Source organism: Lysinibacillus sp. RC46 (genome assembly GCF_041262385.1).
In the GTDB taxonomy this organism is placed as follows: domain Bacteria; phylum Bacillota; class Bacilli; order Bacillales_A; family Planococcaceae; genus Lysinibacillus.
The window spans coordinates 173015-230685 of the sequence record NZ_JBGCCF010000001.1; the positions used below are offsets into that span (position 1 = coordinate 173015).

The window sequence follows — 57671 nt, forward strand, 5'->3', positions numbered from 1 at the left end:
GGGCGCCCTTCACAGTTGCGTAAAGTGCTTCACCAGCCGATCCAGCTTCTCCCCAAATTGAACCAATAAAAAGCACATAGCTGACATCATGAGCGCGTAGCTTTGATGACAGCAATGCCGTCAGACGCATTGGATTTTGTACATGGACACGCCATAATGCATCCATATCCTCCACCGTAGTATCTTCAAGCAGAGAATAATGTGCTTGACCATTTGCAAAGACAATCGCTTGCACATTAAAAATTTGTGATGCTAGCAATTGTGCCCCGGACGCTTTCGAAAAATCTCCCTGTACAAGCATAAACTCCTGTGCAGGGAAACTTTCTGAAAGGGAGCAGTATAGAGCCTGTGCTGCTTTTTCATTGTTTGAAAAGTGTATGTAGATGGACCAACCATCTTCTGCCAGACTTCGACAAATAGCACGGCCAATCTCACCCGATGCACCTAAAACGAGGGCAAACTTTTTCACTGTACGCCCTTTTCTGTAGGTAAAATTTTAAAGACAGTTTGTTGAGATTCACCTTGAACTGAAGAAAATGCTTTTTTCAAATCTTCAATCGTTAGTTCTTCTAGTACAGGCACAACATCGAACAAATTCATATCATTAAACGAATAACGTGTAAATTGGTTGGCGATAAATTCAATAGAGTTCAGTGCACGTAGGAAGAAACCTATTTTTTTACGTTTTACTCGTTCTAAATCGGCACTTTCAAAATGTGCATCTCTATCATACTTTGCTAATTCTTCCTTAATAGCTTTCTCTAATGCAGCCGGGTCTGTAGAATCTGAGCCAATCATAGCAAATCCAAAGCCATTTTCTAACGTGAAATCAAATGCATACGTTTCATCGATTAATCCATCGTCATAGACGGTCTCATAAAATTTAGATGTACGTCCAAAAATAAGTTCAAGTGCAATTTGAACAGACAGCTCATGTTTTAACATGTCACGCCCAGAAAGATTTGTTTCTTTCGCTTTTAAGCCGATATAGACCTTAGGCTTTTGTACATCCATATGCAATTCACGTTCTTTGATAGCAACATCTGTCGGTTCTTGATCGAAGAAACGTTGAATTGGTGTTGGTTCAGGGAATTCTTTTTTGTCTTGATTGTCACGAATAAACGTCATCATTTCATTAGGATCTACTGCACCAATGACAAACAATAACATATTGGACGGATGATAAAATGTATTGTAGCACGTATATAAATGGTCCGCAGTAATGCCATCAATCGACTCTATTGTACCAGCGATATCAATTTTTACTGGATGATTATGATACATATTTTCGATTGTACCAAAATATAGGCGCCAATCTGGTTGATCGTCGTACATCGTAATTTCTTGACCAATAATGCCCTTCTCCTTATTAACAGTTGCTTCTGTAAAGTAAGGCTCTTGAACAAAATTTAATAATGTTTCTGTGCTGTTATAAATATTGTTCGTCGAAGAAAATAAATACGCTGTACGTGTAAATGATGTAAAGGCATTGGCTGAAGCACCGAATTCACTAAACTTTTGGAAGACATCTCCATCTTCTTTTTCAAACATTTTATGCTCTAAGAAGTGGGCAATGCCATCTGGTACTGTAATGCTTTCAGTTCCACCAATTGGCACAAATGTACGGTCAACAGAGCCGTATTTTGTGGTGAACGTTACAAATGTTTTGGAAAAGCCTTTTTTCGGTAATATATAGACGTCTAAGCCATTTTCTAATTTTTCATAATACAATGTTTCATCTAATTGTTTGAATTCAATTGTTTTCATTGTGCGACTTGCTCCTTTCCACATAAGAAATAGACCGCTTCTAGCTGTACTTGCTTCGCCATTTCAACAATATCTTGCTTTGTCACAGCTTTCCATTTATTTGCCCAAGCTTCAACAGAGAACTCCTCGGGTAAATCTTTATATTGGTCAAAAATTTCTATTTGTCCTCGGGCAGAATCCAATGCTTCTTTTAGCTGATTCGTCAGCATTGCTTTTGTTTGCTCTATTTCCAAATCTGTAATATCGCCCGCTTGCATAACAGCAAGTTGTTCCTTAATTAGTGATAGCGCTTTTTCTTCATTCTTTGGTTCAATCCCAGACACAACAAAGACTAAGCCATAATGTGATGCAAATGAGCTAGACGCATAGTAGGCTAAGCTTTCCTTTTCACGAACATTCATAAATAATTTGGCGTGAGGGTAGCCACCGAATACACCATTAAAGATTTGCATTTTGGCGAAATCAGCGTCACCAAATCGTACTGGTGTACTAAAGCCAATATGCATCTTTCCTTGCTTCATTTCTTGTTGTTCACGTACATAATCATTTTGCGGATGCTGTTGTGGAAGTACAGCAGGAATTTCTTCAGGTGTACGATCATTAAATGGTAGCGCTTCTTTTAGTTTCGCTACGATTTCGTCTTCATTGATATCACCCGCGACATAAATGTCTATTTTATCGTTAGCAAGCATGGATTGATATGCTTCAAACAATGATGTAGGGGTAATTTTTTGAATGTCCTCGACAGTTCCATTAGCAGAAATAGAGGCCGGTTCATTCGGACGTAATATTTGTTGAATGCGTTGCTGCGCAAAACGAGATTTATCGTCAAAAATGGACTCAATACGCTGAATGACTGTTTTCTTTTCACGTTCCACAATCGATTCCTTAAATACACCATTTTCTAAATTCGGTTCAAATATTGCTGTGTGCAATAAATCAAGTACCTCGTTTAAAACACTTGCATTTGCCAAATAATGATCATTAACGGCTTCTACATTCATCAGTACTGTATGTTCATTACCACGTTTAGATGTGTCAAAATATAACACTGTGCCATACAAGTCATCCAAGAAACTTCGGAATGCAGCGGTTGTCTTATATTTAGCATTACTGTGTTGCAATACATTTGTTAACACTGTACGTTCAGACGCATTTGTCGCCGTTAAAGCTCTTCTCCATTTAATTGAAAAATTTACGGTTTTAAATTGGGTCGTTTGTCGGATATGCAAATTGACACCTTTTGCTAAAGGTATTGTTTTAAACATATATAGAACCCTCCTTATCTTTCTTAATATAACAAAGTACTACACATACTATACATGTCTATTGTCTATAATTGCAAAAAGAATCCAAAGTATGTATATGAAATGTATGGAAGTTACTTTTATTGATTGATGAACCTGTTCATATTAGCAAATAAAGATCATCCTCCAACCATTATTTTCCCAAACACTTGAGATATGTACAAGGAAAAAGACTGAGCATTTTCGCCCAGTCTTTAGTATCAACAATTTATATGATTGTTATTAGCGTTTCCCTTTAATATAAGGTTGGCCACTAGCTTTTGGTGCATTTGCTTTACCGATAAATCCTGCTAATGCAAAGATCGTTAAGACGTACGGTAAAATTTGTAGGTACACAGCAGGAATATCTTGAATATAAGGAATTCCGCTTCCTGCAACACTTAACGTTTGTGCTACTCCGAAGAATAAAGCTGCACCTAATGCACCGATCGGATGCCATTTACCGAAAATCATTGCAGCAATGGCCATAAAGCCTTGGCCGGCAATTGTTGCATGTGAGAAATTGCCTGCAATTGATTGCGCGTACACTGCACCACCAAGACCACCTAATGCCCCAGAGATAACAACAGCAATATAGCGCATTCTATTAACGTTTACACCCATCGTATCTGCAGCCATTGGATGTTCACCGACAGCGCGTAAACGTAACCCAAAAGGTGTTTTATAAATGATAAACCATGCTCCAAAAGCTACTGCAAAAGCTAATATCGATGTACTGTAGACATTTTGGAATAATAATGGACCAAAGAACGGTATGTCCTCTAAATAAGGGATAGCGAAACGATTTATTGCATAGGTTTGGTCAATCATATCTGTTTGACCTTTATCATAAATCATTTTTACCAAGAATACAGATACCGCTAAACCTAATAAGTTGATAGCAACCCCCGATACTGTTTGATCGGCACGGAAGGAAATAGACGCAACTGCATGGAGAAGTGAGAAGATTCCCCCAATAATGAAAGCTGCCAGCATTGCCATCCAAATTGTTGCTGAACCGAATGTTGCAGCATATTCTAAATTGACATAAATACCAACAAATGCGCCAACAATCATTAAACCTTCTAATCCGATGTTTACTACACCAGAACGTTCAGAGAATACACCACCGATTGCTGTAAAAATTAAAGGTGTTGCATAAAGAATCGCCGAAGGGATGATGAAATATAACATTTCTAAAAAGCCCATGTTATTGTCCCTCCTTTTTCTTGCTCAACTTTTGTAATGCTACTCGAATAATATAGCCTGATGCCACGAAGAAAATAATTAACGCGATAATAATAGATACGATTTCCTCTGGAATACCTGCAGCATTCGGCATATTTAGCGCTCCGTATTTAAGTGAGCCGAATAATGAAGCTCCGAATACTACCCCTAGTGGCGTGTTGGCACCAAGTAAGGCAACAGCGATCCCATCGAAACCAATACCTGTAAAGCCTGGTTTAATAGAGACGTTTCCGAAAGTACCTAGTGCCTCCATAGCACCACCAAGACCTGCGAACATACCTGAAATCGTCATAGCTAAAATAATGTTTTTGTTGACGCTCATACCAGCATAATCTGCAGCATGCTTATTAAATCCTACCGCTTTAAGCTCATATCCGCGTGTTGTTTTTTCTAAAATGAACCACATAACTATTACCATTAACAGTGCAACAATGATGCCGTAGTGAAGACTTGAATTGTCTGTTAGCTCTCTTAAAAACGGAGAACGTAATGAAGCTGATTCATGAACTCGTTCTGTTTTAAAGCCACCGTCTGACAAGTTTTTAATTACTGCATTCGCAATATAAAGCGCAGTGTAGTTTAACATAATTGTCGCAATAACTTCGTGAACTTTAAATTTCGCTTTTAAGAAACCTGCAATAAAGGCCCAAAATGCACCTGCAGCTGCTGCCGCAAGTAATGCTAATGGTAAGTGAATGATTTTAGGTAGATCAAATGCATATCCTACCCAAGCTGCTGCTAGCCAACCTAAAATTAGCTGACCTTCAACACCGATGTTGAATAACCCTGTGCGGAAGGCAAATGCTACCGCAAGACCCGCCAATATATACGGTGTTATTTGACGGATTGTGTTCCCAATTGAATATGAATCTCCAAAAATACCTGTCCAAAGGGCGCTATAACCTTGTACTGGGTCATAGCCGCTGACTACCATCACGATAGCACCAACGATTAAACCGATAATGATAGAGATGATAGGAACGAGTATATTAATGACACGATTTGACATTAGTCGTTCCCCTCCTTCGCACCATTCGTATTATTTTTACTATTTTGTCCTGCCATTAATAGACCTAGCTCTTGTTCTGTTGTTTCTTTTGGATTTAATTCATCCACAATTTGACCATCATAAATAACGGCAATACGGTCCGAAACATTCATGACTTCATCTAATTCAAATGAAATTAACAGTACTGCTTTTCCTTTATCACGTTGCTCAATAAGGCGAGAGTGAATAAATTCAATTGCCCCTACGTCAAGACCACGTGTTGGTAATGCTGCGATCAATAAATCAGGATTACGATCAATTTCACGACCGATAATCGCTTTTTGCTGGTTACCACCTGAAAGGGCACGAGCCGGTGTCATTTCACCATTACCAGTACGAACATCATATTCTTCAATAATTTGGCGCGCTTTTTCAGACACTTTCTTGTAGTCCATAACAAAGCCCTTAGCGATTGGAGACTGATAATATGTTTGCAGTGCGATATTGTGGCCAATTGGGAAATCTAATACTAAACCGTGTTTATGACGGTCTTGTGGGATATGTCCAACGCCTTCCTCCGTAATTTTCCGAGGCTTCATATTTGTTATATCTTTGCCATTTAATTTAACGTTACCACTTTTAATTTTACGTAGACCCGTTATGGCCTCGATTAACTCAGATTGTCCGTTTCCATCGATACCCGCAATACCAACAATTTCACCTTTGCGTACTTTTAAGTTCAACCCTTTTACTTTATCGATATTACGATAGTCTGTAACAATCAAGTTTTCAATTGCAAGTACTTCATCAGTTGGATTTGCTTCTGTTTTTTCTGTTTTAAATTCGACTTGGCGACCAACCATCATTTCAGCTAATTGGTTAGGATTTGTTTCAGCAGTTGTAACTGTTCCAATCCCTTCCCCTTTTCTGATAATCGTCACACGGTCAGAGACTTCCATAATTTCTTTTAGCTTATGGGTAATCAAAATAATGGATTTGCCTTCTTCAATTAAACGGCGCATTATTTGAATAAGCTCTGTAATCTCCTGTGGTGTTAAAGATGCAGTAGGTTCGTCAAAGATTAAAATTTCTGCACCGCGGTATAATGTCTTTAAAATTTCAACACGCTGTTGCATCCCTACTGTAATATTCTCGATTTTGGCATATGGATCAACATCTAAACCATACTTTTCGGAAAGTGCCTGTACTTTCTTTGCCGCATCTTTAATATTAATAACACCCATTTTTGTAGGTTCAGAACCTAAAATAATATTCTCTGTTACTGTAAAATTTTCCACCAACATAAAGTGTTGATGTACCATACCAATCCCTAGATCATTGGCCACATTTGGATTTGTAATTTTAACAGCCTTCCCACGAACTCGAATTTCGCCGCCTTCTGGTTGATACAAACCAAAAAGGACGTTCATTAAAGTCGATTTACCTGCACCATTTTCACCTAGTAATGCATGGATTTCGCCTTTTTTCAGTTGGAGGGTGATATTATTATTTGCCACGAAATTACCGAATTCTTTTCGGATTCCTAGCATCTCAATCACGTATTCCAATTTCGTCACTCCCTTAATAGGCACTTTTATCAATTTCGCCTTGGCGTAATTGTGGCTGTTGCTTTGCTTTCGCCACAGAAAACATTTCGTAGCTGTCGCTTTGCTTTCGCTACGTAAAACATTTTGTAGCTACCGCTTCGCTTTCACTACAGAAAACATGTGTAGCTACCGCTTCGCTTTCGCTACAGAAAACATGTGTTACTGACGCTTCGTTAACACTCCATTTCGCAAAGATAAACAATACGTCCAGTTTTTGAAACCGTTTTCTATATTTGTTTGAGACAAACTTAATAATACTAGCCATAGTCACTGTTAGTTCAACGTTTTTTAACATCGACAGCAATGACCTCAGCCAGAGGTTCCATCTTCGTTCAGTGGCATTATATACCCTATTAACAAAAAATTCATGCATGTCTTGTCTCACTAATAGAGGTAGATATTCTTCTGAATGAAGATAAATTAATACAGGAAAGGTCATCGTTAGAAACCTTTCTTCTATTAACTTGTTACCATCATTACTATTCTTACGATAAACTCATAGAAAAATTACTACCTCTATGGTAAACAAATAGAATCAAATAGAGTATTGCAAATAGTCAAAATATAACGATAGATTGAAAAATCATCATAAGGGCCTTTTAAAAGTCCTTATGATGATCAAAAGATGAATTATTTTTTCACTTTTTCTGGAACTTTAATTTCACCTTTAGCAATTTTTTCTTTATATTCATCAATAACAGTTTGAACATCTGCTGGGATTGCACCACGAGAATCTGCAAGTTTCACGCCGTCTTCAGCTAAACCATAAGTTAGCGTTTTGCCACCAGGGAATTCACCGTTTTTAGCTTTATTTGAAATATCTATAACTGCTGCGTTAACACCTTTTAACATAGAAGTTAAAGTAACGTTTGTTTTATCATCTACTTTACCTTCTTCGTATTGGTCAGCATCTACACCAATTACCCATACATTTGCATTAGGATCTTTTTTCTTACGTTCCTTCGCCTCAGAGAATACACCGTTACCAGTTGCACCAGCAGCGTGGAAGATAATATCTACGCCTGAAGAATACATGCTGTTAGCTGTCATTTTACCAAGATCAGCTTTATCAAATGCGCCTGTATATTTTCTTTGAATATCAATATCCGGATTTACTGTTTTAGCTCCTTCAACGAATCCAGCTTCAAAGCGATTAATTACGGGAATATCTCCTCCACCAACGAAGCCGATTTTTCCTGTTTTAGTCATTTTTGCAGCAGCTACACCAGCTAAGAAGGCACCTTCTTGCTCTTTGAACATAATAGATGCTACGTTGTCTGCTTTTACTGAAGCGTCAACGATTGCGAATTTTTTATCTGGATTTTCTTCAGCTATTGCAGTCATAGCATCTTCCATCAAATAACCAATACCAAAAACTAAATTAAAGTCACGACGTAATAATGCGTTTAAATTTGATTCATAGTCAGCGTCTGATTTTGATTGTAAGTAAGCGAAGCCGCCATTACCTTCTTTTAGGTTATTTTCTTTACCGTAAGCTTGAACACCTTCCCAAGCGGATTGGTTGAATGATTTATCATCAACACCACCTACGTCAGTAACCATTGCTACTGAGAACACATCTTCTTTTTTGCTTTCGCCTGATGAAGCGTTTTCTTTTTCTTTTTCAGGTTTTTCTTCGTCTTTCGTACCACATGCACCTAAGATTGCACTTGCAGCTAAAACTGATGATAATACTAAGCCAAATTTACGTTTTTTCATTTTGATAACCCCCCAAAGGTATTGTAATTAGCAGGAAAAAAATTTAGAAATGTTCTACACCCGTTTACGAACTACATGGAAGCTGAATTTATCAGCTCGGAAATAATTTTTTGAATACAGCACTACTTGATCATGATCATCGTAATGCAACTGCTTTAATACTAAAAGAGCTGTTTCACGCCCGCAATTTAAAATCGGTGAAGCTTGCTCATGATACCCGATTGGATCAATATATGTAACAGCATAGGCAACATGAATTTTACCAGATTGTTCAAGTGCAGAGAAAAGTGAAACCTCTTTTTTTTCAACAAAGTCAGTTGGCAGGAAACTTGCTGGTAATCTGTCTATACAGTATACTACCGGCTCGCCGTCCGCCGTTCTGACACGTTCAATTGTGAGTATTTTATCTTCGCCATCACATTGGAAGCGTTTTAAATCTTCCTCAGAAGGTATGCTTTCCGTCGCCTTTAAAAAGCGGGAACCGGGTTCCATACCTGCTGCCTCGATCATAGAAGAAATGCTCGATAAATGCTCGATACCTGATGTAAATAAAGGCTTAGGGTTTACAAATGTCCCCACCCCATGTCGACGCACAATAACATTTTCCTCTTCCAACAGTCGTAGCGCTTCTCTAAGAGTTGCTCGACTGACTCCTAGTGATTTCGATAATTCAAACTCTGAAGGCAGTTTTTCATTTTCTTTAAAAATGCCTGTTTCAATGTCAGACTTTAAACGATCAATTACTTGAAGATAGAGATGACGATGATCAGCTTTAATAGTCACATATATCACCACCAAAATCAGAGATCAGACATCTGATGTACAACATTCCTACTAATCGTTCATAAATATAACATTTTTATAGACTGAAAGCAATTACACCTTAGCGTAATTGCTTCCGAAATTTGAAATGAATTTGGGCCTACTTGATATATTCAACATTATTCATTTTTTGTCGTTGTTTTGGCACTAATTATCGTATTGATGAATGAGCACTTGTCGAGGCTTACTACCCTCTGGAGGCCCGACAATACCACGTTGTTCCATTTGATCGACAATACGAGCAGCTCTCGAATAGCCGATACGGAAGCGGCGCTGCAACATCGAAACAGAGGCCGTCTGCATACTCACAACTAACTGCACAGCCTCATCAAATAATTCGTCCGTTTCCTCTAAAATTGTCTCTTCTTCGGTCGGAATCATTTCCTCCTGATACTGTGCTTTTTGCTGTTCTATAACAAAGGTAACAACTGACTCAACTTCTTGATCTGATAAAAAGGCACCTTGCACACGTTTTGGTTTAGATGCACCGGCAGGTAAAAACAGCATATCTCCTCGACCGAGTAAACGTTCTGCTCCACCCATATCTAATATCGTTCTAGAATCGATTGATGATGAAACCGCAAAGGCAATACGCGAAGGAATATTTGCTTTAATAACACCTGTCAATACATCAACACTTGGTCGTTGGGTTGCAATAATTAAATGAATCCCTGCTGCACGTGCCATTTGTGCTAAACGTGTAATAGAATCCTCTACATCACTTGAGGCAACCATCATTAAGTCCGCTAACTCATCTACAATTACCACAATATAAGGTAATTTCGGATGTTTTTCATCCGTTTGCTCATTGACTTTTTGTACATGACCGTTGTAACCTTCAATATTACGAGTACCTGTATGAGAAAATAAATCATAACGGCGCTCCATTTCAGCCACAACTTTCTTCAGCGCCTGAGACGCTTTACGAGCATCCGTAACAACTGGTGCCAGTAGATGAGGAATTCCATTATAAACATTTAACTCCACCATTTTCGGGTCAATCATCATTAGCTTTACCTCATGTGGTTTTGTACGCATTAGAATTGATACGACAATACCATTTATACACACACTTTTCCCACTACCCGTCGAACCTGCAACAAGTAAATGTGGCATTTTATTGAGCTCGGCGAGTACTGCTTGTCCAGTAATATCACGACCTAATGCGACTTGTAATAAAGCTTCTGGCTTTGCACCATCTTTAGACTCTAACACTTCCCGAAGTGTAACAATTGCTACCTCACTATTTGGTACTTCAATGCCAATCGCAGACTTTCCAGGAATAGGTGCTTCCATACGAATATCCTTTGCAGCAAGTGCTAAGGCAAGATCATCCTGTAAGTTTACAATTTTACTTACTTTCACGCCTATATCTGGTAATATTTCGTATTTCGTTACAGCTGGGCCTAAATGAACCTGCGTTACTTTTGCTTTTACACCAAAGCTTTGCAAAGTTTGCTCAAGCTTTTTCGCATTTGCCTGAATGACAGAATATTCGCCACTTTGGTCATGCTGTGGCGGTAATTGTAATAGATTATAAGACGGCAGTTGATAATCTGCATTTTCTACAGCATCTGCCCCTTCGATATGGACATCATCAACAATTTCTCCATGTTCAATATCTTCATTTTCAGCTGTTGCATATTCTTCTCGTTCATGAGATACATTTTGAGTAAAGGCAGAGATAATTGGTTCATGAGAAGCTTCTTCCTCCGCTTGTACCTCAGGCTCCTGTTCGACAGCTGCGATTTCATCCTTGCTTTCTACTTTTGAACGGCGATTCTTAGGTTTCTTTGGCACATTTTTTTTCTTTTCACGATGTTTCTTTTGCCATTTTCCAAAAAGATCAGGCATTTTGTCCGCTAAATATGGAACAAGCGCCTTTCCTGTTACTAAAATTAAGCCGATAAAGAAAATAACCCATGCAACGACCTTCGCACCTGTTGCCTCAAATAATACATGTAGAGCACTGAATAACAGTGCACCAATCATACCTCCGCCAAGTGCATTACTTCGATGGATAATACCCTCTGAATTAATTAAAATTCGCCAAGATTCTCGCAACACAGAATCTGATAATAAACCTCCAGATTTTGATAATTGCTCAAAAAGAATGCCGTGACTAAAAATTGTTAAACTCATAACAATGAGGAGCATACCTAATATGAGACGATCATAAATACTTACTTTTTTCCGCCCAATCATCAGTAATAACGCAACAAATATAAGCATAAATGGCACAGCAAAATGTAAATTTCCTAAAAGAAACATTGCTATTGTTTGGAGAATACGTCCAATCATGCCATATTCAAAAATCATAATAACTGCTAATGCAATTAAGATAAGCCCTAAAATTTCATACATAAGCGGATGCATTTCTTTTTTTTCTGTAGTCGCTTTTGTTTTCGAGACTTTTCTTTTTCTACTAGTCGCCATCTATTTCACCTTCTTTTGTAATCCATTCTATATATGTAGCGAATAATAACATGTAGAACTTGATTATTTCAAAAAATAGACTCATTACCATAACGTGTGGTTGATTTCCGTTCCGGCTGGGCGCTTTGTCGCTGACGCTTCGCTTTCGCACAGATAAAACATTTGTCGCTGACGCAGCGGCAGGATGTTTTTTGCGCGAAAGCGTAGTGCTAACATAGCGAAAGCGGCACGATGTTGGCCACGAAGGCGTTAACACAGGACGTGATGATTTTAGCCTTCGTTTCTCTATTGCTAATCCCCAAGGAGTCACCCAGCCTTCACCCCAATCAACTTATATAAATGATATATGTTTCAACAAATGCCATTCCCAACTTTTAGGTTTGAGCCAAAAAAAGGATTTTCCACCGTTTACATTCGGTTAGAAAATCCTTTTTCATTCAACGATGATGTTTCATTTTTAATATTCCATAATGATTGGGATAATCATTGGGCGGCGCTTCGTTTTTTGGAATAAATACGTATTCAGTGTATCTCGAATTTCTTGTTTAATGTTTGTCCATTCAAATGTATCTTTACCAACGTATTTTTCAATAACAGTTTTCGCAATCTCAGAAGCTTCTACCATTAATTCTTCTGATTCGCGTACATATACGAAACCACGCGATAAAATTTCCGGACCAGATGCAATTTTCTTTTGAGCACGGTTTAACGTTACAACAACAATGAAAATTCCATCCTGCGATAATAACTTACGATCGCGAAGTACGATGTTGCCTACATCGCCAACACCAATACCGTCTATTAATACATTACCAGCTTGTACACGGCCACTCATTCGCATTTTACCATTTTTATATTCTACAATATCCCCTTTATCGGCGATAAAAATTTGTGATTTTTGCATACCTAGTTGTTGAGCAAGCTTAGAGTGAGCAATAAGCATACGGTACTCACCTTGCACAGGGATAAAGTACTTCGGTTGCATTAAATTTAACATTAATTTTAAATCCTCTTGGCTACCGTGACCCGACACATGTACATTTTTGCTAGATGTTAGAATCTCAGCGCCTGCTTTTGCGATAGAGTTCATCGTATTAGCCATCTGTACTTCCATACTAGGAGATGGTGTAAAAGTAATTAATACGGTATCATCTTGCTTTATTTTAATGTCTCGGTGATGTTTGCGGACGATTTTCTCTAATGCATCAAGTGGCTCCCCTTTATTACCTGTAGCAATAATAATAATCTCATCATCTTGATATTTTTGCATTTCTGAGATAGGGATGATTGTATCTTCCCCAGCCGTTAAGTAACCTAGCTGTACACCTAAATCCACAGCTTTTTCTAAAGGTTTTCCTACGATGACTACTTTACGGAAAGACTTTTGAGCTTGTGTAAATACTTGTTGAACACGGATAAAATTCGATGCATAAACAGCAACTAAAATACGACCTGGTGCTGAATGGAATGTTTTTGATAATTGCTCTTCAATCACAATCTCAGATGTCGTATAACCTGGTCGTTCAGCTTCACTCGACTCAGATAATAGAATAAATACGCCTTCTTCCCCTAACTGAGCCATTTTTGCTAAATCAGGCTTAAATTTACCTGTCGCTGATTGATCGAATTTAAACTCCCCTGTATGAACAATTGCTCCTTCAGATGTATGGAACACTACCCCTAACGAATCGGGAATACTATGTGTTGTATGGAAGAATGTCACATACGTTGAGTTAAAATTCATACGACTACGGTTCGTAACCTCAAAGAATTTCACCTGATGTGGTGCAGGCAATTCTTTTAAATGTTCCTTTGCAAGTGCAATTGTTAATTTTGATCCGTACACTGGCGCTTTCACTTTTTGTAATACATAGGCAATCGAGCCAATTGCATCTTCATGACCATGTGTTAAGAAAATGCCTTTCACACGATCTTTATTTTCTTCTAAATACGTAATATCCGGAATTACGATATCAATGCCCAGCATTTCGTCTTCAGGGAACATTAAGCCGCTATCCACTACAAATAGCTCTTCGTCAATTTCTACTACGTACATTGCTTTCCCAATTTCGCCCACGCCACCAAGTGGGATGATGCGAATTAATTCATTTTTCTTTTTTGTCAATTTATTTCCTCCTAAAAATATCCCGAACAGCAACCACTTAAAATTTATTATACGGTTTGCAAAGCTTTTGCACAAATTAAAAATTCAACTTTCATGATAGAAACAGAAATTTATTGCAAATTTTATTACTAATAGATGGAAAGCAGGTTGAGTATGTGGCATTGTGAAAGGTCTAATTTTTGTCTTTTATTTAGTGACGTAGGTTTTTGGAATGGGATATATCGCCGTTTGTAAACCATTCTCTGTATGGTTGTTCTAGCGCCTGAGCGGATATTAGCTGTACCTGAGCAGTTTCCACTCCTACCCGAGCGGATCTCCGCCTTACCTGAGGGGGCCTCCCTACGGATCAACGGTCTTATTCTTTATATTTCTAACAAAAGAAAAAAGACCGTAAACAAACTAAAAAATCTCACGTTTGTTTACGGTCTAAGGATTTAACTAAAGGTACTTATTTTTCTAAAGCTTTTCGCTTTTTCTTGATACGTATCCCAAATTCGGTCAAAGTTTGCTTTTTCTTCATCTGTCATTTCCATCATTGGCAGGCGAACATTAAGTGTATCAAAGCCTAATTTGGTCATCGCGTATTTTACAGGCGATGGGTTTGGCTGTGCGAACAACGCACGTACAAGTGGTAATAATGCTCGGTGAATTTTGGCTGCTAGCTCGTGATTTCCTTCTTCAAACGCTTTAATCATTAATTGCATATCATTTCCAACAACATGAGCAGCAACTGAAATAATCCCTGCTCCACCTATTGCTAGTAGTGGAAGTGTTAAACCATCGTCCCCACTATACACGAAGAAATCATCATCTGAATCAACATTCTCAATAATATCGCCCATTTGATCTAAATTTCCACTCGCTTCTTTAATCCATGAAATATTAGGAATTTTACTTAAAGCAACGGAAGTTTCATAGGCAACATTGACACCTGTACGTCCTGGCACGTTATAAAGCATGACAGGTAAACTTGTTTCTTTTGCAATTGTTTCAAAATGCGCAAAAATACCGCGTTGATTTGGCTTATTATAATATGGTGCTACAAGCATGATACCATCTGCACCATTTTCTTCTGCCTTGTGCGTCATTGCAATAGAGTAAGCAGTCTCGTTATCCCCTGTACCTGCAATTACGGGTACACGGCCTGCTACTTTTTCTACTGTAAAGCGTACAACTTCAATTTTTTCTTCTGTGGACATAGTTGGGTTTTCAGAGGTTGTGCCACATGCGACAATACAATCTGTACCATTATCAATCAAATAATTAATAATACGTTCTAGTTCTGGATAATTAATCGTGCCATCTTCTTTGAACGGCGTAATCATCGCCGTTCCAATTCGACCTAAATTCATCCTTACACCCCTCTTATAGTAAGTTATCCTCCAGCATTGCTTCTGCAATTTGAATAGAGTTTAATGCAGCGCCTTTTAAAAGATTGTCAGAAACGATCCATAGATGGAATCCTTTTTTATTGTCTAAATCTTGTCGGATACGTCCTACATAAGTAGCATCTTCCCCTTCTGCATAGATAGGCATTGGGTAAGTTTGTGTTGCGATATCATCTTGTAATACTACACCTGGTGCACTGCGTAATACTTCAAAAATCGCCTGTACCGTTGCTTCTTTTTCTACTTCAATATAAACAGATTCAGAGTGTCCTGAAACGACTGGCACACGAACACAAGTTGCTGCTACGTTTAGCTCTGGTGCATGCATGATTTTCTTCGTTTCATTAATCATTTTCATTTCTTCGTATGTAAAGCCATTGTCTGTAAATTTATCAATTTGTGGAATGACATTACGAGCGATTGGATAATGACGTTTGTCGCTACCAGAAGGTAAAATATTTGCTTCTACATCCTTACCTGCATCCCAATTTTCACTTTGTGCCTTTAATTCTTGAATAGCAGAAATACCTGCACCTGAAACTGCTTGGTATGTTGATACAATAATTTTTCTTAAGCCAAATTCATTACGAATAGGTTCAAGTGCAGCCATCATTTGAATTGTAGAGCAGTTTGGATTCGCAATAATCCCTTTATGCTTAGCAAGATCGCCACGATTTACTTCAGGCACAACTAGTGGTACCTCTGGATCCATGCGGAAATGGCTCGTATTATCGATCACTACGGCACCACGTTTTGCCGCTTCTGGCGCTAACTCCGCTGATACAGAACCACCAGCTGAGAATAAAGCGACATTGACGCCTTCAAAAGCTTCAGGTGTCGCTTCTTCAATTGTATATGTCTTACCATTAAATTCGATTGGTTTCCCTGCTGAACGTGCAGAAGCTAAGAACTTAATATCTCCGATTGGAAAATTCCGTTTAATTAGCTGTTCCATCATTTTTGTGCCTACTGCCCCTGTTGCTCCAACAACCGCAACTGTTAACTGCTTTGTCATCTGTCATCTCTCCTTGAATACATGTTACATAATGTGTGCTATTGTATCACAAAAATACTGAAAATTGTGTGCAATTCGTGAATTATTTGAAATATTGTATAAACAGTGGTTGTAATTGCTTTTTCTCCGTAATCGCTTCATGAACAGTTGCGACCATTTGATCAAAATCAGCAATCAAGGAATTTGGCTTGGAATGTGGGGAGTCTTGCCCGAATGGAATAAAGTAAATGTTTTTAGCATTTAGCAGTCTCATAATATTCATACCATTTAAGCCAAGTGCATCATTTGTTGAGATGCCTAGGACAACAGGCGAACCGTTACGTAATGTTGCCTTAGCAGCCATCAAGACCGGACTATCTGTTGCTGCATTAGCAAATTTACTAATACTATTGCCAGTCATCGGCGCTATAACCATCGCATCCAATGGATTGGATGGTCCGAATGGTTCTGCCTCTTTAATAGAGGATATAACCTTTTCTCCAGTCAATTCCTCTATTTTTGCAATCCACTCCTCCCCGGTACCAAAACGCGTAGCCGCATGTAACACGGAATGCGTAATTATTGGAACAACTGTTGCTCCTGCATCTATAAAGTTTTGAATTTTAGGTACTACATCCTCATACGTACAGTGAGAGGCTGTAATACCTAAACCAATTCGTTTACCTAATAGCAATTTTCTTCCTCCTCTATTGCCTTGCACAATATTGTAGCTGCATCATGTGCAAAGTATTTCCCAGGTAATGATGGCAATAGTACGTACGTTTGTAATTGCTCAGTGTCTATATCTAAACAGCCAGGCTCTGAAGCCAAATCATATAGGACAGCTGGGACATGATCTAGGAATGATTCTGTAATCCATTTAGCTGGAATCGTATTGATAAAAATCCCATCATTAATTGACCATTTGCGGTCGTCTAAATTCGTAGCTTTATAACCATATGCCTTTGCTTCACTCACTTGTACAACTGAACGCGCAACTATATGGACATTAGCGCCCATCTTGACGAGTAAAGAGGCGAGCATTTTGGCTGTGCGTCCAAAACCTGCGATAGTAAAGTTTTGTCCGTAAATGCATTTTTGCTCGAGTCCGTAAAACGTGGCGATAAATCCCTCGGCTGTTAATCGTGCGTTTTGCCAAATAAAAGATTCTTGTTGTAAATAACAATTTGTTTCATTCTTCTCAAGCAATTGCTTCCAATGCATAGTCAAACGCCCTGTATAAAACTTAACTTGAGATATCCCATAAAGCTGTTCCACTTCAATTTTTAGTGGAAGGATGGGAAGAATAATTCTATTTGGTTGAAATTCTAATACAAGTTTATTTAACTCTTCATTCCAAACTGATGTTCTTTTATAAAATACCGTTCTCGATGGGCTTCTTAGCATTGTAGCTAATTCCTTTAACCTTAGATCCTCACCGATAACAAGCCATTTTTCATTTTCCAAAAGCTCACCTCACTGTAAAAATTCTGACTGAACCGTCGTTGTTTTGTTAAATAAAATACGATCTTCTCCAATTAGTATAATTTCATGCCAAGGTATCATTTCACTAACTTTTACTTTCTTTTTTTGGAATGGCAATTTATCTTTAACAATCTCAAAACCATGAATCTTTCCTGTTTGCACATCTATTAGACATTCTGTATGTGCCAATATACCAAAATGTACGCCACCCTCAACTTGAATTAACTCTTTATCCACCATCTCTGATAGTAGCATTCCTCATCTCCCTCCTTGAACCGTTACCCCAATATATGCCGAGTTTTTGCAATTCGTGACCCTTACCCAAAGTATGAAAATATTGCATTTATTAACCATACTGTGTATAGTGTGTATATACAGTCGTGTGAGGTGAGAAATTTGTGCATATTCATTTAAGCAACGCAAGTGATAAACCCATCTATGAGCAAATAACCGTACAGCTTAAGGAAGCGATACTAGCCAATAAATTACAGGCAGGTGACGCACTACCATCTATTCGTGCACTTGCAAAGGATTTAAAAATTAGCGTTATGACAACGAAGCGAGCTTATGCTGATTTAGAGCGAGATGGATTTATCGAAACAGTAGCTGGAAAAGGAAGTTTTGTTACAGAACGAAATCAAGATTTTCTACGAGAGGAATTATTACGTCAAGTTGAGGAGCATATGCAAAAAGCAGTGAAAACGGCCAAAACTGCTGGGCTGACAAAAGAAGAAGTACAGGAGTTACTTTCATTAATTTTGGAGGAGGACAACTAAATGAATGCTATTGAAGTTCATGATTTACATAAAAGCTTTGAAGGGTTTTCTCTTAATGATGTAAGTTTTTCAGTACCTCAAGGCACTGTCATGGGTTTTGTAGGAGAAAACGGTGCTGGGAAGTCTACTACAATTAAATGCATACTTAACCTACTCAAAAAAGAATATGGCGAAATTTTGCTATTTGGTAAGGATATTGTCGAACATGAATTATCGATAAAAAACGACATCGGTGTGGTTTTTGACGATTTACATGTGCCTGAAACACTTAATGCGGCGCAACTCGACAAAATTATGAAAAAAGTTTTTAAAACATGGGATTCAGGCTATTATTTTGAGCGATTAGCACAATTTAAAGTTCCGGAGAGGAAGAAGGTTAAAGAATTATCCCGAGGAATGAGGATGAAGCTTTCCATAGCATTAGCATTGTCGCATCATCCAAAACTTTTAATTTTAGATGAACCAACGAGTGGGCTAGATCCGATTATACGTGATGAAATTCTCGATTTATTTTTAACGTTTATGCAGGATGAAACACATAGCATCCTGTTTTCTTCTCATATAACAAGTGATTTAGAAAAGATAGCTGACTACATTACACTCATTCATAATGGGGAAATTTTATTTAGCGAAAGTAAGGATGTACTTGTCTATGAGTACGGCATATTTAAAGGAAATAATGAGGAAGTAAGCGTAATACCAGAACATGCCATTATAAGAAAACGTAATGGAGCCTTTGGAATAGAAGCCTTGGTTCTAAAAAATGAAGTAAATGAGGTATTTTCCCTTGAAAAGCCTTCTATAGAAGATATCATGCTATTTTATGTGAAGGGTAGTGTTTGAACATGGCAGGTCTTATCTTAAAAGATTTAATGTCGATTCAACGTCAAATTAAAACACAGGCCTTCGTGCTAATTTTTTTCCTATTTATATCAATTTTTATGCAACAAGGTTTAATGCTCTTTACAATAATTATATTTATCGTGACCTTTCAAACTATAACTGCTCTTACCTATGATGAACAAAGCAGTTGGGATAAATATGCAAATACTTTACCCATTTCAAAAGGGGACATAATACTTAGTAAATATATACTTAGCATCCTTCTTATGCTTTTTGGGCTTATACTCGCACTACCGATTGTATTTATTATTCATCGTTTTACGAATAACTGGGCATCAGCAGAGTTTTTTCCAACATTTAATCTTCTTGTGACATTAGCCTTTTGTATGTTAGCACTATTATTACCGATCTACATTAAATTTGGTTCTATAAAGGGAAGAATGGTTCTTATTGCTCTTTGCTTCATACCCGGTTTCTTATTTGGTCTTTTAAAAGAGTATGTTCCAGATATGACATTAACATTATCCAACTTAAAAAAGTATATGTTTTTTGCTCCTTTTGCTGGCCTTTTAATCTTATGGCTGTCCTCTCTTATTTCAACCGCAATTTATCAACGTAAAGAATTCTAGGAGGGAAAGAGACAATGCAGGCTTTACTTTTACAAAGAATTATGGTCCAAAAATGGTCCATTCTTTTTGCAGTTATTATTTGTATGATCATAAGTTACATGAAAATACCTTTTTTAGATAATCCCGCAATAGTAATATTTGCTGTAGTTTTTTCTGCTTCCATTGTTGGAGGAATCTATGAGGACGATCAAAAAGTAAAATGGGAATTGTTTGTCAATAGTCTGCCTTTGACGAGAAAAACACAGCTACAAGCTGATTTTCTATATTGTCACGGCATCGTGATGCTACTTTTTGTTCTAATAGCACCTGCTTATTTTTCTCAAAATGTAGCTGATGGTAATTTTTCAGAGCATTTTGCCATGTACTTCGCCTATATTAGCAGTGCTTCTTTACTCATCTCCATTCAGTTTTATATCCATCATCTAGACGAGACAAAGCGGATGAGTTATTTTAGAATGATAACAGCCATCTTCCTTATTTTTATAATTAATTTCCCTATCCATTACTTTTTATCACAAGTAGTCGGAAACTTTTTGATAATTATTTTAATTCCTTCAATCATAAGTATAATCATTAGTAATTTTATTTTACTTCAAACCCATACCTTATATTTAGCAAGAGAGGTTTTTTAAAGAAACTGAATAGAGAAAAGGTTGCCTAAATGGCAACCTTTTCTAAGCCTCTGGGCCAATAATTGAAATGGCTGGCTCAGCTTTCAAGATTTTTGCTATTAAGCGATCTACCGATTCCATAGATACGGCCTCGATGGACGCTAATACTTCGTCTACAGAACGATGTCTGCGATGCACTAACTCACTTGTACCGTTGCGATTCATTCGAGCGCCTGTCCCCTCTAGACCGAGTACAAAACTACCCTTCAGCTGCTCCTTCGCATTCATAAGTTCTTCCTCGGTCACACCACCTGCTACGATATCAAGTAATGTCGCATCAATTGTATGTTGAAGCTGTGATAATTGCTGACGACTTGTACTACCATAAATCGTAAATGCGCCAACATCTGCATAACAGGATTGATAAGAAAATATTGAATAGGCTAAACCACGTTCTTCTCGTACTTCTTGGAACAGACGAGAGCTCATATTACCACCAATAATATTATTAAGTGCAATAAAGCTATACATATCTGGATTTTTCACACCAATTGCTGGATAAGAAATGGCCAAATGCGCTTGCTCCGTATCGCGAGTTTTTGAAATCTCTCCTGGATAAAAATGAGGATTCGAAAGCACAGGCTCTACCGCAAGTGGAGATGGCTGGTATTGGCCAAATAAGTCTTCAATTGTTTGCATGAGCTTCGCAGAAATATTTCCCGCTATTGAAATAACAACTGATTCTGGACCATAATGTTTCGCCATATAGTTACGTATCATATCTGCTGTAAAATTTTTTAAAGTAGTCGCAGTTCCGAGAATTGGACGACCGAGTGCGTCGTTTGGATACATGACTCCCCATAGCTTTTCATGAACATCGTCATCAGCTGCGTCTTCACTCATTAATATTTCCTCTAGTACAACTTGCCTTTCCTTCTCTAACTCTTCCTCTGCAAACGAAGAATTAAAGAACATATCCGCTAATATTGTAACTGCAAGCTCTGCATGATGGTCTAAAACCTTTGCATAATAACAAGTGTTTTCCTTGGATGTAAAGGCATTTAACTCTCCACCAATTCGGTCAAATTCTTCAGCAATTTGGCGAGCTGTTCGAGTTTTTGTCCCTTTAAAAAGCATGTGTTCTATAAAATGCGTAATGCCATTTTCCTCTGGAAGCTCATAACGAGATCCTGCATTAACAAAAATGCCTAGCGCAACGGATCTTACATGATCGATTTGCTCAGACACAATACGAACACCATTCTGACATGTATGTACTTGTACCAAAAAATCTCCCCCAATTTATCTCTGGTTCTACATCAAAGGCATAATGTGGGATCATCACCAAAACGTGTGGTTGATTTCCGTTCCGACTGGGCGCTTTGTTGTTGCTGTCGCTTCGCTTTCGCACAGATAAAACAATTGCTGCCGCTTCGCTTTCGCACAGCGCAAAGCTTCCTATGGGCGTCCATTCTCCACTCCAATCAACTTAATTACATAGTATACGTTTTACCAAAAGTCATTCACGACTTTTAGTGATGAACCATAATGTGAAGCTTCCCCCAAAATATCCCTTATTGAACCATTTTCCTTATACTTGATTTAAAAAAGGCTGCGCATTATACGCAGCCTTTTCTACAATTTATTATTTATCTTGCTCAGCGCGTTCTTTTTCCTCTTGAATCACAACTTTACGAGATAAATTCACACGACCTTGCTTGTCAATTTCAATAACTTTTACAAGTAATTGATCGCCAAGTTTTAAGACATCTTCAACTTGTTTTGTACGTTCCTCTTGAATTTCAGAGATGTGAAGTAAGCCGTCTTTCCCAGGGAATATTTCACAGAACGCACCGAATTTTTCAATACGTTTAACTGTTGATAAGTAATACTCGCCAACTTTTGCTTCACGTACGATGTCTTCGATAATTTGTTTTGCACGAGCGTTCATTTCTTCATCTGCAGAAGAGATGTAAATTGTACCATCTTGCTCAGTATCAATTTTTACGCCAGTTTCTTCAATAATTTTGTTAATTTGTTTACCACCAGGTCCGATGACATCGCGAATTTTATCAGGATTGATTTTCACGATTACAATTTTCGGTGCAAATGTAGATAATTTTCCACGTGGTTCCGCAAGAGTAGCAAGCATTGATTCTAAAATGTGCATACGGCCAATTTTAGCTTGTGTTAATGCTTCTTCTAAAATATTACGTGATAAACCATCAATTTTAATGTCCATTTGAAGTGCTGTTACACCTTTAGCTGTACCAGCAACTTTAAAGTCCATATCTCCAAGGTGGTCTTCCATACCTTGAATATCAGTTAAAATAGAGTAATGTTCGTCTTTTTTAATAAGACCCATCGCAATACCTGCTACAGGTGCTTTTAATGGAACACCAGCATCCATCATCGCTAACGTTGAAGCACAGATAGAAGCTTGAGATGTAGAACCGTTTGACTCAAGTACTTCCGATACACAACGGATTGTATATGGGAATACAGACTCATCTGGAATAACCGCATCAAGAGCACGCTCTCCTAGTGCACCATGACCGATTTCACGACGACCTGGTCCACGAATTGGGCCAGTTTCTCCTACAGAGAATTGCGGGAAGTTATAGTGATGCATAAAGCGTTTTGATTCTTCTACACCTAAACCGTCGATAATTTGTACATCCCCAAGTGCACCTAATGTACAAATAGAAAGGGCCTGTGTTTGTCCACGCGTAAATAATGCTGAACCATGAGTACGTTGCAATAAGCCTGTTTCAGAAGAAAGTGGACGGATTTCGTCTAACTTACGACCATCTGGACGAACTTTATCTTCTGTAATTTGACGACGTACTTCGTCTTTAACCATTTTATCTAGAATTGTATGAACTTGCTTCATTGTTACTTCATCCGCTTCTTGCTCTTCATAAGAAGCAATAACACGATCTTTTACTGCTTTAATAGCCTCATCACGTGCATGTTTTTCAGCAGTTTGAATAGCATCATGCATGTCAGTCTCACAAATTGCTTTTATATCTGCTTGAATCGCTTCATCAATTTCAAATAATGTTACAGGTAATTTTTCTTTCCCTACTTCTGCAACGATTTGCTCTTGGAAAGCAATAATTTTTTTGATTTCTTCATGACCGAACATAATGGCTTCAAGCATTACTTCTTCCGGTACTTCTAGTGCACCAGCTTCAACCATGTTGATAGCATCCTTGTTACCTGCTACAGATAAATGGACTGTTGACTGATTAGATTGTTCTACTGTTGGGTTCACGATAAATTTACCGTCAATATATCCAACTTGTACACCTGCAATCGGTCCATCAAATGGAATATCCGAAATAGCTAACGCTAATGATGAACCAACCATTGCAGCCATTTCAGACGTGCAATCCGGATCGTTAGACATGACCATCGAAATCGCTTGTACTTCATTACGGAAACCGTCTGGGAACATCGGACGAATTGGACGGTCGATTAAACGGCTTGCTAGTATTGCTTTTTCAGATGGACGGCCTTCACGTTTAATAAAGCCACCAGGAATTTTACCTGCTGCGTATAAACGTTCTTCATAGTTTACTGTTAATGGGAAGAAATCAAGTGGTTTCGGTGATTTTGACATTGTTGCTGTTGAAAGTACTGATGTATCACCATAGCGTACTAATACGGCCCCATTTGCTTGTTTTGCTAACTGTCCAACTTCGATTACTAGTGGACGGCCAGCCCATTCATAGGAATAGACTTTCTTTTCGTTCATTCAATGAACCCCTCTCTATTATAAAAACACTTACTTCGTCTGTATGTACTAATAGTAAGTGTACCAAAAATGCTTGTTCTATGCTAAATATTTCATCAAATAATCATACATTTAAATTCAGTTATTGCCAATTTATTTAGGATTTATTTCTATATTTGATTGAAACAAATTTTTTTGCTTGAAATTCATGTCATATATGCTTTTTTAAAGCTTACTGTCTTCTTAATGTTTATAAACATAAAGAAAAAGCGGGATTAATCCCGCTTTTCGATTGCAATTAGCGACGTAAGCCTAAACGAGTGATTAGTTCACGGTAACGTTGTACGTCAGTTTCACGAAGATATTTTAATAAGTGACGACGACGACCTACCATTTTAAGAAGACCACGCTCAGAGTGGAAATCTTTTTTGTGTGTACGTAAGTGCGAGTTTAGAGCGTTAATTTCCTCTGTTAATACTGCAACTTGTACTTCTGGAGAACCAGTGTCACTTTCGTGAGTACGGAACTCAGCAATTAGTTCGTTTTTACGTTGTTTTGAAATAGCCATTTGTATGGACCTCCTAAATAATTGTTTATCCCCATTAGCACAGTATTCGTTGGAGTCATCGATATACCGAGCTAAGGTTAAGCATATTATGCACTTATGAATGTTACCATAAATCAAAAGGTCAAGCAAGTGTTAACGTAAGCGCCTATTCATAGGCTAAAGCAGATTTAAGCTCATCACCATAACGTGAAGTTGATTTCCGTTCCGACTGGGCGCTTTGTTGTTGCTGTCGCTACGCTTACGCACAGAGCAAAGCTTCCTGGGGGCGTCCGATGAGCCGCTTGGGGCAACAGGATGTTTTTTGCGCGAAAGCGTAGTGCTAACGTAGCGTCAGCAACACGATGTTGGTCACGAAGGCGTTATCACAGGACGTGATGGTTTTAGCCTTCGTTCCTCTTAATCGCTAATCCCCAAGGAGTCGCCCAGCCTCCACTCCAATCAACTTATATTCATGGTATACGTTTTAACTTTTGCTAATAACCTTAAAATATTCAATTGCTTCCTGTTTATCTTTTTCGATTTGGGCTTTCAAAGCTTCAATGCCATCGAATTTTCGTTCACTTCTTATACGTTTATACCAAGCGACATGCACTTCTTCACCGTAAATATTTTTTTCGAAGTTTAATATATGGACTTCGATGGATAATTGTTTGTCGTTTGGATCTTTAAATGTTGGTTTATAGCCTACATTACATACACCATCATACCAGTTATTTTGTACAAGTACTCGAACCGCATATACACCGCTTGCTGGAATATAAGTCCCCTCTAACGCTTGGACATTTGCAGTTGGGAAACCTATTGTGCGTCCTCGCTTATCACCATGTATAACGATACCCGTAACTTCAAATGGTCGTCCTAGGAGCAATCTTGCTTCTTCCATATCTCCCTCTTGCAAAAGCTTACGGATACGTGTAGAGCTAATTTTTTCGATATCATCCGTTTTCTTTTCAACAACCGTTACGCCGTAATCTCCATTGCTCAATGCACGCATATCTTCCATTGTACCTTTACCAAATGCACCAAAAGAATAATCAAAGCCAGCTGTAACATGTTGAATGTTCAACCCACGAATAAATGTATCAATAAATGCATCAGGTGAAAGCTTTGCAAAATCAGATGTGAAATGCACAACAAATGCTGTATCAACACCCAGTTCTTCAAAAAGCTGCAATTTTTGCTGTAATAACGTTATATAAAATACTTTTTCGTTACGTCCGCCAAGCACTAAAGAAGGATGTGGATCGAATGTCATAACAGCCGTTGGAATTTGACGCTTGTCTCCTTCTTCCTTCGCTGCCTTAATAACTGCCTGATGCCCTCTATGTACACCATCAAAAAAACCAAGTGCCAATGAATATGGCTGTATGCTTTCTCGTTGCTGTAGTTGGTGTGGGTATTTTAAATGAATGACCTCCATACTAAAAATCCTCCTACTCTATCGTTGGAAACATCTTATGTGGCTTCATAAACCCTTCCTTTGTAGGATGGGCATGATAGACCGCAATTGCTTTCCCACTGATTCCAAAAACAATTTTATCATGTATCTTTAATAATGCATCTGCGGGAAGCACTTGTCCATTGAAAATTTCTTTTTCGTTCGCGGAAGTGATCTCCATATATGGATAATCTGTTAATGCATACTCAACTGGTAAAATGCATGTATCAATTTGTTCAGCTTCCATCAGTTCAGCAACTTGTGCCAACGTAAAGCAATTCTCTTGCGTAAATGTACCTGAGGCTGTACGTACGAGCTCTTTCATATGTGCTGGATAGCCAAGTGCCGCTCCGATTTGCACAGCTAGTGTTCGAATATACGTCCCTTTACTACACTCTATACGTACTGGGAATGTAATTTCTTCCCCTTCATATATTTCTACATCATCTAGTAGTTCTAATGCATAAATAGTAACTTGTCGTGTAGGTCTTTCGACAATTTCGCCTTTTCGAGCATATTCATAGAGACGTTTACCATTTACTTTGACAGCTGAAAACATCGGTGGCGTTTGTTGAATAACACCTGTTAGCGATGCTAAAACCTCTTGCAATTGAGTACGTGTGAACTTTTTATTCGTACTATTTTGCTCAACCGTTTCCCCTTCTGCATCCTCAGTTGTCGTTGTACGGCCAATTGAAATAACAGCTTCATAGGTTTTTCCTGCATCAGTTAAGTATTCTGCGATGCGTGTTGCTTGACCAATACAAATAGGAAGAACTCCCTCAACACCTGGATCAAGTGTGCCTGTATGGCCAACTTTTTTAGTACGTAAAATTTTTCGTAATTTAAAGACGCAATCATGACTTGTCATGCCACGTTCTTTCCAAAGCGGTAAAATACCGTTCATAAATTTCCTCCTCAATTCATTTTTAGCTTTGTTTTTCCGCTACAGTTTTATATAGATGAATGCCCTGACACTTCTGCTGAAAACATGACTAGCAGGAGACTGGGCAATCGATGGAAAGCCGCCAGAACGTTTAATGAAGCTTTACAAAAATGATAGAGTCACAAATGTTCTGTTGCCTTTCCGTTGAATGTAAAAAGTCTGCCTGCATGAACATGCATATGGCAGACTTTTTTAGTTAAACTTATTCTTCGTGTAAACCACGTAGCAATGAATCAATACGGTTACCATATTCAATCGATGAATCGAATTCAAAGATTAGTTCTGGTGTACGACGTAAACGGATTCGTGACCCGATTTCTGAGCGAATGAAACCAGAAGCCTTTAATAAAGCTTTTAATGTTTCCTCTTTTTCACGTTCATTGCCTAGAGTTGTAATATAAATTGTCGCTTGTTGTAAATCACCTGTCACCTCAACACCAGTAACAGTAACGAAACCAACACGCGGATCTTTTATTTTACGTCCAATAATGTCACCGAGCTCTTTTTTCATTTGCTCAGCGACACGGTTTGAGCGTAGAGACATAGTTTGTCACCTCAATTTCGATGTACAGAAAGTTATGTCTTCACTTGTACATATATTTACATACAAGGTATGACTAAATCATACAACACAACTTCTAATGTTACTTATAAATAGTCTCGCCACACATTTAACTGTTCCCAAGCCGGATTTGACTGTAAGTAGTGAAGCGCATGATTAATTTCACGCTCGGCTGCTTCTTTTGAAGAAGAAACAGCAACAAGCGCTAATTTAGTGCGTTGCCATACATTTTGATGGTCAATTTCAGCAATGGATATATTAAATTTTTGCTTAGTGCGGGTAAGCATACGCTGTAGGACAGCACGTTTTTCCTTCAACGAATGGGCAGTTTGAATCATGAATTCAACCTCTGCATAAACAATCATTATGCACGTTTAACTTCTTCCATAATATAGGCTTCAATAATGTCGCCTTCTTTAATATCGTTGAAGTTTGTGATTGTAATACCACATTCATAACCTCTTGCAACTTCTTTAACTTCATCTTTGAAACGTTTAAGTGTATCTAATTCACCTTCAAAAATTACTACATTGTCACGGATTACACGTACGCCAGAATCACGAGTTACTTTACCTTCTGTTACGTATGAACCAGCAATTGTACCAACTTTTGATACTTTAATTGTTTGTCGAACTTCTGCTTGACCAATAATTTTTTCTACGAATTCTGGATCAAGCATACCTTTCATTGCTTGTTCAATTTCCTCGATTACTTTATAAATAATGCGGTGTAGACGAATATCTACGCCCTCTTCTTCTGCTGCACGTTTTGCATTGACATCTGGACGAACGTTGAAGCCAATAACAATTGCATTTGAAGCCGCAGCAAGAGAAATATCTGATTCTGTAATCGCACCAGCGCCAGTGTGAATAATTTTCACGTTTACGCCTTCAACATCAATTTTCATTAATGATGCAGCCATAGCTTCTACAGTACCTTGAACGTCAGCTTTAACAATTAAGTTTAGCTCTTTCATTTCGCCTTGACTCATTTGTTCGAATAAGTTATCAAGTGTTACGCGTTGTTTTTCTGAGCGTTGTGCTTGAATTGCTGACATTGCACGAGTTTCTCCAACTTGGCGTGCTGTTTTTTCGTCTTCAAAGACAACGAAACGGTCACCAGCTTGTGGTACATCATTTAAGCCTGTGATTTCTACTGGTGTTGATGGTCCAGCTTCTTTCACACGACGGCCTTTATCATTCACCATAGCACGTACTCGCCCATAAGTATGGCCGACAACAATTGGGTCTCCAATTTTTAATGTTCCATCTTGTACTAAAAGTGTTGCAACAGAGCCTCGACCTTTATCTAGCTGTGCTTCAATTACTGTACCAAGTGCTAAGCGATCAGGGTTTGCTTTCAATTCTCCAACTTCAGCGATAAGTAAAATCATTTCAAGTAATGTGTCAATGCCTTCACCTTTTAATGCAGAGATTGGTACGAAAATAGTTTCGCCACCCCAAGCTTCGGGAACTAGGCCATGCTCTGTTAACTCTTGCATCACACGGTCTGGATTAGCTGAAGGTTTATCCATTTTATTGACTGCAACAATAATTGGTACTTCTGCTGCTTTTGCGTGGTTAATCGCTTCTACTGTTTGTGGCATAACACCATCATCCGCAGCTACTACTAAAATCGTTAAATCCGTTACTTTCGCACCACGCGCACGCATAGTTGTAAACGCAGCGTGTCCTGGTGTATCTAGGAACGTAATTTTTTTGTCGCCTTCAGTTACTTGATAAGCACCGATATGCTGAGTAATACCACCAGCTTCGACAGCTGTAACTTTAGTATTGCGAATAGAGTCTAACAATGTAGTTTTACCATGGTCAACGTGACCCATAATTGTTACTACCGGGGGACGTTCTGATAATTCTGCCTCGTTAACTTCTTCTGTTTGTTCGAAGTGTGTTTCTAAATCCGTAATATCTACACGAATTTCTTCTTCAACTTCTACACCATAGTCTGCGCAAATTAATTCAATTGCATCCTTATCTAATTCTTGGTTAATTGTTGCCATTACACCAAGCATAAATAATTTTTTAATAACTTCTGATGGCTCACGGTGTAATTTTTTTGCTAATTCCGCTACGGAAAGTGATTCAACAAAAGTAATTTTTTCTGGTAATTCCTTTTGTTTCACTGGTAGACTTGGTTGATGTGTTTTTGGATGGCGACGTTTTCCGCCATGAATTCCTGGTTTTGGACGTTGGTTGTAACCTCCGCCGCCTCTACGATTATTATTATTATTGTTATTATTATTATTATTTGTCATATTTCGATTTTGACTACCTTTTGTATTCTTAGATTTTTCGTTAGACGAATTTGAGTTTTGATACGTTTGTTGCTGATTATTTGCTTTAGGCTTGGAAGTAGCAGATTGCTGCTTTTGCCCATCTTGCTTTTTCACCGATTGCTGTGATTTTTGCGATACATTTTGAGTAGGTTGCTTTACGTCTCTTATAGTTTTAAATGTTTGGTTTAACTTTGCCACTATGTCTTTTTCTAACATTGACATATGGTTTGTTACGCTAACATTTAATTTATTTAGTGCTTCAATAACCTCTTTACTCGTTTTATTCACTTGTTTCGCATATTCATGAACTCTGATTTTGGTCATCTGCTCACCCCCGATTATTTTTCGTTGAGTAGACTAGACAATTTGCTTGCAAAACCTTTATCGGTAATAGCTAAAGCCACTCGGGCCTCCTTACCTGTAGCATGTCCTAGATCATAACGATCACCAATTACATGATACTCAACGTTGTAATACGTGCATTTATCTTGAATTTTTTTGCCAGAGTTTTTAGAAGCATCGTTTGCAAGCAGTACTAGCTTAGCATTACCATTGCGGACTTCCTTTACTACTAACTCTTCCCCTGAAATCACTTTACGGGCTCTTGCCGCTATTCCAAGCAAATTATACACCGCTTGATTATTAATCATATAATAGACTCCCTACGAATTAACAAAATAAGCTCATCGTAGATTTCTTCAGGGATTTTTACATCAAGTTGGTGCCCTAAAACATTTTTCTTACGGGCGATTTCAATCGCTTTTTCCGATTTAGATACATAGGCACCACGTCCGGGTTTTTTTCCGGAGATATCAACACTTACCTCGCCCTCTTTCGAACGAACGACACGAATCATTTCTTTCTTTGGTAGCATTTCTCCGGTAGCTACACATTTTCGAAGAGGTACTTTTTTATTAATAGCCATAAGAATCACCTTTCCTCTCTGAAGCTTGTCGTAAGAGGTGGACTAGCCATGCACTACATTCGTTATATATATTTATATTTTTCAATGTAGGCTCTGCCATTATTCAGTCGACGCAGCCCAACGCCCACTGAATAATGGCAGCTAACTAGTCACACGGGCTTTCTTACTTATTCTTCGTCGTCTTGATATAAGTCAACTGTCACATCATCAAAATCACTTTCTTCATCCTCAGCAGGTACGAAAGTGCTTGTTGCAGATGGATAAATACCTAACTCACGAGCATCTGTTTCACTCTTAATATCAATTTTCCAGCCAGTTAGCTTAGCAGCTAAACGAGCATTTTGACCACGTTTACCAATTGCTAGTGATAGTTGATAGTCTGGAACAACAACAGTAGTAGATTTTTCTTCTTCATTGACTTGAACGTCTAAAACTTTAGATGGACTAAGAGCATTTGCTACAAATACAACTGGGTCTTCTGACCATTCAACGATATCGATTTTTTCGCCGTTTAATTCATTGACAATTGTTTGCACACGCGCGCCTTTTGCTCCTACACATGAACCTACTGGATCTACCTCTTCGTTATGTGCATAAACAGAAATTTTAGAACGATCTCCTGCTTCACGAGCAATTGATTTAATTTCTACAATACCTTCATAAATTTCAGGTACTTCCATTTCAAATAAGCGACGTAATAAACCAGGATGTGTGCGTGAAACAATAACTTGTGGTCCGCGCGTTGTACGTTCAACCTTTGTAATATAAACCTTGATGCGATCGTGTGGATGGTATGTTTCACCTTGAATTTGTTCGTTTTGTGGTAATGCAGCCTCTACTTTTCCAAGACCTACGTAAATATTACGAGCATCTAGACGCTCAACTACACCCGTCACGATATCATCTTCACGGTCCACATATTGCTCGTAAATTAAGCCGCGTTCTGCTTCGCGAACACGTTGTGTAACAACTTGTTTCGCTGTCTGTGCAGCAATACGACCAAAGTTTCGAGGTGTTACTTCCTGCTCAACCACATCTTCTAACTGGTATGCAGGGTTGATTGCCTTGGCATCTTCTTCAGAGATTTGTAAACGGTCATCTTCTACTTCTTCGACAACATCTTTGCGTGAGAAGACACGAATAGAGCCCTTATCTAAATTTAAGTCAACACGAACATTTTGTGCTTGATTGAAGTTGCGTTTGTAAGCTGTAACTAATGCCGCTTCTATTGCTTCAATTAACACATCTCTTGAAATTCCTTTTTGTTCTTCTAGCGCATTTAGCGCATCTAACAAATCACTACTCATTTTTGTTTTCACTCCTAAATATGCATTATGCTTAGAAATCGATGGCTAGTCGTGCCAATGCGATTTTTTCTTGTTCAATTGTTACAGTAATTTTACGCGTTTTAATGCGTACTTCCATCACTAATGTATGTTCATCGTATGACGTTAAGTAGCCTTGGAATTCCTTCATGTCCTTGATGGGCTCATAGGTTTTAACATAAATAAATTTGCCAATCGCATTTTCAAAATCAGTATCTTTTTTTAATGGACGTTCTGCTCCAGGTGAAGAAACTTCTAAATAATAGTTTTGTGTAATTGGATCATTTTCATCCAATAGCAAACTTAGTCGTTCACTAACTTGAGCACATTGTTCAATGTCAATTCCACCTTCAGGTGTATCCACATAAACACGTAAAAACCAGTTACGTCCTTCTTTTACGAACTCGACATCTACAAGCTCAAGATTTAACTCTTCAACAATCGGTTTGGCGAGCTCTTCAATTAAAGATGGTACTTTGCTCATTATTTCCTCCTGCATCTATCAAATTCTGGCGTAATAAAACAGAAATTCCACCAGTAGCTTTGGTGAAATTTAACGGTCTTACCTGCTGTTAGTCAAAAATTTGTTTTGCTACGGTATAACAACAGAAAAGAGCGGGAAGGTCCCACTCTTTTGCTGGAAAAATATCAACAAATTATTACCATTAGGATAGCATAGTTTACAGCACAATGCAAATTTCCTTTTTCTAGACATCTCATCTAATCAATTATGCCTCGACTTAATTGCGTCTGGAAATTGAAAATTGTGCTTAAATTAGGCTCTTCACCATAACGAGTGGGTTGATTTCCGTTCCGGCTGGGCGCTTTCCTAGGGGCGTCCAGCCTTCACTTCAATCAGCTTATTTACATGATATACATTTAAACAAATTTCACCCTCAGCTTTATAAGCCTTAATTTGAACATAAGGCTTATAAGTTATTCGTTATTGATGATGATCCCTTTAGACTAACCTTCTTATTTTAGAAAAGTGATAATTGATTCGCATCAGGCATTCCTTCTAAACAACCCAATTGATCCATGTATTCAATCAATGTCTTGGATACTCGACCTCGTTGCTGTAAATCTTCCTTCGATAAAAATTCGCCGTCCTCACGTGCTGCCACAATTTGTTTCGCAACGTTTGTACCAAGTCCAGGAATCGCATCGAATGGTGGAATTAAAGAGTTCCCATCAATGATAAATTCACTAGCCTGCGAACGATATAAATCGACCTTCTGGAAGCTCATCCCACGCTCACACATTTCAAGTGCTAGTTCCATCACAGTTAATAGGTTTTTTTCTTTTGTTGAAGCATCTAAGCCCTTTATATTGATTTCATCAATTTTTGCACGAATCATTTGCGAGCCCTGTACCATGGCAATTAAATCAAAATCATCTGCACGTACTGTGAAATACGCTGCATAATAAAGAATCGGGAAATGTACTTTAAACCATGCAATACGAACAGCCATTAACACGTAAGCTGCCGCATGGGCTTTCGGGAACATGTATTTTATCTTTTTACATGAATCGATATACCAACCTGGTACTTTATTCGCCAGCATTTCTGCCTCAAACTCTTCAGATAAACCTTTCCCTTTACGCACGGACTCCATAATTTTAAATGCCAGTGAAGGTTCTAACCCTTGGTAAATTAAATACACCATAATATCGTCACGACAGCCAATTACTTCTTTCAGCACACATGTACCGTTTTGAATTAACTCTTGCGCATTACCAAGCCATACATCTGTTCCGTGTGAAAGTCCTGAAATTTGCACAAGCTCTGAGAATGTTGATGGCTTCGTATCTTCAAGCATTTGGCGTACAAAACGAGTACCGAACTCAGGAATACCGAGTGTTCCCGTCTTACAGCCAATTTGTTTTTCTGTTACGTCTAAAGATTCTGGAGAACTAAAGATTTTCATAACGACTGGATCATCTGTTGGAATCGTTTTTGGATCTATCCCTGATAAATCCTGCAACATACGAATCACAGTCGGATCATCGTGCCCTAGAATATCAAGCTTTAAAATATTATCGTGAATAGAATGGAAATCAAAGTGCGTCGTACGCCATTCTGCATCCTGAGCATCCGCAGGGAATTGCACTGGTGAGAAGTCAAAGATATCCATATAATCTGGTACTACGATAATTCCACCAGGGTGTTGCCCTGATGTACGTTTTACGCCTGTACAACCTTGTACTAAGCGATCTACCTCGGCACCGCGGAAATGCAAGTTGTTATCACTAGCATAGCCCTTTACATAGCCATACGCCGTTTTTTCCGCAACTGTACCGATTGTTCCAGCACGATATACATAATCTTCACCGAATAATACCTTCGTATAGTTATGGGCTTGTGGTTGATATTCCCCCGAGAAATTCAAATCAATATCAGGTACCTTATCTCCCTTAAAGCCAAGGAACGTTTCGAATGGGATATCTTGCCCATCTTTTTTATAGGGTGTCCCACATTCCGTACAATCTTTATTTGGTAAGTCAAAGCCTGAGCTTACTGAACCATCATTAAAAAACTCGGAATGCTTACAATTTGGACAAACATAATGAGGTGGCAGAGGATTTACTTCAGTAATCTCCATAAAGGTCGCTACTAATGAAGATCCAACTGATCCACGAGAACCTACTAGATAGCCATCCGCTAATGATTTTTTCACAAGCTTCGCAGAAATTAAATAAATTACGCCGAAACCATGGCCTAAAATTGACTTTAATTCCTTTTCAATTCGGGCCTTCACGATTTCTGGTAGTTCTTCTCCGTATATAAGATGTGCCATTTCATAGGTTAAATTTGTAACCTCATCATCTGAGCCTTCAATTTTTGGTGTATATAAATCATCTTTAATCGGCTTAACATCACCAATCATATCTGCTACTTTTTGAGAGTTGGTGACAACTACTTCCTTCGCAAGATCCGGCCCTAAAAAATCAAATTCTTCAAGCATTTCATCAGTCGTTCTAAAATGAACTTCAGGTAGCTTTGATCTATTTAAGATGTTGGCACCACCTTGAGAGCCAATTAGTATTTGTCTGAACATCCCATCTGTCGGGTCTAAGTAATGGACATTACCGGTAGCTACAACTGGCTTATCGATTTTCTTCCCTAGCTTTACAAGCTTGCGAATAATATCTTCAAGTGTCCATTCATCACGTACGACATTGCGCTCAATTAACGGTGCATACACCGCCTTTGGTTGAACTTCAATATAATCATAAAATCTCGCAACTTGTTCTGCTTCCTCTGGGGATTTATTCATCATCGTCTCAAATAATTCGCCATTACTACAACCTGATCCGACTAATAAACCTTCTCTATATTGCTCTAGAACCGCTCTTGTTACGCGAGGTACACGATAGAAAGTTTTTGTATGGGAGTGGGTGACTAGTTTAAATAAATTTTTTAGTCCAGCATTATCTACCGCTAATATTGTGCAGTGCATTGGTCGTCCCTTTTTATAAGCATCTCCACCACCAACATGCTTATTAAAGTCGTCGTGGTATTTAATATCTAATTCATCTGCATCTTTTAACAGCTGTAAAAGTAAATAACCCGTTGCCTCTGTATCATAAATAGCCCTGTGATGCTGGGTTAATTCAATATTGAATTTTTTACAAAGTGTATTTAAACGATGGTTTTTCATCGTTGGATAAAGCATTCTCGCAAGCTCCAACGTATCAATAACTGGATGAATCGTTCCCTCTAGCCCAAATTTTTTATAGCCTGTGTATAAAAAGCCCATATCAAACGATGCATTGTGGGCTACTACTATGCCATCTCCGATAAATTCATGGAACTCCTTAATGACTTGCTCTACTTCTGGCGCGTTACGTACCATATCATCTGTAATACCTGTCAGTTCGATGGTCGTTGCTGAAAGTGAATGATGTGGATTGGCAAAGCTTTCGTATTTGTCTATCACATTTCCATCTTGAATTTTAACTGCAGCAAGCTCAATAATAGTATCGTAAGCAGTAGATAGACCTGTCGTCTCTACGTCAAACACGACATAGGTAGTATCAGCTAATAATCGGTTTTCAGGTGCATACGCAATCGGTACACCATCATCTATTAAATTAGCCTCCATGCCATAAATAACTTTTATGCCATGCTTTTTCCCTGCTGCATAGGCCTCTGGAAAGGATTGCACAACAGCATGGTCAGTAATAGCCACAGCTGGATGACCCCACTTTGCAGCCTGCTCAACGAGTCTACCAACTGGTGTCACAGCATCCATTTGACTCATTGGTGTATGCAAATGTAATTCAACTCGTTTTTCTCCCTCTGGCGCCTTATCCTGTCGTGTTGCTTTTTTAATTTCATTGATATCATTTGCCATAACAATTAAATCACGAATGAATGTGTCAGTTTGTACAGAGCCTCGGACTTTTACCCACATGCCTTTTTTCAAATACTTCATAAGTTCCGCATCATCATTATCACGTGAGAACATTTTTACTACTATAGAATCCGTATAGTCGGTAATTTTAATTTGTAATAAAGAGCGACCACTTTTCAGCTCCCTAATTTCCGTATCAAAAACAAAACCTTCTATGATAACACGGCGTTCTTCCTCAACAATGCGTTTAATTTCCATTGTTTCATCATCTTTAATTAACATACCAAGTTGGAATGGACGGTCACCAAGGTTCGCAATAGCTGGATTTTCTTTCTTCTCCTGCTCACGTTTTTGGTAATCTTGTATCGCTTGCTGAGCTAAAGCTGCTTCCTCTAAACGCCTCTGTTCCATGAAAGCTTCCTGTGCCGCAATCATTTCTTCCGTTTGTTCTTGAAGCACAAAATCTATCACAATGTGTGGAAAGCCAAAGTAACTATAGCTTTCGGAAAGCTTTTCTGCATACTTCGTTTTCAGCATCATAAATTCCATTTCTTGCATGCAAGATAAAGTGATTTTTTGCCCATTCCACATAGGCATTTGCGATGCTAGACAATTTTTTAAAGGTGGCGCCATCTCATCTATTTGTTCTACTACTGTTAGCCAATATTGTTGGACAAGTTCTTCCGTAACATTTTTCTCTACCGTATCGAAAGTTGTGTGGATTTGAGCGATCGCTGAAAATTTTTCAGTCAAACGAGTACGAAATAGTTGGTATAGTTGAAAAGGAAGTATATCTCGTAATTTAATGGTAAAATTCCATAGCCTGTTCTTTTTGTGTACAGTTAGTCGTGATAATTCACCTTCTTCAAAAAAGGACATATACACATCTTCTGTTAACTCTAGTTGTTGCAAGAGCATTTGAAACTTCGTTCTTGCTTCTTGTTGCTGTTCCAATCTATTGACACCTACTTTCAGAAAGAGGCAGTCTTAAAAGCCCCTTGTTTTATTTCCTCACCAACGTTAACGAATCAAAGAAAAAATTCGCTCCCTTTCCGCGGGCGACCGTCAAGCCTCACAAATCCTAAACATCTATGAATTCATGCTTGGCTCGCTGTCCCCGAGAAGTGGCGCGAATCTTTTATCTATTTAATGCCATTTTCATCCTTTTTGGGACAAGCATTTAATTTTTGCGGAAAAATTCATTTAAGCGATCAATGACCTCTTCTTTTTTCCATTCGAACGTTTCACCTGTTTGACGGAATTTAACCTCAACAATACCTTCAGTTGCTTTTTTACCTACTGTTACACGGACAGGTAAGCCAATTAAGTCAGCATCTGCGAATTTAACTCCAGCGCGCTCAGCACGATCATCTAATAGCACATCATAACGGTATGATTTCAATAAGCCATATAGCTCATCAGCTAAGGCAACCTGTGTTTCATCCTTTGTATTAACAGGGACAACATGGATATCATAAGGAGCTAATTGTGTTGGCCAAACAAAACCATTTTCATCTTGGAAATGCTCTGCAACAGCAGCTAAAATACGTGACACACCAATACCATAGCATCCCATAATAAATGGTTGTGATTTACCTTGTTCGTCTAAGAATGTACCATTCATTTTTGCAGAGTAAGTTGTTCCTAATTTGAATATATGACCAACCTCGATACCTTCTGCAAACTTGATAATTCCTTGGCCATCTGGAGATGGATCACCCTCTTGAATAAAACGAATATCTAAATATTCATTCACTGCAAAATCACGCTCTGGATTAACATTAACTAAATGGAAACCATCTTCATTTGCACCGGCTACACCGTTACGAATAGATTTAATAGCATTGTCAGCTACTACTTTTACGTCTACTGGTAATTTAACAGGACCGATTGAACCAACTCCACAGCCTAATAAATCACGGATTGCCGCTTCACTAGCAAGTTCAACAGAACCAGCTTCAAGCGCATTTTTCAGCTTAATATCATTAATTTCGTGATCTCCACGAGCAAGTACAACAACTAATTCACCGTCAACATCAAACACTAATGATTTAATGACATTCGAAGGCTCAACATTTAAGAAAGCTGATACTTCTTCGATTGTTTTTTGGTCTGGTGTTGCCACTTTTTCAAGCTCTTTTAATGCTTCATCTGATGGTTGATAGTCTACAAGAACTTCTGCCATTTCGATGTTTGCAGCATAATTAGACGTATCAGAGTATGCAATTGTATCTTCCCCAATTTCAGAAAGCACCATAAATTCATGTGTACCTTTCCCACCAATTGAGCCTGCATCTGCAATAACTGCACGATAGTTTAAACCTAGACGAGAGAATATATTTGAATAAGCACGATACATATCATCATATGTTTCATCTAAACTTTCACGTGATGCATGGAAAGAGTATGCATCTTTCATAATAAACTCTCTGCCTCGTAGTAAACCAAAGCGAGGACGTTTTTCATCACGGAATTTAGTTTGAATTTGATAAAGTGTTAGCGGTAATTTTTTATATGATTTAATTTCATCACGTACTAAAGTTGTGATTACTTCTTCATGAGTTGGCCCTAATGCGAAATCACGATCATGACGGTCCTTTAAACGTATTAATTCTGGACCGTATTTTTCCCAGCGACCTGATTCCTGCCAAAGTTCCGCAGATTGTAATGAAGGCATTAAAAGCTCAATTGAATTGATTGCTTCCATCTCTTCACGAACAATGTTTTCTATTTTTGTTAACACACGTTTTGCAAGCGGTAAATACGAGTATACCCCACTTGTATTTTGACGAATAAACCCTGCACGTAGTAATTGCTTATGTGATTTTACCTCTGCATCAGCAGGTACTTCACGTAGCGTTGGGATAAGTGTTTTACTTTGCTTCATTCAGTGTTCCACCTTTTTAATAGATAAGTTTTTATACTCTAATTAGCATAAACAAATTTAGCTTTGAACGCAATGTTTCAAAAAAATTGCGTTCAAAGCTATGTTTTTTCAATCAATTTTCACCTTAGCGTAATTGCCATGGCTTCCTTTAAATATGTTTTACTTGAAAAACTTAACTTAACTCTTCATTTATTTAGATCAATTATGCCTTGGCATAATTGCGTCCGGAATCGGCTTTGTGCTTAGGCCTGCGTGATGCAGGTCAGTTAGCCGTTATCGCATGGATGCGATGATTTTAGGCTAACATCCTTTATGAACGCCTTTCCGATTCCGTGACATCCGCCGGAGGCTTTAGGCCAACAGATGTTTTTTGCGCGAAAGCGTAGTGCTAACGTAGCGTCAGCAAAAGGGTTTCATTCTGTGCGAAAACGTAGTGCAACGAAGTGACAGCAACAGCACCGATGTTGGTCACTCAGTCGTTGCCACAGGACGTGGCGTTCTTAGACTGAGTTCCTCTATTTCAGCGGATGTTTGGCATCTGCTGAAATAAGTTAAAAGAAAAATCGTTGTATATCGTTCCATGTAACTACGACCATTAAGATCATCAATAGTACGATACCGACAAAATGCACAAGACCCTCTTTTTGACGATCAATTGGTTTGCCTCTTACTGCTTCGAAACCAAAGAACAATAGACGACCACCGTCAAGTGCTGGAAGCGGTAGTAAATTCATAATTCCAAGGTTAATACTTAACATCGCAGCCCAATTCATTAAATTGATGAATCCATATTGAGCTACCTGCTCTGTCGCTTTATAAATTCCTACTGGACCTGATAGAGCATCTATCGTGAATTTACCGGTAATTAACATACCAAGCAATTCAAATATTTTAGCAGTCATATTATAAGTTTCTTGTGCGCCATAAACAACAGCCTTTAATGGATTAAATTCACGTGGGCTCTCATACTTAACCCCTATTTGGCCATACTTATCGCCATTTTGTTCTATTTCTTTTACCTTCATATTTAGGTTAACTTGCTGACCATTTCGATCAACTGTTACAGTAATATCTTCACCAGGGTGATCTTGTACAATAGCAGCTAAATCCTGCCATTTTTTAACTACTTGTCCGTCTATGCCAACTACTTTATCACCTGCAAGCATTCCTGCTTGTGCAGCTGGATCATTTTCTACTACTTCTGTGATGATTGGCTCATACGTAGGTACACCATGAATTAAGCCAATCATCATATAAATAATAAAAGCTAATATAAAGTTAAATAACGGGCCTGCAAAGATTGTCATAGCTCGTTGACCGACTGTTTTAGCGTTAAATTGGCGATCATATGGTGCAATTAACGTTTCTTTACCGTTTTCTACGAGAATACAATCTCTTGCAACATTATAACGAACTAATTTTTCCTCTTCATCATAGCCTTCTACAAACAAATCCTTTTCTAAATCGGCACGCTCAACTTCTAAAAATAACAAATCTGGTAATTGCTTATTATTTTGATTAAAGATAATTTTCTTTACAACATTATCTTCATCTACAATAAGCCCTACTCGATAGCCCGGCTGTAATTCGGCGCCATCCATGTCATCACCAGCCATACGCACGTAACCGCCAATTGGCAATAAACGTATCGTATAGATTGTTTCACCATGCGTTTTTCCATAAATTTTTGGTCCCATACCGATTGCAAATTCCCGAACCATAATTCCTGCTCGTTTCGCGAATAAGAAATGACCAAATTCATGGAAGAATACAAGTAGGCCAAATATTAAAATAAATGCAATAGCTGTTTGCATAATACCCCACCTTTAAAAAGCGAATAGTTAACGATATCTTCTCTCTTTATTTTACCATGTCTAACACTGTTTTTCTTGTTTCACCATCTACATGCAAAATTGTTTGCAAATCTGGCACTAATATGTTGTTATGTGCTTGCATTACACGCTCAATCGTTTCGTCAATTTCAAGGAATGTTATTTTCCCTTGTAAAAATGCCGCAACTGCCGCTTCATTCGCTGCATTCATCGCTGTTAAAATTGTACCGCCTGTGCGCCCAGCCTCATATGCTAGTCTCAATGCTGGATAACGTTCAAAATCCATTTCTTTAAAATGGAGCTGACCAACTTGCGCTAAATTAAGTCGTTGTCCGTTATGTAGCGGCATACGATCTGGGTAGCTTAATGCATATTGGATTGGTACACGCATGTCCGGCGTACCTAGCTGTGCAATAACACTAGTATCATGATACTCAACTAGGGAGTGAATAATACTTTCTCTATGCAAAAGTACATCAATTTTATCATAAGGCATATCAAATAACACATGTGCTTCAATGACTTCTAGCCCTTTATTCATCATTGTAGCTGAATCTATCGTAATTTTCGCACCCATTGACCAGTTCGGGTGATTTAGTGCATCTGCAACCGTTACATGCTTCAACTCCTCGCGTGTTTTGTCACGGAAGCTACCACCAGAAGCCGTAATAATTAATCGCTCAATATTTTTCGGATTCTCTCCATTCATCGATTGGAAAATCGCAGAATGCTCACTATCAACCGGCAAAATTGATGCATTATATTTCTTGGCCTCTGCCATCACTAAATGTCCAGCGGTTACAAGTGTTTCTTTATTGGCAATGGCAATTGTTTTGCCCATGCGAATTGCAGCTAATGTCGATTCTAGTCCAACACTTCCAAGAACCGCGTTTACTAGCACTGTCGAATCAGGATGTGTAGCGACCTCTACAAGCCCTTTTGCACCAAACGTAAAGTGTACTTGTGGATATTCTTTAGCGAGCATCATTGCATCTTCTTCTAATTGAACAGATACAAGTTCAGGCTTTAAAGTTTCAATCATTTCACGAGTTTTTTCGATATTTTTCCCTGAAGAAAATGCCACTAAATGGAAGGCATCGCGTTGTTCTTTTAAAATATCATAGGTTTGCCAACCGATTGAACCAGTTGCACCAAGTAAACTAATTTTTTTCACGACAAATTGTCCCCTTTTTCTATCTCAGCAAATGATATAGCACGATTATTATCACTCTGTTTAGAGGAAAATGCTATTATTATGGCACATCACCATAACGTAGAGTTGATCTCGGTTCCGACTAGACGTTATCCTATAGCGACCGATGAGCCACTATTGTTCCTAGTTACCAAAAACAATGGAAAAAATGTAGTAAAGGGACTACGAACAATAGACTATCAAAGCGATCTAAAATACCGCCATGCCCAGGTAAAATATTTCCTGAATCCTTTACGTCAAAATGGCGCTTGATAGCCGATTCCACTAAATCGCCCATTTGACCAATAATTGACGCACAGATTGTGATGAAAATAAGTGAGACATAACCATCCGCAAACGGATAAATTGCTTGCATCCCAACAGCAAAGATTACTGCAATGACAATTCCACCAATAAAACCTTCCACGGTTTTCTTTGGTGAAATTTCAGGCCATAGCTTATTTTTCCCTAATTTTCTTCCTACAAAATATGCACCTGAGTCAGTTGTCCAAACTACAAGTAAACAATATACGACAAACTCTAGACCATAGCTTCGTGTTTCGATTAAGTAATGGAAGCCTAACCCGACATAAAACGCACCTAATAATATAAATGCAACTTCATCGAATGTAATTTTATTTTTTACAAGGACTACATATATGAGTAATAGCATCATTAGACCATACACAACCATTAAATTGGAGGAATAGCCAATTGCATCTACTACCTTACTTGACCAGTCTGTTGGTATAACAAGTAGTATTAATGTTAGTAACCCTAAAAAACCTGGTATTGAAAAAAGTGAAATACCTTTCATTTTTAGTATTTCATAAAAGCCGACAACAGCCATTGCAAGCACAAGTATTGTAAATGGCACTTTTCCATAAATAACAAATGGAATAAATAGTGCTGCTGCAATTATTGCTGTAATAATTCGTTGTTTCAAGTTGTTTCTTCTCCCTTCAACCCACCGTAACGGCGATTACGTTTCTGGTAGTTTTCCACCGCTTTCAGTAAGTTTTCCTCGCTAAAATCTGGCCACAATGTATCTGTAAACCAAAATTCTGTATAGGCGAGCTGCCATAACATAAAGTTGCTTAATCGCACTTCACCGCTTGTACGAATTAATAAATCTGGCTCTGGTAAATGAGCCGTCATTAAATGCGATGTCAAGCATTCTTCTGTTATGTCTTGCATCGTTAATTCACCATCCTGCACCTTCTGAAGCATTGTTTTCATGGCGTTAACCATTTCCGAACGACTTCCATAATTCAGAGCAAAATTTAGAATTAATCCTGTATTATGCTTCGTCTCCTCCATCGCTTCATACAACGCTTTTTGCGTATGCGCAGGTAATAAAGATGGATCTCCTATCATCTCAACACGTACATTACGTTCCATCATTTCAGGTAAAAATGAACCTAAAAATTCGACAGGTAAACGCATTAGGAAATCGACCTCTGGTTTTGGCCGCTTCCAATTTTCTGTAGAGAACGCGTACACCGTTAAAACTTTAATACCTAGATCTGACGCAAATCTAGTTACCTTTCGTACCGTCTTCATACCTTCATGGTGCCCTGCAACACGTGGCATGGCACGTTTCTTTGCCCAACGTCCATTTCCGTCCATAATAATCGCTACATGGGCAGGAATCGGCTCGTTTTTAGCAAGGGCAACACGTTCCTCCAATGATAGTGAATCTATATTTATTTGTTTACCTAATAGCTTTTTAAACATGCTAACTCCCCCACTACAACTAATCGGACGTATACTAACCTATCATAACAAACAAAAGCGCGTTTTGTCTTTTTTTTCCCTCTAAATTGACTATGTATGAACTACCTTATTTTAGAACTACACACATTTTAAGATATCACCATATGTTGAGTTAACTTTCGTTACAACTGAGTGTAGGCGAAAGAACATCAACTGATCATGACATATTTCAACTTTTGGTGATGAACTCTTTATTAGAGGGGCTTTTAAGACTTTTCCCCCACTCAACTGAAGGTTAAAAAGGGTTATTGTTTCCCTTATTTTGTTCATTGTTCAATAATGTATTTCGGTTCACGTTAAGAATAGTTCTTCTTAATCTTAAATGAAAGCAAAAATAGATGAAAGATATTTCCCTTAAAACAATTAAAGGTGCTCTATCTCAGTATGTGTTTGGACACCCGCTGAATGAAGATACTTTAACAGTAAAGAGAAAAGACGTCCTTTATATATATAGGACGCCTTCATCTCATCAAAAAGTTCCATCATAGATATGCAAAACGAGTTGCTTACACTTCTAGAATTTCTTTTTCTTTTTCTTTCGCCACTTGATCTACTTTAACGATGAAGTCATCCGTTAATTTTTGAATATCTTCACCGTAGCCACGTAGATCATCTTCTGTGATTTCGCCAGCTTTTTCAAGTTTTTTCAGATCATCATTCGCATCGCGACGAACATTACGTACAGCGATTTTTGCATCTTCTGCTTCTTTTTTCACTTGCTTCACAAGATCTTTACGACGATCTTCTGTTAAAGCAGGAATCATTAAACGAATAACAGATCCATCATTTGTTGGTGTAATACCAATATCTGATTTCATAATTGCTTTTTCGATTTCACCTAAAATTGTTTTATCGTAAGGTGTAATAACTAATAAGCGTGCTTCTGGTACCGAAACACCTCCAAGCTGATTAATCGGTGTTGGTGCACCATAATAATCAACTGTAATGCGATCTAATAAAGCAGCATTTGCACGACCTGCACGGATTGAAGATAGTTCACGTGAAAAAGCGGCAATTGTTTTGTTCATTTTTTCTTTAGCTTGTTCTAAAACTTGTTTAGCCATTATGCATTCCTCCTAACAACTGTTCCAATTTTTTCGCCTTGTACGGCACGTTTAATGTTACCTGGTTCCATAATTGAGAAGACAATTAACGGAATATCGTTATCCATACATAAAGTAGAAGCTGTCGAATCCATTACTTGTAAGCCTTGTTGGATAACGTCTAAGTATGTGAGTGTATCATATTTAATGGCAGTAGCATCTACTTTTGGATCTGCAGAATAAACACCATCTACATTATTTTTTGCCATTAAAATAGCATCTGCGTCGATTTCAGCTGCACGTAACGCAGCTGTAGTATCAGTAGAGAAGAATGGGTTACCAGTACCTGCTGCAAAAATAACTACACGTTTTTTCTCTAGATGACGAACTGCTTTACGGCGAATATATGGCTCCGCTACTTGTGTCATAACAATAGAAGATTGCACACGTGTTTCAATTCCTAATTTCTCAAGCGCATCTTGTAACGCTAAAGAGTTCATAACCGTTGCTAGCATACCCATATAATCGGCTGCTGCACGATCCATCCCCATTTCGCTACCGATTTTTCCACGCCATATATTACCGCCACCTACAACAACAGCAACTTCTACATCAAGATCTACTACTTCTTTTACCTCTTCTGCAACAGACTTGATAATTTTTGGTGATAAACCGAAGCCCGCTTCCCCAGCTAACGCTTCACCACTTAATTTTATAACTACTCGTTTATATTGTGGCACACTCATTGTAAACCTCCGTCAGACTTTATTTAAAACTTCTCTATTCCCTTTTCCATTATAGTATAAATAACAATAATTGCTAGTTATGAATAAGGCAGAATAGGAAATTATATGGCTCATCACCATAACGCGTGGTTGATTTCCGTTCCGACTGGGCGCTTTCCTGCCCAGTCTCCACTCCAATCAACTTATATACATAGTACATAGTATACGTTTTAACAAACATCCACAACTTTTGATGGATGAAACATTTTTATCTTTTTTTTCGCTCATTTCGGAAAAATAGGGAACACGCTATGTTGTGTTCCCCATTTTTTGTCTAGAAAATCTAGATATTATTTGATTAGGATCTAACGCAAGTAAATTAGTTACCTTTAACTTGGCTCATTACTTCTTCAGCAAAGTTATCTTCACGTTTTTCGATACCTTCACCTACAGCGTAACGTACAAAGCCGTTTACTGAACCGCCAGTTGAAGCAACGAAGTCACGTACTTTTTGATCTGAGTTTTTAACGAATGTTTGGTCAAGTAAGCAAACATCTTCGAAGTATTTACCAAGACGACCTTCAACCATTTTGGCTACGATGTTTTCTGGTTTACCTTCGTTAAGAGCTTGTTCAGTTAATACTTTACGCTCACGTTCAACTTCTTCAGCAGAAACTTCATCGCGAGAAACATAAGTAGGGTTAATAGCTGCGATATGCATAGCAACATCTTTTGCAGCAGAAGCATCTGTAGAACCTTCTAAAGAAACTAACACACCGATGCGACCGCCCATGTGTAAATAAGAACCGAATGCATCTGCATCAGTTTTTGTTTTCACTTCGAAACGACGAAGAGTGATTTTTTCACCGATTGTTGCAACTGCAGTTGAAATTTGGTCTGCAATTTTCACACCTTCAGCATTTGCAAGCTCTAAAGCAGCTTCAACTGTTGCAGGTTTAGCAGCAAGTAATTGCTCAGCTAAAGAAGCAACTAATACTTGGAATTTTTCGTTTTTAGAAACGAAGTCTGTTTCAGCATTTACTTCAAGGATGATTGCTTCGTTACCTTGTTCTAAGATGAAAGTTGTACCTTCTGCAGCGATACGGTCAGCTTTTTTAGCAGCTGAAGAAAGACCTTTTTCACGTAGGAAATCGATTGCAGCATCAATATCGCCATCAGTTTGTACTAACGCTTTTTTACAATCCATCATTCCAGCGCCAGTTTTTTCGCGTAATTCTTTTACTAATTGTGCAGTAATGTTTGCCATTTAGTGTTTCCTCCTCAAATTGGTTGTACAAATTTTAGTGATAGGTTCTAAAAAAGGTGATAAGGGTTTTGAGCCACTTATCACCTTTTTCTAAACGTGAATTACTCAGCAGCAGCTTCTACAGCTGGAGCTTCTTCTTCACCTTGTTTTGACTCGATTAAAGCGTCAGCCATTTTAGCAGTTAAAAGTTTAACAGCGCGAATAGCATCATCATTAGCAGGGATTACGTAGTCGATTTCATCTGGATCACAGTTTGTATCAACAATACCTACTAGAGGGATGTTTAATTTAATAGCTTCTGCAACAGCAATACGTTCTTTACGTGGGTCAACCACGAACATTACGTCCGGAAGAGCGTGCATATCACGGATACCGCCTAAGAATTTGATTAGACGTTCGTGTTCTTTTTTAAGTTGGATTACTTCTTTTTTAGGTAGAACTTCAAAAGTTCCATCTTCTTCCATTTTTTCGATTGCTTTCATACGTGCAACACGTTTTTGAATTGTACCGAAGTTTGTAAGAGTACCACCTAACCAACGTTGGTTGATGTAGTAGTTGCCTGAACGTTCAGCTTCATCTTTGATCGCTTCTTGTGCTTGTTTTTTCGTACCTACGAAAAGAACTTTACCACCGTCTTGACCAACTTGACGCATGAAGTCATAAGCTTCCTCTAATTTTTTAACAGTTTTTTGTAAGTCGATGATGTAGATCCCGTTACGTTCAACGAAGATATATTTCTTCATTTTTGGGTTCCAACGACGAGTTTGGTGACCGAAATGTACACCAGCTTCAAGTAATTGTTTCATAGAAATTACTGACATGTGTATTTCCTCCTAGTATGTTTGGTTTTTATCCTCCGCATTTATCACTTGCAACAAGCTACCCTAAGCTTAGAGCACCACTTACTACATCAAAATGCGTGTGTATTAATAACACCATTTGCAACTATATCATAGCTTTACCCCATTCGCAACTGTTTTAGTTATGAAATTTCAATAAAAGCTCGATTTCTGTTTTTCCTTTTTGAAGCTGTTTTGCAATTTCTTCTGATGTTTTACCTTGTTTCGCTAATTCAACAACTTGTTGTTCCACTGTTAATGGTTTAGTTTCTTCCTTTTCGGTTGCATCAGTTGGTTGTTGGGCCGAATGTACCATCTTAGCTTCAGCTTTAGCTCCAGTTTGCTGTTGACGTGAATAAGCATTGGCTACGATATTTTTGGGCACATAAATACGCGGTTCATGATCGAGACTAATAGAACCGTCTACTGTACTTTCTTCCTTTGTCAGAGAAGGCGGTTGCTCCTGCTCCTTTTGTCTCACAATCTGTTCTTCCTGTTTCACAGCATTCGTTTGAGTTTCAGACTTTGAAACTCGTTGCATCTCTTGAATTAGGCGATCATTTTCATCTTTCATCTCCGCTAAATAGACACTAATGGTGTCATCCATTTCACGCATTAAGCGCTCCTGTTTTTTTTCTAAGTCCTTAAATTTTGCTAGCTTCGTATTTAATATAATAAGGAAATAAAATGAAAGTAGCTGTAAAATAAAAAGAACCGCTATTAGTATGATTGTCATAGTAAGCTCCTATCCACTAAAATCCACAAAATTTCCTTTAAACGGATGCTGCGCTTGCGTTTCTCGCTTCTCGTTATCCTTATTTTTCTTTTTTCGAGTACCTTTTATATACTCGCCACCTGCTTCTTCATCTTCGCTAATCTCATCCATACCCTCTGAAGTATTCACAACTTTTTGCTTGCGTTCTATTTCTTTTTTTAACGCTTCATTTGCATGTGCTTGCTGAGCCAAAGTTTGTTGTTGTGCCTGATCCGCCATTTTCCCTGCTTCAAAAGTTTTTGGAATAGCTATTTGTAGTTCGACACCCTTTAAACTCATGAGACTCCCTCCTTCAACGATATGTATATAAGGATATTATGCATTAATCATTTCATTAGATAATAATTTCCGTAGTTTTAATAGCGCCTTAGAGTGGATTTGTGAGATGCGTGATGTTGATAACCCAAGCATTTCTCCAATTTCTGTTAATGTTAATTCCTCAGTATAAAATAAACTAAGCACCAGCTGCTCCTTATCATTGAGCTTTTGGATATTTTCTGCTAAATCCCCAAGCAGTTCTGACTTAACGATAGCTTGTTCAGGTGTCGTTGTCGTATCATCACGAATAACAAATGACTTTCCATCAGCCTCATCTTGATCTTGCTGCTCATTAATGGAAAGAACATTTGAAAAGAAATGCTCCTGTACAGTTTGGTAAACTTCCTCAACAGGTAAAGTCATATGTTCCGCAAGTTCCTCAGGTGTTACATGACGCATATATTTTTGTTCTAACTGTTCAATCTGTGCATCTAATTTTTTTGCCTTCTCACGTGCGGAACGCGGCAACCAATCTTCCTTACGTAAACCATCAATAATTGCTCCTCTTACTCTAAAAGAAGCATATGTATCAAATTTCAAGTCTCTATTTATATCAAATTTATTTAACGCGTCAAAAAGACCTACCATACCTAAGCTCGTTAAATCGTCTCGCGATACACTCTTTGGTAAGCTCGCTCCAATACGCTGTACATGATAGGATACTAGAGAAATATATTTTTTTATAAGTAAATCACCAGCATCTGGATCACGTTCATTTATCCAGCGGTTCCACAGCTTTTGTTCATCGTTCAGAATTGGTTGTGTCATGTAATCCACCTCTCTAAGAAAAACGCATTTACGCGCCTGTTTGCCACTGTCTTATATTACCTTGATATTTTCCGTTGTACTTCTTCCTGATGTAGTTATTCGTAGATGGCACAAAGAGTTACTAGCTATGAGCCTCTAACATAAATAACCAATGTAATTCTTTCCTATATTATAACAAGAATCGACTATAATTTCATTTGTTTCTCAGACTCTATCACAGATTCTTTACATTTTTGTGTCAGGCATTTTTTAGTTTGGCATAGTTAAAACTTACTAATGCAAAAGAATTAAAAAGAGCCGCTACTCGCGACTCCCATTTTTAAGCATTATTTAATTGAGGATCATCCTCACGATTCATCATTGTGCGTACAACTTGAGCAATTTCTTCTGAGTTTTCATCTTGAAACTCAACGGTAGAGTTGGCCGTAGGTGTTTCTTGATTGTCTTCCTCATGATTGCCGGATTCGTTTTCTTCATGCTCACCTTCAACGACTTCTTCAGCGTCCTCCGGTGTGAATAAAATATAGGCAATTAAAAATCTTACAATATACATGACGAAAAACACAATTATTCCCGCCACAAATGACCCTATGATAATACGTAGTGGTGTATAAGGTTTTAGAAATGTACTAAAAAAATATATAGAAAAGGCAGTTAAAGCTCCCCATAGGTTATAAAAAATAGAACCAAACATTATATTTCGCTCACTCCTTGGTTAACCGTTCGAATATTTAATGTCGAAGTCGCAGGATTAAATTCAATTGTTCTACCACTATTACCGCCCGTATCTTCGGCAACTAAACGAATTCCATGACGCTTTAGCTCATGCCTCACAGCTTCTACATTACGTGGGCCGATGCGCATGGAATCTTTATCTGAAGTGAATTGAAACATCTGCGCACCACCCGCAATTTTTGCCTTTAGCTTGAATTTTTGAACGCCTTCTAACTTTAATAAGTCAATCATTGCCGCAATGCCTGTGTCAGCAAATTTAGCCACATTTATTGACTCTTGTCTACCTAAACTCGAATCCGGCAACATCACATGAATTAAACCAGCTATTTTTTTGGATTCATCATATAAAATAACACCTACACAAGATCCAAGACCTGATGTTCTTATCGTATTTGGTAACTTTACTACATCCATTTGTGCAATTCCAACTTTTACAACTTGCCCATTACTACTGTTTAGCATCATCTATGAAACTCCTAATGCTTTAAAAATAGCATCAAATGAGTCTGGATCTGGTAATAAGAAGAAATGCCCTCTTACTGTTTCCTGATCCTCTACACCGTCTTCAAAAATGGATGTGTTTATGACGATAACATTATCGCTAACGTGTGATAATTCAATCAAACCAATACTAATAATGGCACCAAACATGTCAACACTTAGTCCTGGCACAGTTGGATAAATTTTTAAATTTGTAAAGTCAGATAACGCCGATAAATAAGAGCCAGATAAAATATTACCCATCTCTTGCATAGCTGATAAACCTAACTCTGAAACAGGTCGTTTTTTAAAGTCGAATGATTCATCAAATATGAGACGACGAATAAAACGATTTGCTTGTTCAATTGGCAGAATAAAGAACATACTACCTTCAGCATCACCTTCAATGCGTAGATAGATTCCAACTACGACATTTTCAGATCCCCCAGCAAGCTCCATCATGTCATTAAATGACACCATTTCAACCTTTGGTACTCGCATATCAATTTTTTTACCAAGCAAATTGGAAAGTGCTGTCGCAGCATGCGCAGCACCTATATTACCAATTTCCTTCAATACATCTAAATGTAGTGATGTAATCTTTTGATTATATGTCATTATCGATCCCTACTTTAGTGGATTTAGTACTTTCTCTAAATGCAATAAAATTAATAATCGTTTATCTATTTTAGCCACCCCTGAAATAAACTCTTCTTCCAATGAGCCTACTACTTCGGGCTGTGGTTCAATTGAGTCAGCAGGGATGTCTAACACATCATTTGCAGAGTCTACGACGAAACCTACTTCCATATCTTCTAATGAAATGATGATAATACGTGTTGTTTCTTCGTGCTCAGAGACAGGTAATTCAAACCGTTCACGTAAATCTACAATTGGCGTTACAACACCGCGTAGGTTAATAACACCTTTTACATATTTCGCCGTTTTCGGTACGCGCGTAATATGCATTAGTTTTTCAATTCCTTGTACATGTGACACTGGAATCGCATATTCTTTATCCGCTAGTTGAAAAACAATTACTTTAATACTTTCTTGTTCCACTGCATTTGTCATTGTTTACACCTCTCTTATTCATTCACCTTATTTAATAAGTGCGTTACAATCCACAATTAAGGCTACTTTTCCGTTACCTAAAATTGTTGCACCTGAAATTGCAAAGATATTCGTTAAGTAGTTTCCTAATGATTTCAGCACAATTTCTTGTTGGCCAATGAATGAATCCACAACTAAACCAGCAAGTTTCTCACCTTTTCGAACGATGACCACTGAATGGAATTCGTCACCCTGTGGTTCTTTACGAGGTACCTCAAAGATTTCTTCTAAAAATACTAGTGGTACTACTTTGCCACGGAAGTCGATTACTTTTTGATTATGCGCATTCATAATTTCAGATGAACGGATAATTGAAGTTTCGATAATTGATGAAAGCGGAATGGCATAAATCTCTTTCTCTATTTCTACTAGCATGACAGAAATAATCGATAATGTCAGTGGTAATTGAATCGAGAATACTGATCCTACATCTTGTGTAGAGTCAATTGAAATATTTCCACCCAATGATTCTATTGTTGTTTTAACAACGTCTAATCCAACGCCTCGGCCAGATACGTCAGAAATAACATCTGCCGTTGAGAAACCAGAAGCCAAAATAAGCTCATTGATTTGCTTATCTGACATTGAATATGATTGTTCTTGTGTAACAATACCTTTAGAAATAGCTTTCGCAAGTACTTTTTCACGGTTAATACCTGCTCCATCATCTTCAATTTCAATAAAGACATAGTTACCACTATGATAAGCACGCAGGACAACTGTTCCTTCTTCTGGTTTACCTTTTGCAAGACGAGCTGTCGGATTTTCAATACCGTGGTCAACAGAATTACGAATTAAATGAACAAGAGGATCCCCAATTTCATCGATTACTGTACGATCTAGCTCTGTTTCAGCACCAATAATTTCGAGGTTAATTTTCTTGTTTAGATCACGAGATAACTGACGAATCATTTTTGGGAAGCGATTGAATACTGTTTCAACCGGAACCATACGCATCGTTAAAATAATAGTTTGTAAATCACCCATGACGCGGCTCATACGCTCCACTGTTTCATTTAACTCTCCATGGTTAACCTCAGTTGCAATAGACTGTAGTCGTCCTCGATCTATAACAAGCTCTTCAAATAAGTTCATTAATATATCAAGTCGCTCGATATTTACACGTATTGTTTTATTACCAACCGGCGCATGACTTTTATCAGCCTTAGCAGGAGCGGCTGCTTTTGCAGGTGTAGGTGCTGCAGTATTTGTTTCTGTTGCAGTAGCAGGTTGAGCCTCAACTTCTACCGTTGCTGTTGCCGCTACTTCTTGAATTGCTTGTCCATTTTCACTATATTGCTTTTGTTCGATAGTTGCGACAATCACTTCTTCAACTTCTGAAACTTTCATAATCTTTTTCTGCATATCTTCAGCAGATTCTTTTGTTACGAAAGCTACGTAAAATTGTTGATCAAACTGTTCGTCTTCAAGCTTTTCTACAGATGGATTTGATTTAATAACATCCCCATCTTTTTCTAAAATCTCAAACACCATAAATACTCGTGCTGCTTTTAAAAGACAGTCCTCACGTAATTTAACTGAAATTTCGAGTGCATTGAAACCTTGTTCAGTAGATTGAGAAATAACTGTTTGTTCAAAACCGTCATACTCTAACACACTTGCTACAGCAGTAGCGGGTGTCTCAGTAGTTGCTACTACTTCAGGAATCGCTTCCTCACCTAATTCAATACGCTTTAATTGTGCAACGGTTGAAGATACATCACGTTTTCCATCTCCGCCATTTGCAATGTCCATCACCATTTCTTCTAGATGGTCTACAGACTCGAAGACAACATCTAAAATTTCAGGAGTTACATGGATTTTCTCATTTCTGATCGCATCCAACACATTTTCCATTTTATGAGTTAAATCTGCTAGATCTTCAAAGCCCATTGTCGCAGACATACCTTTTAATGTATGCGCTGAACGGAAAATTTCTCCAACAATCGCCAAATCGTCTGGATTTTTTTCTAGTTCTAATAAATGTTCACTACACGCTTGTAAATGGTCTTTACTTTCTTCAATAAACATCTCTAAATATTGATTGACTTCCATAAGAGGACACCCCTTTAAGGCAAATATTTCATTATTGTTTGTGCAATATCATCTACATCTGCTACTTCATCGACAAGCTGCGTTTCCACTGCTGCTTTCGGCATACCATACACTATGCAAGTTTCAGCTGACTCAGCGATTGCAATCACATTTCCAGTACTTTTTAGTGCTTTTAGTCCGTCAGAGCCGTCATGGCCCATACCTGTCATAATAACTGCCACTTTATCAAAATCTTTAAATTGGCTGACATCTTCAAACATCACATCTACAGAAGGGCGATGTCCAGATCTAGGTGGTTCATTATTATCAAGGACTATGCCAAAGGAGGTACCTACTTTTCTAAGTTTTAAATGATACCCACCAGGTGCAATATACGCCGTTCCATTTTGAAGAATATCTCCTTGCTCAGCTTCCTTTACGGTAATCTCACTCAATTGATCCAAACGAGTAGCAAGAGATTTTGTAAATCCTGCTGGCATATGCTGGACAATTAAAATTGGTGCTTGAATGGATTTTGGGATTTTTGTTATTACTTCTTGTAATGCTCTAGGTCCGCCGGTGGAAGTCCCAATCAGTACAATTTTCCGGCCTACTTTATTCCATTCCACATGTGGCTTTGATGATTCTGCCCTTGTCGGAAAAACATTGACAGGAGGAGTCATCATACCTTCACTAAATGATTCTCTTCTAACGGTACTCGCTATTAATGAATGTTCTTGTTGTCTTTTACTACCAGAAGGTTTCTTTAATTTTGAAACAGGTACCAATGATGCTTGTTCAACCTTGTGGACAAGTTCGGTTTGGATTTTATGTAAATCAAGAGAAATTGTTCCGCTTGGCTTCGCGACAAAATCTACTGCACCAAGTTCAATTGCTGATAAGGCATTTTCTGCTCCTCGTTGAGTTGTACTCGAGAGCATAACAACAGGTACTGGACATATAGTCATAATTTCTTTTAAAGCATCAAGCCCATTCATTTCAGGCATCTCAATATCCATTGTCACAACTGTTGGCCGCAATGATTGAATCTTTTTTATCGCATCTTTCCCATTTCGTGCTGTTCCAACTACTTCAACCTTCGAGTTGCCAACAAAAAAGTCACTAATTAGCTTTCTCATAAAAGCAGAATCATCAACAACTAATAGCTTGCTTTTATGTAAAAAGTCCAATTAATCACGTCCTTTCGAAAAAATACTTCTTAATTTAGTTAAGAAATTACCTGCTGACTGATCATGTGCATGAACTTCCTCCACACGGTATTCCATAAAACGTGCCACTATAAGATGAAGTGTCTTTGTAATAAGTGCGTCTGGATAGGCAAGTGAAAAAGGCACTTGCTCACGCACAGCCTTACGCACAACAGAATCTTCAGGTAATGAGCCTAATACCGTAACCTCTTTGTCCAAAAAACGCTTCATCGTACGCTTCAGTCGTTCATTGGTTTCCAGTCCTTCTTCTTTACTATAAGCTCGATTACAGAGTATATAAAATTGCTTGTCCGCATCTCTCGTATGAATATATTTCATCATTGAATATGCATCTGTAATAGAAGTTGGCTCTGCTGTTGATAAAACAATGATTTCATCTATAGAAGTTAGTAAATCTAATGACCAGTTAGTTGCTCCTGCTCCCATATCAAATAAGATGTAATCAAAGCTTTTTTGAAGCTGCTCAAATGCATGAATGAGTCGATCAAACATAATATCTGACCATTCTAAGACGCCCGACATACCAGACCCACCTGAAATATACTTTAAATCGTAAGGACCTTCAAATATTACCTCATCTAGTAACTTATTTCCTTCTAAGTAATCTTTTAAACTATAAGATGCACTTTTTCCAATTAAAATATTGATATTCCCCATACCAATATCCATATCAACGATGACAACTTTTTTCCCTTTATTGGCCAATGTAATGGCAAAATTCATCGTGAAGTTACTTTTACCAACCCCACCTTTACCACTTACAACCGCAATTGCCCTGCCTAATTCGCCCTGCTGTTTCAACATTTTCAAGCGTAATGTTTCAGCTTGGTCTCTCATTTTTCTTCACCTTGAAAAAATAAATTTAGTACTGCTTCTAGATCAGCTTCTTCAATGTCTTCTGGTACTTCTTGACCATTCGTGTAGTAAGCAAGTCCTTTATTATATTTAATCATTAAATTAATCATTGTGCCAATAGAATTTGTTTCATCAATTTTTGTAAAAATGAATTTTTCAATTGGTAATTGCTTAAATTGCTCTACAATGTTTGCCATATCCTTCTCTTTCGTTGTCATAGCAAGTACTAAGAAGGACTCAGCTTGATCATCAAATTTTATGAGACGCTGTAAATCGTCTACATATTTTACCTCTTTATAATTGCGGCCTGCTGTATCTATAAACACTAAATCTAAATGGGATAATCGATGGATTGCTTGCTCAAAATCTGTTGCATTATAGGCAATTTCGACAGGAGCTTGTAACAGTCCAGCATACGTTTTTAATTGCTCAATTGCAGCAATACGGTAAGTATCTGTCGTGATAAATCCTATTTTTTTCTTTTTTTCTAAAACTGCTCTAGCTGCCATTTTAGCAATTGTCGTAGTCTTTCCGACACCTGTTGGACCTAGAACATTAATATATTTTTTTTCATAGGATAATCCCCCGACTGGGAGATTCTCTAGCTCTTTGCGCAATAAATTTTTCGTAACCATCTTATATTGAGAAAAATTGATTTCTGACGCTTCTTTGAAATGCGTAAAAAGCTCATCACCAATCGTTGTGATGAGCTCCTCACATAGCTCCTGCTGTCTTAAGTATTCAATGAAGGGTAAGAGTTCATCGGGATATTGATCCTGGATAGTCTTCTTATGCATAGAATGCATTAAAGATTTTAAATCTGCAATTTCCTTCCTCAAATCTTCAGAAATGCCAGTTTCCTCATGCAAGGGCGCATCATTCTGGGGCTGTACTTGGTGCATGTTAGCTTGTACAGCATTCG

Annotated in this window: 52 protein-coding genes (2 of these 52 running past the window's edge); 4 read left to right on the plus strand and 48 right to left on the minus strand. The window is 38.1% G+C overall.

Annotation, left to right across the window (positions count from 1 at the left end; all coding sequences use genetic code 11):
- The 15 genes from ymfI to ABH966_RS00975 form a co-directional block, all read right to left on the minus strand.
- A protein-coding gene (ymfI, locus tag ABH966_RS00905) for an elongation factor P 5-aminopentanone reductase (protein ID WP_370075172.1) crosses the window boundary here: on the minus strand, positions 1–469 show its 5' portion. It extends 260 nt beyond the left edge of the window; 469 of the gene's 729 nt are visible here — the first part of the coding sequence; it begins with the start codon at positions 467–469; the stop codon falls past the left edge of the window.
- On the minus strand, positions 466–1767 hold the full coding sequence (gene yfmH / locus ABH966_RS00910; RefSeq protein ID WP_370075173.1) for an EF-P 5-aminopentanol modification-associated protein YfmH: 1302 nt from the start codon (positions 1765–1767) through the stop codon (positions 466–468). The genes ymfI and yfmH overlap by 4 nt, the downstream gene beginning before the upstream one ends.
- Positions 1764–3035, minus strand: a complete 1272-nt coding sequence (gene yfmF / locus ABH966_RS00915; RefSeq protein WP_370075174.1) for an EF-P 5-aminopentanol modification-associated protein YfmF — start codon at positions 3033–3035, stop codon at positions 1764–1766. The genes yfmH and yfmF overlap by 4 nt, the downstream gene beginning before the upstream one ends.
- Before the next feature lie 261 nt (positions 3036–3296).
- The gene (locus ABH966_RS00920) at positions 3297–4262 is read right to left on the minus strand and encodes an ABC transporter permease (protein ID WP_370075175.1); all 966 of its coding nucleotides are present in this window, start codon (positions 4260–4262) and stop codon (positions 3297–3299) included.
- Position 4263: 1 nt separating this feature from the next.
- Positions 4264–5310 (minus strand): ABC transporter permease, encoded by a 1047-nt coding sequence (locus ABH966_RS00925; RefSeq protein WP_370075176.1) that lies wholly within the window; start codon positions 5308–5310, stop codon positions 4264–4266.
- The gene (locus tag ABH966_RS00930; protein ID WP_370075177.1) at positions 5310–6857 is read right to left on the minus strand and encodes an ABC transporter ATP-binding protein; all 1548 of its coding nucleotides are present in this window, start codon (positions 6855–6857) and stop codon (positions 5310–5312) included. The genes ABH966_RS00925 and ABH966_RS00930 overlap by 1 nt, the downstream gene beginning before the upstream one ends.
- A gap of 669 nt (positions 6858–7526) precedes the next feature.
- Positions 7527–8615, minus strand: a complete 1089-nt coding sequence (locus tag ABH966_RS00935; RefSeq protein ID WP_370075178.1) for a BMP family lipoprotein — start codon at positions 8613–8615, stop codon at positions 7527–7529.
- A gap of 54 nt (positions 8616–8669) precedes the next feature.
- On the minus strand, positions 8670–9398 hold the full coding sequence (locus ABH966_RS00940) for a GntR family transcriptional regulator (RefSeq protein ID WP_132357384.1): 729 nt from the start codon (positions 9396–9398) through the stop codon (positions 8670–8672).
- Positions 9399–9584: 186 nt separating this feature from the next.
- Positions 9585–11873, minus strand: a complete 2289-nt coding sequence (locus ABH966_RS00945) for an FtsK/SpoIIIE family DNA translocase (RefSeq protein ID WP_370075179.1) — start codon at positions 11871–11873, stop codon at positions 9585–9587.
- A gap of 457 nt (positions 11874–12330) precedes the next feature.
- Positions 12331–13998: a ribonuclease J gene (locus tag ABH966_RS00950; protein ID WP_370075180.1), complete on the minus strand. Its 1668-nt coding sequence runs from the start codon at positions 13996–13998 to the stop codon at positions 12331–12333.
- 434 nt (positions 13999–14432) lie between these two features.
- Positions 14433–15350, minus strand: coding sequence for a 4-hydroxy-tetrahydrodipicolinate synthase (gene dapA / locus ABH966_RS00955; protein ID WP_370075181.1), 918 nt, complete (start codon positions 15348–15350; stop codon positions 14433–14435).
- A 13-nt stretch (positions 15351–15363) separates the two neighbouring features.
- A complete protein-coding gene (locus ABH966_RS00960; protein ID WP_370075182.1) occupies positions 15364–16401 on the minus strand; it encodes an aspartate-semialdehyde dehydrogenase in 1038 nt (345 codons plus the stop codon).
- Positions 16402–16483: 82 nt separating this feature from the next.
- A complete protein-coding gene (locus ABH966_RS00965; protein ID WP_370075183.1) occupies positions 16484–17074 on the minus strand; it encodes a dipicolinate synthase subunit B in 591 nt (196 codons plus the stop codon).
- Positions 17065–17847 carry a dipicolinate synthase gene (locus ABH966_RS00970; protein ID WP_370075184.1) on the minus strand — a complete coding sequence of 261 codons (783 nt, stop codon included), beginning with the start codon at positions 17845–17847 and terminating at the stop codon, positions 17065–17067. The genes ABH966_RS00965 and ABH966_RS00970 overlap by 10 nt, the downstream gene beginning before the upstream one ends.
- Before the next feature lie 9 nt (positions 17848–17856).
- Positions 17857–18120: a YlmC/YmxH family sporulation protein gene (locus tag ABH966_RS00975; protein WP_370075185.1), complete on the minus strand. Its 264-nt coding sequence runs from the start codon at positions 18118–18120 to the stop codon at positions 17857–17859.
- A gap of 143 nt (positions 18121–18263) precedes the next feature.
- Between ABH966_RS00975 and ABH966_RS00980 the strand changes: the two genes are divergently transcribed.
- Genes ABH966_RS00980 through ABH966_RS00995 form a run of 4 tightly spaced genes read left to right on the plus strand, consistent with a single transcriptional unit; the run spans position 18264 to position 20745 of the window.
- Positions 18264–18641, plus strand: a complete 378-nt coding sequence (locus tag ABH966_RS00980) for a GntR family transcriptional regulator (protein ID WP_323645092.1) — start codon at positions 18264–18266, stop codon at positions 18639–18641.
- Positions 18642–19484, plus strand: a complete 843-nt coding sequence (locus ABH966_RS00985) for an ABC transporter ATP-binding protein (protein ID WP_370075186.1) — start codon at positions 18642–18644, stop codon at positions 19482–19484. It begins immediately after the preceding gene.
- 2 nt (positions 19485–19486) lie between these two features.
- Positions 19487–20113 carry an ABC-2 transporter permease gene (locus ABH966_RS00990; RefSeq protein WP_370075187.1) on the plus strand — a complete coding sequence of 209 codons (627 nt, stop codon included), beginning with the start codon at positions 19487–19489 and terminating at the stop codon, positions 20111–20113.
- Positions 20114–20127: 14 nt separating this feature from the next.
- Positions 20128–20745 carry an ABC-2 transporter permease gene (locus ABH966_RS00995; RefSeq protein WP_370075188.1) on the plus strand — a complete coding sequence of 206 codons (618 nt, stop codon included), beginning with the start codon at positions 20128–20130 and terminating at the stop codon, positions 20743–20745.
- A 42-nt stretch (positions 20746–20787) separates the two neighbouring features.
- Here the strand turns inward: ABH966_RS00995 and ABH966_RS01000 are convergent, their stop codons facing one another.
- The 33 genes from ABH966_RS01000 to flhF form a co-directional block, all read right to left on the minus strand.
- Positions 20788–22011, minus strand: coding sequence for a M16 family metallopeptidase (locus ABH966_RS01000; protein WP_370075189.1), 1224 nt, complete (start codon positions 22009–22011; stop codon positions 20788–20790).
- Positions 22012–22369: 358 nt separating this feature from the next.
- Positions 22370–24484 carry a polyribonucleotide nucleotidyltransferase gene (gene pnp / locus ABH966_RS01005; protein WP_370075190.1) on the minus strand — a complete coding sequence of 705 codons (2115 nt, stop codon included), beginning with the start codon at positions 24482–24484 and terminating at the stop codon, positions 22370–22372.
- A 277-nt stretch (positions 24485–24761) separates the two neighbouring features.
- On the minus strand, positions 24762–25031 hold the full coding sequence (rpsO, locus tag ABH966_RS01010) for a 30S ribosomal protein S15 (protein ID WP_370075191.1): 270 nt from the start codon (positions 25029–25031) through the stop codon (positions 24762–24764).
- 463 nt (positions 25032–25494) lie between these two features.
- Positions 25495–26451 carry a riboflavin biosynthesis protein RibF gene (gene ribF, locus ABH966_RS01015; RefSeq protein ID WP_370075192.1) on the minus strand — a complete coding sequence of 319 codons (957 nt, stop codon included), beginning with the start codon at positions 26449–26451 and terminating at the stop codon, positions 25495–25497.
- Positions 26452–26464: 13 nt separating this feature from the next.
- Positions 26465–27376 carry a tRNA pseudouridine(55) synthase TruB gene (gene truB, locus ABH966_RS01020; protein WP_370075193.1) on the minus strand — a complete coding sequence of 304 codons (912 nt, stop codon included), beginning with the start codon at positions 27374–27376 and terminating at the stop codon, positions 26465–26467.
- Positions 27377–27617: 241 nt separating this feature from the next.
- The gene (gene rbfA, locus ABH966_RS01025; protein ID WP_100543905.1) at positions 27618–27959 is read right to left on the minus strand and encodes a 30S ribosome-binding factor RbfA; all 342 of its coding nucleotides are present in this window, start codon (positions 27957–27959) and stop codon (positions 27618–27620) included.
- Between the two features lie 104 nt (positions 27960–28063).
- Entirely contained in the window at positions 28064–28342 is a 279-nt protein-coding gene (locus ABH966_RS01030; RefSeq protein ID WP_370075194.1) for a DUF503 domain-containing protein, read from the minus strand.
- Complete coding sequence (gene infB, locus ABH966_RS01035) at positions 28342–30597, minus strand: translation initiation factor IF-2 (protein WP_370075195.1); 2256 nt, start codon at positions 30595–30597, stop codon at positions 28342–28344. Before infB ends, ABH966_RS01030 begins: the two co-directional genes overlap by 1 nt.
- A 14-nt stretch (positions 30598–30611) precedes the next feature.
- Positions 30612–30923, minus strand: a complete 312-nt coding sequence (locus tag ABH966_RS01040; protein ID WP_370075196.1) for a YlxQ family RNA-binding protein — start codon at positions 30921–30923, stop codon at positions 30612–30614.
- A complete protein-coding gene (gene rnpM / locus ABH966_RS01045) occupies positions 30920–31198 on the minus strand; it encodes an RNase P modulator RnpM (RefSeq protein WP_053594244.1) in 279 nt (92 codons plus the stop codon). The genes ABH966_RS01040 and rnpM overlap by 4 nt, the downstream gene beginning before the upstream one ends.
- A 167-nt stretch (positions 31199–31365) precedes the next feature.
- A complete protein-coding gene (gene nusA, locus ABH966_RS01050) occupies positions 31366–32505 on the minus strand; it encodes a transcription termination factor NusA (RefSeq protein ID WP_337991268.1) in 1140 nt (379 codons plus the stop codon).
- Between the two features lie 31 nt (positions 32506–32536).
- Positions 32537–33007, minus strand: coding sequence for a ribosome maturation factor RimP (rimP, locus tag ABH966_RS01055; RefSeq protein WP_142507439.1), 471 nt, complete (start codon positions 33005–33007; stop codon positions 32537–32539).
- A 496-nt stretch (positions 33008–33503) separates the two neighbouring features.
- On the minus strand, positions 33504–37835 hold the full coding sequence (locus ABH966_RS01060) for a PolC-type DNA polymerase III (RefSeq protein WP_370075197.1): 4332 nt from the start codon (positions 37833–37835) through the stop codon (positions 33504–33506).
- A gap of 226 nt (positions 37836–38061) precedes the next feature.
- A complete protein-coding gene (locus tag ABH966_RS01065; RefSeq protein ID WP_370075198.1) occupies positions 38062–39768 on the minus strand; it encodes a proline--tRNA ligase in 1707 nt (568 codons plus the stop codon).
- 551 nt (positions 39769–40319) lie between these two features.
- Positions 40320–41582 carry an RIP metalloprotease RseP gene (gene rseP, locus ABH966_RS01070; protein WP_370075199.1) on the minus strand — a complete coding sequence of 421 codons (1263 nt, stop codon included), beginning with the start codon at positions 41580–41582 and terminating at the stop codon, positions 40320–40322.
- 46 nt (positions 41583–41628) lie between these two features.
- Positions 41629–42774 carry a 1-deoxy-D-xylulose-5-phosphate reductoisomerase gene (gene dxr, locus ABH966_RS01075; RefSeq protein ID WP_370075200.1) on the minus strand — a complete coding sequence of 382 codons (1146 nt, stop codon included), beginning with the start codon at positions 42772–42774 and terminating at the stop codon, positions 41629–41631.
- A 166-nt stretch (positions 42775–42940) separates the two neighbouring features.
- Entirely contained in the window at positions 42941–43738 is a 798-nt protein-coding gene (locus ABH966_RS01080; RefSeq protein ID WP_370075201.1) for a phosphatidate cytidylyltransferase, read from the minus strand.
- Complete coding sequence (locus tag ABH966_RS01085) at positions 43735–44529, minus strand: undecaprenyl pyrophosphate synthase (RefSeq protein ID WP_370075202.1); 795 nt, start codon at positions 44527–44529, stop codon at positions 43735–43737. The genes ABH966_RS01080 and ABH966_RS01085 overlap by 4 nt, the downstream gene beginning before the upstream one ends.
- Before the next feature lie 545 nt (positions 44530–45074).
- The gene (gene frr, locus ABH966_RS01090; RefSeq protein WP_370075203.1) at positions 45075–45632 is read right to left on the minus strand and encodes a ribosome recycling factor; all 558 of its coding nucleotides are present in this window, start codon (positions 45630–45632) and stop codon (positions 45075–45077) included.
- Complete coding sequence (gene pyrH, locus ABH966_RS01095) at positions 45632–46357, minus strand: UMP kinase (RefSeq protein WP_370075204.1); 726 nt, start codon at positions 46355–46357, stop codon at positions 45632–45634. The genes frr and pyrH overlap by 1 nt, the downstream gene beginning before the upstream one ends.
- A gap of 358 nt (positions 46358–46715) precedes the next feature.
- Positions 46716–47603, minus strand: coding sequence for a translation elongation factor Ts (gene tsf, locus ABH966_RS01100; RefSeq protein WP_370075205.1), 888 nt, complete (start codon positions 47601–47603; stop codon positions 46716–46718).
- A gap of 101 nt (positions 47604–47704) precedes the next feature.
- Complete coding sequence (gene rpsB / locus ABH966_RS01105) at positions 47705–48424, minus strand: 30S ribosomal protein S2 (protein WP_049668466.1); 720 nt, start codon at positions 48422–48424, stop codon at positions 47705–47707.
- Positions 48425–48581: 157 nt separating this feature from the next.
- The gene (locus ABH966_RS01110; RefSeq protein WP_370075206.1) at positions 48582–49178 is read right to left on the minus strand and encodes a DUF6115 domain-containing protein; all 597 of its coding nucleotides are present in this window, start codon (positions 49176–49178) and stop codon (positions 48582–48584) included.
- Between the two features lie 9 nt (positions 49179–49187).
- A complete protein-coding gene (locus ABH966_RS01115) occupies positions 49188–49496 on the minus strand; it encodes an RNA polymerase subunit sigma (protein ID WP_370075207.1) in 309 nt (102 codons plus the stop codon).
- 36 nt (positions 49497–49532) lie between these two features.
- The gene (locus tag ABH966_RS01120) at positions 49533–50303 is read right to left on the minus strand and encodes a FliA/WhiG family RNA polymerase sigma factor (protein ID WP_370075208.1); all 771 of its coding nucleotides are present in this window, start codon (positions 50301–50303) and stop codon (positions 49533–49535) included.
- Positions 50304–50622: 319 nt separating this feature from the next.
- A complete protein-coding gene (locus ABH966_RS01125; protein ID WP_370075209.1) occupies positions 50623–50997 on the minus strand; it encodes a hypothetical protein in 375 nt (124 codons plus the stop codon).
- A complete protein-coding gene (locus tag ABH966_RS01130) occupies positions 50997–51503 on the minus strand; it encodes a chemotaxis protein CheD (protein ID WP_370075210.1) in 507 nt (168 codons plus the stop codon). Before ABH966_RS01130 ends, ABH966_RS01125 begins: the two co-directional genes overlap by 1 nt.
- Positions 51504–52136 (minus strand): chemotaxis protein CheC, encoded by a 633-nt coding sequence (locus ABH966_RS01135; RefSeq protein ID WP_132357421.1) that lies wholly within the window; start codon positions 52134–52136, stop codon positions 51504–51506.
- Between the two features lie 9 nt (positions 52137–52145).
- On the minus strand, positions 52146–52592 hold the full coding sequence (locus ABH966_RS01140) for a chemotaxis protein CheW (protein ID WP_370042849.1): 447 nt from the start codon (positions 52590–52592) through the stop codon (positions 52146–52148).
- 27 nt (positions 52593–52619) lie between these two features.
- Positions 52620–54686 (minus strand): chemotaxis protein CheW, encoded by a 2067-nt coding sequence (locus tag ABH966_RS01145; protein ID WP_370075211.1) that lies wholly within the window; start codon positions 54684–54686, stop codon positions 52620–52622.
- A gap of 14 nt (positions 54687–54700) precedes the next feature.
- Positions 54701–55855, minus strand: coding sequence for a protein-glutamate methylesterase/protein-glutamine glutaminase (locus ABH966_RS01150; protein WP_370075212.1), 1155 nt, complete (start codon positions 55853–55855; stop codon positions 54701–54703).
- On the minus strand, positions 55856–56731 hold the full coding sequence (locus ABH966_RS01155; protein WP_370075213.1) for a MinD/ParA family protein: 876 nt from the start codon (positions 56729–56731) through the stop codon (positions 55856–55858).
- A protein-coding gene (flhF, locus tag ABH966_RS01160) for a flagellar biosynthesis GTPase FlhF (RefSeq protein ID WP_370075214.1) crosses the window boundary here: on the minus strand, positions 56728–57671 show its 3' portion. The gene runs 253 nt beyond the window's last position; 944 of the gene's 1197 nt are visible here — the last part of the coding sequence; its start codon lies off the right edge, out of view — the gene reads right to left on this strand; the stop codon is at positions 56728–56730. Before flhF ends, ABH966_RS01155 begins: the two co-directional genes overlap by 4 nt.

Bases quoted from the DNA above. Each gene is read 5' to 3' on its own strand.
- yfmH (WP_370075173.1), bottom strand. From the start codon at position 1,767: ATGAAAACAATTGAATTCAAACAATTAGATGAAACATTGTATTATGAA.
- yfmF (WP_370075174.1), bottom strand. From the start codon at position 3,035: ATGTTTAAAACAATACCTTTAGCAAAAGGTGTCAATTTGCATATCCGA.
- ABH966_RS00920 (WP_370075175.1), bottom strand. From the start codon at position 4,262: ATGGGCTTTTTAGAAATGTTATATTTCATCATCCCTTCGGCGATTCTT.
- ABH966_RS00925 (WP_370075176.1), bottom strand. From the start codon at position 5,310: ATGTCAAATCGTGTCATTAATATACTCGTTCCTATCATCTCTATCATT.
- ABH966_RS00935 (WP_370075178.1), bottom strand. From the start codon at position 8,615: ATGAAAAAACGTAAATTTGGCTTAGTATTATCATCAGTTTTAGCTGCA.
- ABH966_RS00945 (WP_370075179.1), bottom strand. From the start codon at position 11,873: ATGGCGACTAGTAGAAAAAGAAAAGTCTCGAAAACAAAAGCGACTACA.
- dapA (WP_370075181.1), bottom strand. From the start codon at position 15,350: ATGAATTTAGGTCGAATTGGAACGGCGATGATTACGCCGTTCAAAGAA.
- ABH966_RS00960 (WP_370075182.1), bottom strand. From the start codon at position 16,401: ATGACAAAGCAGTTAACAGTTGCGGTTGTTGGAGCAACAGGGGCAGTA.
- ABH966_RS00975 (WP_370075185.1), bottom strand. From the start codon at position 18,120: ATGCTACTATCAGAGATGGTGGATAAAGAGTTAATTCAAGTTGAGGGT.
- ABH966_RS00985 (WP_370075186.1), top strand. From the start codon at position 18,642: ATGAATGCTATTGAAGTTCATGATTTACATAAAAGCTTTGAAGGGTTT.
- ABH966_RS00990 (WP_370075187.1), top strand. From the start codon at position 19,487: ATGGCAGGTCTTATCTTAAAAGATTTAATGTCGATTCAACGTCAAATT.
- ABH966_RS00995 (WP_370075188.1), top strand. From the start codon at position 20,128: ATGCAGGCTTTACTTTTACAAAGAATTATGGTCCAAAAATGGTCCATT.
- pnp (WP_370075190.1), bottom strand. From the start codon at position 24,484: ATGAACGAAAAGAAAGTCTATTCCTATGAATGGGCTGGCCGTCCACTA.
- rpsO (WP_370075191.1), bottom strand. From the start codon at position 25,031: ATGGCTATTTCAAAACAACGTAAAAACGAACTAATTGCTGAGTTCCGT.
- ribF (WP_370075192.1), bottom strand. From the start codon at position 26,451: ATGGAGGTCATTCATTTAAAATACCCACACCAACTACAGCAACGAGAA.
- truB (WP_370075193.1), bottom strand. From the start codon at position 27,376: ATGAACGGTATTTTACCGCTTTGGAAAGAACGTGGCATGACAAGTCAT.
- rbfA (WP_100543905.1), bottom strand. From the start codon at position 27,959: ATGTCTCTACGCTCAAACCGTGTCGCTGAGCAAATGAAAAAAGAGCTC.
- ABH966_RS01030 (WP_370075194.1), bottom strand. From the start codon at position 28,342: ATGATTGTTTATGCAGAGGTTGAATTCATGATTCAAACTGCCCATTCG.
- infB (WP_370075195.1), bottom strand. From the start codon at position 30,597: ATGACCAAAATCAGAGTTCATGAATATGCGAAACAAGTGAATAAAACG.
- ABH966_RS01040 (WP_370075196.1), bottom strand. From the start codon at position 30,923: ATGATTAATAATCAAGCGGTGTATAATTTGCTTGGAATAGCGGCAAGA.
- rnpM (WP_053594244.1), bottom strand. From the start codon at position 31,198: ATGGCTATTAATAAAAAAGTACCTCTTCGAAAATGTGTAGCTACCGGA.
- nusA (WP_337991268.1), bottom strand. From the start codon at position 32,505: ATGAGTAGTGATTTGTTAGATGCGCTAAATGCGCTAGAAGAACAAAAA.
- rimP (WP_142507439.1), bottom strand. From the start codon at position 33,007: ATGAGCAAAGTACCATCTTTAATTGAAGAGCTCGCCAAACCGATTGTT.
- ABH966_RS01065 (WP_370075198.1), bottom strand. From the start codon at position 39,768: ATGAAGCAAAGTAAAACACTTATCCCAACGCTACGTGAAGTACCTGCT.
- rseP (WP_370075199.1), bottom strand. From the start codon at position 41,582: ATGCAAACAGCTATTGCATTTATTTTAATATTTGGCCTACTTGTATTC.
- ABH966_RS01085 (WP_370075202.1), bottom strand. From the start codon at position 44,529: ATGTTTAAAAAGCTATTAGGTAAACAAATAAATATAGATTCACTATCA.
- frr (WP_370075203.1), bottom strand. From the start codon at position 45,632: ATGGCTAAACAAGTTTTAGAACAAGCTAAAGAAAAAATGAACAAAACA.
- pyrH (WP_370075204.1), bottom strand. From the start codon at position 46,357: ATGAGTGTGCCACAATATAAACGAGTAGTTATAAAATTAAGTGGTGAA.
- tsf (WP_370075205.1), bottom strand. From the start codon at position 47,603: ATGGCAAACATTACTGCACAATTAGTAAAAGAATTACGCGAAAAAACT.
- rpsB (WP_049668466.1), bottom strand. From the start codon at position 48,424: ATGTCAGTAATTTCTATGAAACAATTACTTGAAGCTGGTGTACATTTC.
- ABH966_RS01110 (WP_370075206.1), bottom strand. From the start codon at position 49,178: ATGACAATCATACTAATAGCGGTTCTTTTTATTTTACAGCTACTTTCA.
- ABH966_RS01115 (WP_370075207.1), bottom strand. From the start codon at position 49,496: ATGAGTTTAAAGGGTGTCGAACTACAAATAGCTATTCCAAAAACTTTT.
- ABH966_RS01120 (WP_370075208.1), bottom strand. From the start codon at position 50,303: ATGACACAACCAATTCTGAACGATGAACAAAAGCTGTGGAACCGCTGG.
- ABH966_RS01125 (WP_370075209.1), bottom strand. From the start codon at position 50,997: ATGTTTGGTTCTATTTTTTATAACCTATGGGGAGCTTTAACTGCCTTT.
- ABH966_RS01130 (WP_370075210.1), bottom strand. From the start codon at position 51,503: ATGATGCTAAACAGTAGTAATGGGCAAGTTGTAAAAGTTGGAATTGCA.
- ABH966_RS01135 (WP_132357421.1), bottom strand. From the start codon at position 52,136: ATGACATATAATCAAAAGATTACATCACTACATTTAGATGTATTGAAG.
- ABH966_RS01140 (WP_370042849.1), bottom strand. From the start codon at position 52,592: ATGACAAATGCAGTGGAACAAGAAAGTATTAAAGTAATTGTTTTTCAA.
- ABH966_RS01145 (WP_370075211.1), bottom strand. From the start codon at position 54,686: ATGGAAGTCAATCAATATTTAGAGATGTTTATTGAAGAAAGTAAAGAC.
- ABH966_RS01155 (WP_370075213.1), bottom strand. From the start codon at position 56,731: ATGAGAGACCAAGCTGAAACATTACGCTTGAAAATGTTGAAACAGCAG.